We start from the raw sequence: 55,775 nt of genomic DNA on the forward strand, positions 1-55,775 counted from the left end.
CTGGAGGTATCAGAAGTGCGAATGCTGACATGAGTAACGACAATGGGTGTGAAAAACACCCACGCCGAAAGACCAAGGGTTCCTGCGCAACGTTAATCGACGCAGGGTGAGTCGGCCCCTAAGGCGAGGCAGAAATGCGTAGTCGATGGGAAACGGGTTAATATTCCCGTACTTCTAGTTACTGCGATGGAGGGACGGAGAAGGCTAGGCCAGCTTGGCGTTGGTTGTCCAAGTTTAAGGTGGTAGGCCGAACACTTAGGCAAATCCGGGTGTTCAAGGCCGAGAACTGATGACGAGTGTTCTTTTAGAACACGAAGTGGTTGATGCCATGCTTCCAGGAAAAGCTTCTAAGCTTCAGGTAACTAGGAACCGTACCCCAAACCGACACAGGTGGTCGGGTAGAGAATACCAAGGCGCTTGAGAGAACTCGGGTGAAGGAACTAGGCAAAATGGCACCGTAACTTCGGGAGAAGGTGCGCCGGTGAGGGTGAAGGACTTGCTCCGTAAGCCCATGCCGGTCGAAGATACCAGGCCGCTGCGACTGTTTATTAAAAACACAGCACTCTGCAAACACGAAAGTGGACGTATAGGGTGTGACGCCTGCCCGGTGCCGGAAGGTTAATTGATGGGGTTAGCGCAAGCGAAGCTCTTGATCGAAGCCCCGGTAAACGGCGGCCGTAACTATAACGGTCCTAAGGTAGCGAAATTCCTTGTCGGGTAAGTTCCGACCTGCACGAATGGCGTAACGATGGCGGCGCTGTCTCCACCCGAGACTCAGTGAAATTGAAATCGCTGTGAAGATGCAGTGTATCCGCGGCTAGACGGAAAGACCCCGTGAACCTTTACTGTAGCTTTGCACTGGACTTTGAGCCTGCTTGTGTAGGATAGGTGGGAGGCTTTGAAGCGAGGACGCCAGTTCTCGTGGAGCCATCCTTGAAATACCACCCTGGCATGCTTGAGGTTCTAACTCTGGTCCGTCATCCGGATCGAGGACAGTGTATGGTGGGCAGTTTGACTGGGGCGGTCTCCTCCTAAAGAGTAACGGAGGAGTACGAAGGTGCGCTCAGACCGGTCGGAAATCGGTCGCAGAGTATAAAGGCAAAAGCGCGCTTGACTGCGAGACAGACACGTCGAGCAGGTACGAAAGTAGGTCTTAGTGATCCGGTGGTTCTGTATGGAAGGGCCATCGCTCAACGGATAAAAGGTACTCCGGGGATAACAGGCTGATACCGCCCAAGAGTTCATATCGACGGCGGTGTTTGGCACCTCGATGTCGGCTCATCACATCCTGGGGCTGAAGCCGGTCCCAAGGGTATGGCTGTTCGCCATTTAAAGTGGTACGCGAGCTGGGTTTAGAACGTCGTGAGACAGTTCGGTCCCTATCTGCCGTGGACGTTTGAGATTTGAGAGGGGCTGCTCCTAGTACGAGAGGACCGGAGTGGACGAACCTCTGGTGTTCCGGTTGTCACGCCAGTGGCACTGCCGGGTAGCTATGTTCGGAAGAGATAACCGCTGAAAGCATCTAAGCGGGAAACTCGCCTCAAGATGAGATCTCACTGGGATCTTGAATCCCCTAAAGGGCCGTCGAAGACTACGACGTTGATAGGTTGGGTGTGTAAGCGCTGTGAGGCGTTGAGCTAACCAATACTAATTGCCCGTGAGGCTTGACCATATAACACCCAAACAATCTGGTGATTGTGGGTGCGACTGGTGAAGTCGATATAGACCGAAAGTTCGCAAGAACCGCAAAGCCAACCACTGTCACATACCTGATTCGGGGTAGCGTCACCGACGATGCCCCAACCGAATTGCTTGACGACTATAGAGCGTTGGAACCACCTGATCCCATCCCGAACTCAGCAGTGAAACGACGCATCGCCGATGGTAGTGTGGAGCTTCTCCATGTGAGAGTAGGTCATCGTCAAGCTCCTATCCCAAACCCCCGATCCGCGACTGCGGTTCGGGGGTTTGTCTTTGCGCGCGGGAAAATCCGGGTTCGCGAAATGCCCCCGACACCGGTAGGCCGGTACGGAAGGGGGGACTAGGATGGCAGGGACTGCAGTAAAACAATAACGGAGAAATCATGTCCCCCTCCCGCAAGCTGCTGGTGCTCTACACCGGCGGCACCATTGGCATGCAGATGACCGAGACCGGCCTTGCTCCCGCCTCAGGTTTCGAAACCCGATTGCGCCACGAGCAGGCCGCACACCCGCAACGTCCGGCACCCGACTGGATATTCCGCGAGCTTTCCCCGCTCCTGGACAGCGCGAATATGACTCCGGTCAACTGGTTGCAGATGCGCGACGCCATCGTGGCCGGTGTGGAGCAGGATGGCTGCGATGCGGTTCTGCTCCTGCATGGCACTGACACCTTGGCCTACAGCGCCGCGGCCCTGTCCTTCCTGCTGCTGGGTCTTGCCATTCCCGTTGTGCTGACCGGCTCCATGCAACCCGCTGGCGTTGCCGATGGTGATGCCTGGCCCAACCTGTTCGGCGCCCTGGCGTGTCTCCAGGCCGGTGTTGAGCCGGGTGTCCATCTCTACTTCAATGGCCGGCTGCTGCCGGGCAGCAGAGTAAGCAAGGAGAAGAGTGACGCGCCGGATGCCTTCTCCGAATCCCTCCGCCCACGTCAGGGTGCGCGCGCTCAGGAGATCCCGGCAGCCCTCGACTACCGTAATCCCCGTAGGCCTGTCGCCCTGGCGGTCCAGCCCCTCTTCCCTGGTCTCGGCGTCGCCCAGTTGCGCGCGGTGCTGGACAGCGGTATCCACGGCCTTTTGCTGGAGTGTTATGGCAGCGGCACGGGCCCATCGGACAACGTCGACCTGCTTGCCGCCCTGAAGGACGCCCATCGCCGAGGAATCGTCCTGGCCGCCATCAGCCAATGTCCGCAAGGTGCCGTGGAGTTCGACATCTATGCCGCCGGCAGCCTGCTGGCCAGCGCGGGCCTGGTCTCCTGCAAGGGGATGACGCGAGAAGCCGCCCTCGGCAAGTTGTTCAGCCTGCTGGGCACGGGCCTGGGCCAGGCTGAAGTGGAACACTGGCTGACGCTCGACCTCTGTGGTGAGCTGGCCGGCTGAGCCGGCGAACGCGCAAACGCCTACCGTCCTAGCGCTGTACCGGAGCTGGATGCGGCAGCGTCTTTGGCTTGGTGAGCGCGCTGTCATCAAATGGTCATGAAACTGTCTTAATTTGCCGCGGCGACGAACCACGAACGTTCGCGCCGTTGAGTGACCCGCCGGGGCCAGCGCGACGACAACCCGTTTCGGAGCCATCCATGACCAACCCCACGACCACCGGCCGTGTGACGCCGCTTGGCAAGCCTGGCAGCTCGCCGATCAGTCTCTTCTTCGGCGCCCTGTTCATTGCCGTCATCGGCTATTTCCTGTTCTGGGGCGCTGACTATGTCCAGGGCAATCACTTGCTGCTGTTCGTCCTGGCCACGCTGTTCGGCGTGTTCATGGCCTTCAATATCGGCGGCAACGACGTTGCCAACGCCTTCGGCACCTCGGTGGGCGCCGGGACCCTGACCATCAAACAGGCGCTGATCATCGCCGCGGTCTTCGAAGTTTCAGGCGCCATCATCGCCGGCGGCCATGTTACCCAGACCATTCGCGGTGGCATCGTCGACCTTGGGGCCATGGACGTGGCGCCGATGGACTTCGTCTACATCATGATGTCCGCGCTGATCGCCGCGGCGCTCTGGCTGCTGTTCGCCACCAAGCGCGGTTATCCGGTCTCCACCACCCACTCCATCATCGGCGCCATCGTCGGCAGCTCCATCGCTCTCGGCGTCCTGATGCAGGGTGGCGATGCAGCCTTCGAACTGGTGCAGTGGAGCAAGATTGGCGAAATCGCCATCTCCTGGGTGCTCTCGCCCCTGCTCGGCGGCGTCGTGGCCTATCTGCTTTACCAACAGATCAAGAAGCACATCCTGAGCTACAACGAGCGTGCCGAAGACCGCCTGGAAGCGCTGCGAGAGCAGAAACGCGCCCACAAGGTCCAGCACCAGGAAGGCTTCGACCGCCTCTCGGAGTTGCAGAAGGTCGCCTACACCCAGGCCATGGCCCGCGACCAGCAACTGATGGGTGATCGTGATTTCGATCCCCAGGACCTGGAGTCCGACTACTACAAGGGGCTCTACCACCTCGAGCGCCAGCGCGAAGACATCGCCTCTCACCGCGCCCTGGAAAACTGGGTGCCACTGGTGGCTGCCATCGGCGCTCTGGTCGTCGGTTCCATGCTGCTGTTCAAAGGCCTGAAGAACCTCGACCTGGGCCTCACCACCCTCAACAGTTACCTGCTGCTGGGCATGATCGGCGTCGGCGTGTGGATGTCCACCTACGTCTTCGCTCGTTCCCTGCGGGACGAGCCCCTGGGCCGCGCCACGTTCATCATCTTCAGCTGGATGCAGGTCTTCACCGCTTGCGGCTTCGCTTTCAGTCACGGCGCCAACGACATCGCCAACGCCATCGGCCCCTTCGCCGCCATCCTTGATGTGCTGCGCACGGGAGCGACCGGTTCCCAGGCGGCCATTCCCACACCAGCGATGATCGCTTTTGGCGTCGCGCTCATCGTCGGCCTCTGGTTCATCGGCAAGGAAGTGATCCAGACCGTCGGCCACAACCTGACCGAACTGCATCCGGCGTCCGGCTTCTCCGCCGAACTGGCGGCTGCCGCCGTCGTGATGCTCGCCTCGGTCATGGGGCTGCCGGTCTCCAGTACCCACATCCTGATTGGCGCGGTGCTCGGCATCGGCCTGGTCAACCGCCAGACCAACTGGGGCCTGATGAAGCCCATCGCGCTCGCCTGGGTCATCACCATTCCCGCTGCCGCACTGCTCAGTGCCGGTGCCTTCCTGGCGCTCAGAAACCTGTTCTGATCCCTGCCTTCGGCTGGCGCCCACCCGGGCGCCGGCCCCATTCCCGCTACCGTCCCGCTCATACCATCGTATGAGCGGGACCTGTCGATTCCTAACCCCGTTCGATTGTTGCACCGGCCCCTGCTCCCGAAACTGTTCCAACTGTTTCGACTGCACCGGGCCATCAACATGAAACTTGCGCTGACACCTCCCCTGAAACCCAGCCACTGGCTGGAGGCCGCCGAGCCTTCCGGCATCTACGCCGCGCCTCTATGCGGGCGCCAGCGGGTCGATGTGCTGGTGGTGGGGGGCGGTTTCGTCGGCCTTTGGACGGCCTTGACCCTCAAGCAACTAGAGCCCGGCGCCCGGGTCATGGTTCTCGAACAGGATGTCTGCGGCGGTGGCGCGTCCGGGCGCAATGGCGGATTCGTCATGTCCTGGTGGCCGAAGATCGGCACCCTGCGAAGCTTCTGCGACGAGGGCCAGGCGCGCTTCCTCGGTGAAAGCGCCGAGCGGGCCATTGGCGAGCTTGGCGAATTCTGCGCGGAGAACGGTATCGATGCTCACTTCCAGCAGAATGGCTGGCTGTGGACGGCGACCACGCCCCTGCACGTCGATACCTGGAACGATACCCTCGCTGCCTGCGAACGCTTGGGCGTGCAGCCCTTCGAGCGCCTCAGCGCTGCCGAAGTCGCCCGCCGCACCGGTTCGGCCGTACATCTGGCGGGCGTCTTCGAACGCAGCAACGCCACTGTGCAGCCGGCCCTGTTGGCACGTGGCATGCGCCGAGTGGCGCTGGATGGCGGTATCGAGATTTACGAGCGTACCGGTGTGAGCGACATCCAGCCCGGACGCCCCGCGCTGGTGCGCACGGCCGGTGCCGAGATAGAGGCCACCCAAGTGGTGCTGGCGACCAACGCCTGGGCCGCTGCCCTGCCTGAACTGGCCAAGCTGATCGTGCCGGTCAACAGCTCCATCGTGGTCACGGAGGCGATTCCCCTGCGGCTGGCGGATATCGGCTGGAGTGGCGGCGAGGCCATCACCGACTCCCAACTGATGGTGGACTACTACCGCACTACCCGCGATGGTCGCATCGCCTTCGGCAAGGGTACCGGCGCCATCGCATATGGTTCGCGCATTGGCCCTGTGTTCAGCGAGGATGCGGACAGCCTGCGGTTGACCGAGGCGGACCTGCGCCGCTCCTATCCCATGCTCGGCGACGTCGGCATCAGCCATGGCTGGTCCGGTCCCATCGACCGCACCTACGACAGCCTCCCCGTGTTCGGTCGCCTGGCCGGCCAGGACAACATCCACTACGGCATTGGCTGGAGCGGAAATGGCGTCGGCCCCAGTCGCCTGGGCGGGCGTATTCTCGCCAGCCTTGCCCTCGGGCGCGACGACCAGTGGAGCCGCTGCCCGCTGGTGGAGCGCCGCTGCCGCAGCTTCCCCCCAGAGCCGCTGCGCTTTGTCGGCGGCTCCCTAGTGCGCAATGCGGTGATCCGCAAGGAGCGCGCGGAACTGGCCGGCGCCGTGCCCGCAGCTCTGGATCGGTTCCTGGCGCGCTTCGCCCCCGCCGGACTGGAAGACAAATCCTGAAGGAGCCTTGCATGACCCCCCTACGCATCCGCCTCGACGACGCCACCCCATTCACCCCGGCCAGCCCCGTGGGGGCGCCAGTCGGCGAGCCACTGGTTCTGACCCGCACTGCCCTGCACCAGGAACTGCCCGGCCAGCGCGCCGTGACCGGCTTCTGGGAATGCTCTCCCGGCCGCTTCCGCCGTCAGGTGGTCGAGGCTGAATACAGCTACATCGTTAGCGGCGAGGGCAGCTTCACCCCGGACGGTGGCGAGCCCATCGACTTCCGCGAGGGCGACGCCCTCTATTTCGCGGCCAACACCCAGGGCACCTGGGAGGTCCGCAGCCCCGTGCGCAAGACCTACCTGATCCTCGGCTGAGTCCCCTTCGGCCGCTCACGAACCCCGACAACAGAGGAAACAAGAAGTGGGTATCAAAGAGAACTTCGAAACGGAATCCGGGCTCAAGACTCATGCCCTGGGCTCACTGGAGTCCATCGCAATCATCATCGGCACCAACATCGGCGCCGGCGTCCTGAGCATGGCCTTCGCCGCGCGCAAGGTCGGTTACCTGCCGCTTCTGGCGTGTTTGGCCATCACCTGCTTCTTCTGCATCATCACCATGCTCTATGTCGCCGAGGCCTGCCTGCGGACCCGCGGCAACAAGCAGCTAAGCGGGCTTTCGCGGCGCTACCTGGGCGCCTTCGGCGGCTGGCTGATCTTCATTGCCGTGGCGGCCAACAGTTACGGCGCGCTGGTAGCCTACATGACCGGCAGCGGCAACATCATGACCGACTTCTTCGGAGAGTACGGACTTTCCCGCGAGCTCGGCAGCCTGATCTTTTTTGTGCCTTCGGCGCTGGTTCTCTACCTCGGTCTCAAGGCGCTCGGGGTGGGCGAGAAACTCATCAGCGCGGGAATGGTCCTGATCGTCTGCGTGCTGATCGCCGCCACCCTGACCCACCAGGACACCCGCATCTCCCACCTCTGGCAGAGCCAGTGGCAGTACGTGGTGCCAGTGTTCAACTTGGCGGTGTTCGTCTTTGGCGCCCAGTTCCTGGTGCCCGAACTTGTACGAGGCAACCTCACCACGCCACGGCGCCTGCCTCGGCTGATCGTCATTGGCATGGCCCTCACCTTCGTGCTGGTGGCGGCGATTCCCGCTTCGGTCATTGCCCTGGTGGGCACCGAGAATCTCAGCGAAGTGGCCACCCTCAGCTGGGGCAAGTCCCTCGGACTCTGGGCCTACTACGTGGCCAACACCTTCGCCCTGCTGGCCATGCTCACCTCCTACTGGGGACTGGGCGGCTGCCTGTTCACCAACATCTTCGACCACTTCCGCCTGGGCAGCGAAAGCGATCGCCGCAAGCGCCTGGCGGTACTGGCGGTGGTCGCCATCCCGCCCTTCCTGCTGGCCTACTCCGGGGTAGGCAGCTTCGTCGATGCGCTTTACTTCGCCGGCACCTTCGGCGGCGTATTGATGGGCATCATCCCGATCCTGCTGCTCAATGCTGCGCGTCGTTCCGGTGACCGTCAGCCCGAATTCACCTGTGGCTGGTATGCCCACCCGGCGATCCAGGCAGTCATCGTGATGATTTTTCTCGCCAGCGGCGTCTACGCCATCGTGTCGGCAATGGGCATGCTGCCCGCCAGCTGGTGATCGGCCGCCGCCGCGCCGGGAGGCAATTACACTGGGGGCTGAAATCTGGAGCCTTTCGTACATGTCCCTGAACCTGCGTGACCTGATCGACCTCCCGGAGCTCCGCTCGCGCCTGCTGAGCGGCGCGGCGGGTGTCGAGCGCCGGGTGCGCTGGGCCCACGTCTGCGAACTGCCCGATCCGACCGAATGGTTGGGGGAGGGTGACCTGCTGATGACCACCGGGCTCGGCATCCCGGTCGCCACCGGTGAACAGCGTCGCTACCTGGAACGCCTGGCCGAGGCTGGGCTGGCCGGCATCATGATCGGCGAGAACATGCAGGCACCGGCAGATCTGGAAGGCCTGCGCCAGGCTGCCGATCAGCGCGGCTTTCCCCTGATCCTCACGGAGTACGGTGTGCCTTTCGCGGCGGTCACCCGCGCCATAGTCGACGCCGACCGTAAGGCAGAGCATGAGCGTCGCACTGCACTGGCGCGCGTCTACGAGAGCGCGCGCCTGAGCATGCAGGGCTTGGGACTGCCGGCGCTGCTGGCTCGCTTGGAGAAGGACGTGCAAGTGCGGTTATGCCTGGTGGATGAGGAGCGCCTGCAACCCTGGATCACTGGGTTGCCGCCCTTGCCCGAGGCCCTGCGCGATGGCATCGCCGGCCGCCGCCGCGAGCGCATTGGGCCTCAAGCCATGGTGCAACGGCTCCCACTGGGTGAGCGCGAAGCCCTGACCATGGCCCTGCCCACCCACCGGAATTGTCTTCTGGTAGCGTTTGGCGGTGAGCCGCCGGATTACGGTCTCCTGCATCACCTGGTCGCAGTGCTCGGCATCGAGATCGAGCGCCTGCAGGTGGAAAGCGAACGACGCCTGAGGTTGGGCTCTGAATTGCTGGATGACCTCTTGCAGGCGCGGCTGTCTCCTTCTCTTGCCCGGCAGCGCCTGGGTGAATTGATGCCCGGGCAGGATTTGACTGACCTTTGTCTCACGGTGGCCCGCCCCGGAGCGGCCGTCCTGGCCGAACGGGGCGATGTACTGCGTCACTGGGGCGCTCGCAGCCTGCTGCGGATGCAGGGCGAGGAACTCATCTTGCTGCATCCATTCGACCTGGCCGGCGCCCTGCAGACAGAACTGGGTGCCTTGCTGGGCCTGAGCGATCCGCTGGGGCACCCCGAGCGTTGCACCGATGCCCTGCGCGAGGCGCGCCTGGCCCTCGCCCATGCGCATCCCCAACGCCCCGTGGGCGTATACGCCGAACTTGGCAGCGATACCCTCTGGCTGCCCAGGACCCTGGACGAGGCTGAGTACTCTGCGCGCCTCATCCTCGGCGGATTGCTGGACTACGACCGGGCGCAGGGCTCCTCCCTGCTCCTTAGCCTATGGGTGTTCCTTGAGGAGAACCGTTCCTGGCTGGGCGCGGCACGGCGGTTGAACGTCCATAAACAGACGTTGGTCTACCGCATCCGCCGTATCGAAGAGATCAGCGGCCGTTCCCTGGCTTGCACCGAAGACGTGGCGACGCTCTGGTTTGCCCTGAGGGCCGCGCAATTCGCCGGTATCGGCACGCTGCCTCAGGACGACACTCGCTCGTTATTCAGGTGATGCTTGTTCAGGTCCAGCCCGAGGTCTTTACGTGAGATACGACTGAATGAGCTCCGGACGTTCACCTCAGTGGGAATCACCTCTCAAGCTTGTGGTTTTAGCCCCTTGCTGTAGGCGCGAGCAGGGCCCGCTCCTATGTGCCTCTTCTATCTTTCTCGATCCCGGCCTGACCTCAGCGGCCGACTTCCCGGCCGGCCGCTTTGCGCGCCGCGTCCAGCAGGTCGCAGGCATCCTCCAGCAACACCGCGGCGGCATGGGTGACGTGCATCAGGTCCCTGCCGTCGGCTTCCTGGGATTCCAGCAAGGACAGACTGCGCAGCAGGTTTTTGGCGGCATGCAGGCGCATATCGGCGCAGTCCTGCAGCTCGGCGTAGGAACGGCTGCCGTTGAGTAGCAGCACTGCCGTCGTGCCGGCGTTGGCGGTGAGGGGAATGAGGTGGAGGAAATCCGTATGCATGATGAAGCTCCCAGAGTTCGATGGAGCTGCCACCCGTCGCGGCCAAGCGAGGTAGGGTGGCAACTGTACGCGGGTTGGCCGACCGGGACTCTAGGCACCCGGCACACCCGAAGGTGTCCCGCGCACAGCTGCCATGACACGACATCGCAGACACGATGATGCGTCTGTGATGGTGAGCGGGGCGTCTGTGCGCCTAGAGTTGTTCAACCGGCCAAGGTCGGCCACGGGATTGACCGTGGCGGGCCGGACTATAGGTGGGGGAGAGGGACATGGCAATGGCGCGCTGCTGTGTCACAGCGGCAGGCTATAGCTCAGGTACAGGCGATTCTCGTCGACATCGCGGCTGAAGGCGGAGCGATAGACCGCGTTGCGCCAGACCAGCCCCAGGCCCTTCAGAGGCCCATCCTGGAATGCGTACTTGATGTCGGTATCGCGCTCCCACTCGCGGCCGCTACCGCCGCCCGTGGGTTCGGCATCCCGGCCGCGGAAGTAGCGGGTCATCAGGGTCAGACCGGGCAGGCCGAGTGCGGCGAAGTCGTAGTCGTAGCGCGCTTGCCAGGACGTCTCCCCGGCTTCGGCGAAGTCGTTGTACTGGCCGAAGTTGACCAGGTAGGGATCGGTGCCATCCAGGTAGGGGTAGGCGCTGCCGCCATTCATGCGTTGGTAGCCCAGGCCCAAAGCGTGGCCGCTGTGCAAGCGGTAGGTCACCAGGCCGCTGAAGGCGCGGTTGTCGATCCGGCCGCCACGTCCCGCGCCGGCGTCGTTGCTGATGGCCAGGCGCAGGTCCGTTTCCAGGCTGTCGGAGCCGATGCGCGTCTGGCCTTTCAGGCCGACGACGTGCTGGTCGTAGACATCCTCCAGCTCGCCATAGTGGTAGCTGCCGGTCCAGCCCGGGACGAGCCGGTAATCCAGTCCGCCCAGGGAAAAGTGATCCGCCTGTGCCGCTGCGGCGAAGCGCTTGTTGCGGTTGAACAGTGCGAGCTCGCTGCTCCCCGCCTCGTTGCGCTGACTCACTTTGTCCAGCCGCCCGAGGTTAAGGGTCAGGCCCTCGACTTCGCTGGACGTGAGCAGGCCGCCCTGGAAGACCTGGGGGAACAGGCGACCGAAGTTGGGCTGCACGGTTGGGAGCTTGGGGACCAGCGCACCGATCCGCAGCTCCGTGCCGGACACGCGCAGCTTGGCGGTCGGGTCGAACCGCGCGTAGTCGTCTTCCGCGCGCCCATCCCGCTGCACCGGGAGCAGGCCGGTGCCGCTGCGATTCGGGCTTGAATCGAGCTTGATGCCGAGTTTACCCAGGGCGTCCAGGCCGACACCGACGGTGCCGGTGGTGTAGCCCGAGCGATAGTCGAGGAGAAAGCCCTGGGCCCATTCCTCGCTCTTCGAGCGGCCAGTGCCGTCGCGGAAGTCGCGGTTCATGTAAAAGTTGCGGACCAGCAGCGTGGCCTTGCCGTCCTCTAGAAAGCCATCGGCCAGCGCCAGGAAGGGGGTGCAGCTGGCGGCGAGGAGGGCGCAGCGAGCGAAGGGCGCGCGCGGACCGGAACAGGTAGAGGCATTGAGCATGCGGAAGTCCTCGCAGAAGGGGTCAGGCCGGTAACGGGGGTTCCGGCTGGCGCAGGGAAAGGCCCAGGCTGGCGCGCCGGCGCAGCCAGGGGCTGGGGCGATAGCGCGGATCGCCGCTGAGGGCATGGATGCGCTCGAGGATGCGCAGCAGGCGGCCGGCGCCCAGTTGATCGCCCCAGGCCAGCGGGCCCTGTGGATAACCCAGGCCGAGGTGGACCGCCTGGTCGATGTCCTGCGGCGTGGCGATGCCCTGCTGGGCGATGTCGCAAGCCAGGTTGACGATGGCGGCCAGGGTGCGCTGGAGGATCAAGCCGGTGCTGTCGCGGATGATCGAGACACCGGCGCCATCGCGGGCGAACAGCGCGTGGGCGGCCTGCTGCACCTCGCTCCGGGTGAGCGGGGTGAGCATCAGGCAGCGATGCCGCAGCAGATCCGTCAGTGGATCGATCACGACGGTGCGCGCCGGATCGACGGCGAAGCGGTGAGCGGCCTGGCTGGCGTCGTCGCCGAGCGGCGCCAGCAGGCACAAGGCCGAGCCGGAAGGGCGCGCCGTGGGTTCCACATCGGCGCCCAGATGCTGCAGCAGCGGCAGCAGGCGCTCGCGATCCAGTGCGTCGTCGGTGCCCAGCCAGATCGGCGGCAGCACGGGGCAAGCCGGCGTCGCCGATGCACCACGCAGGACAGGCTGGCCGTTGTCGTAACGGTAGAAACCCTGCCCGCTCTTGCGGCCCAGGTGGCCCGCCGCGAGCATCTGCCGCAGCAAGGGGTGGGGCCTGTAACGAGGCTCCTCGTACCACTGCTGGTAGACCGACTCCATCACCGGCTGGCTGACGTCCAGGCCGATCAGGTCGAACAGCTCGAACGGCCCCATGCGGAAGCCCGCGCCTTCGCGCAGGACGCGGTCGATCGTTGAGGCGTCGGCCACGCCCTCGGCGAGGATGCGCAGCGCCTCGGTACCGAAGGCGCGTCCGGCGTGGTTGACGATGAAACCGGGCGTATCACGGGCACGCACCGGCTGGTGGCCCAGCGCGGTGACCAGCGCATGCAGGCGTTCGCCCACTGGCGGGCGAGTGGTCAGGCCTTCGATCACTTCCACCAGGCGCATCAACGGCGCCGGATTGAAGAAATGCAGGCCGGCGACTCGGCCGGGGTCGCGGCAGGCCGAGGCGATGGCGGTGATCGACAGCGACGAGGTGTTGCTCGCCAGGATGGCCTCCTCGTCCAGCAGCGCTTCCAACTGACGGAACAGGGCCTGTTTGGCTTCCAGCTGCTCGACGATGGCCTCCACCACCAACTGGCAGTCATGCAATTCCTCGAGGCGCTCCACTACGGTCAGGTTATGTTCGGTGCGCTTGGCTGCCTCCGGGCTCATGCGGTCCTTCTCTACCTGCCGTGCGAGGAGCTTCGCGATGCCATCGAGAGCCTGGCGTGCCGCGTCTGGGCGCAGGTCGAACAGCTTCACTCCGAGTCCGGCCTGGGCTGCCAGCTGGGCGATGCCTTGCCCCATGGCGCCAGCGCCCACCACCCCGACACGGGTTATAGGTTCGCCGTTCATATGCCTTGGTACTCCGGTGTGCGCTTTTCCAGGAACGCGCGCATGCCTTCCTTCTGGTCGCGGGAATCGAACAGCAACTGGAAGGCCTTGCGCTCCAGCGACAGGGCGTGCTCAAGCGGCATGTCCATGCCGGCCTGGACCACCTCCTTGATCTGAGTCACCGCCAGCGGGGGCATGCCCGCTATCTGGCGCGCGAGCGCAATGGCGCGTGGCAGCGCCTCGGCATCGGCCACCACCTCGCTGACCAGCCCCATGGCCAGCGCCTCCCGGGCGCTCACCCGGCAACCGGTGAGCAGCATGCGCATCGCCTGGAACTTGCCCACAGCCCGCAGCAGGCGCTGGGTACCGCCGGCGCCGGGCATCACGCCGACCCTGATTTCCGGTTGGGCGAACTGCGCGGACTCGCCGGCGACGATCAGGTCGCAATGCATCGCCAGCTCGCAGCCGCCGCCCAGGGCATGGCCGTTGACGGCGGCGATGACCGGCTTGGTGCAGTGGGAAATCGCCTGCCAGTGGCGCTCGACATGACGCTGGTAGATAGCCAGTGCCGAGGCCTCCGCCAGCTCGCCCAGGTCCGCGCCGGCGGCAAAGGCACGGGCATTTCCACTGATGACGATCACTCGGGTCTGGGGGCAGCGGTCCAGCTGCAGGAAGTGTCCGGCAAGCTCTTCGCGCAGGACCATGTTCAGGGCATTCAGTACCGCAGGGCGATTCAGTCGCAGCAGGGCGACGCCCGCGTGCGGGCGCTCCAGCAATACCGTGGGTTCGGGGCGTGCGGCCCCCTGGTCAGCGCTCATGGCGACCTCCAGTCACGCAGGTTGGAAAGGGGCGGCCAGGGCGCGGCCGCACGGATTCAGCCGTGGACAATGCCGCGTTGCAGCAGGGCGTCGATCGCCACGGGCGACAGGCCCAGTTCCGCCAGTACCTCACGGGTGCTTTCGCCCAGCCTCGGCGGCGGGCTGCGGTAGCGGGCGGGCGTGCGCGACAGCTTCACCGGCGAGGCGATGCCCCGGTAGTCGCCCAGTTCCACCACCAGGCCGCGATGCCGGGTGTGCGGGTGCTCGACCACCTGATCCACCGTGGCGATGGCGCCGCAGGGCACGCCGAGGCGGATCAGTCGCTCGGCCAGGTCGCGACCGTCCTGTGTCGCCAGGTGGCTTTCCAGGGCCTGCTTGAGGGCCTGGCGGTTGACCGAGCGCGTGCCGTTGTCGCGAAAGCGCGGGTCCTCCAGCAGGCTCTCGGCGCCCAGGTGTTGGCACAGCCGGGCGAACTGCCGGTCGTTGCCGACGGCGAGGAAGATCGGTTCGGTACCGGTGCGGTAACTGTCGTAGGGCGCGATGTTGGGATGGGCGTTGCCCGTGCGCTGCGGGGTGCGGCCGGAGGCGAAGTGGTTGGGCAGGTGCGGGTGCAGCAGGGAGATGCCGCAATCGTACAGGGCGATGTCCAGCGATTGGCCGCGCCCGCTCGACTGGCGCTCGTTCAGCGCCAGGAGAATGCCGACCACCGCGTTCAGCCCGGTGACCATGTCGACGATCGGCAGGCCGATGCGCAAGGCGTCACCCTGGGCTTCGCCGTTGACGCTCATCAGGCCGGCCATGGCCTGGATCGCCGCGTCGTACCCCGGCAGTCCGCCGAGCGGGCCGTCGGCGCCGAAGCCGGATACCGCGCAGTGGATCAGCCGCGGGAAGCGCTCGCGGAGAACGTCCTCATAACCGATGCCCCAGCGCGCCAGGGTACCGGGTTTGAAGTTCTCCAGCAGGACGTCGGCACCGTCCAGCAACCGCAGCAGCAGGTCGATGCCCTCGGCCTTCGAGAGATCGACGGCGATGCCCTTCTTGTTGCGGTTCACGCCCTTGAAGTAGGACGCCGTATCGCCTTCGAAAGGTGGGCCCCAGCCACGGGTCTCGTCACCCGCGAGCGGTTCCAGCTTGATCACATCCGCGCCGTGGTCGGCCAGCGCCTGGGAGCAGTAGGGACCGCCCAGGACGCGGCTGAGGTCGATGACGCGGATGCCGCGCAGGGCGCCAGGTTGGTCGTTCATGGTCGTTCTCGTCATGGGAAGGGCTTCACTGCGCCAGCAACTGCAGGGCATCGCCCAGGCTTACCGGCGCCTCGGATACCAGCGTGGGCAGCAGCGGGGCGGCGGCGTCGACGGCGGGCAGGTCCAGCGGGTCCTTCGGCAGCAACTTGTGGCGCACCACCAGCAGCGCCAGGGCCAGGCGGCGGTAATCCGGTGCCAGGCGGCAGGCTTCCCAGGCCATGAAGATCGCCGTGGCGATGTGGTAGAGCGCGCTGCCGGCCTGACGCACCTGCTCGTGGCGGTGCTCGGCCGCCACCTCGCTCAGGGCCGTGGCCACGCGGTCCAGCAGGCTGCGCAGGTGTGCGGTCACCGGGGCGGGCAGCTCCGCATCGGCGAGCACGTGCTGCAGGTGGCGCTGCAAGGGGGCCAGGGCATCCTCGCGGGTGACCGCACGGGCGATATCCAGCGCGACGATGTTGCTGGTGCCCTCCCAGATCGAGCCGAGGTGGGCGTCGCGCACCAGGCGCGCATCGCTCCACTCCTCGATATACCCGACGCCGCCGCGCACCTCCATGGCGTCGCCGGTGACCCGGCGAGCGTCACGGCAGGCGCGGAACTTGATTAGCGGCGTGAGGATGCGCACACACTTCTGCGCTTCGACATCGCCGCTGTCAGCCCGAGGCAACAGGGTGGCGATCTGCATGAACATGGAACGGGCCTGCTCGGCCGGCAACATCATCTTCAGGAGCTGGCGCTGCATCAGCGGCATGTCGGTCAGATGCTTGCCGAACGCCAGGCGATTACGCGCCACGTAAAGGGCTTCGTTGACCGCGCGGCGCATCAGCCCGGCGGCGCGCACGCCATTGGACAGGCGCGACATGTTCACCATGTCGGCCATCTGCTGAAAGCCACGGCCGATCTCGCCAATCAGGCAGGCGCTGGCGCCTTCCAGGCTGATCTCGCCGCTGGCCATCGAGCGGGTGCCCAATTTGTCCTTCAGGCGGACGATGCGATAGGCGTTGCGGGAACCGTCCGGACGGTGCCTGGGCAGCAGGAACAGGCTCACCCCGGCCATGCCGTCCGGCGCACCGTCGGGGCGGGCCAGGACCATGGCGAGGTCGGCATCCGGGTTGGAGCAGAACCACTTTTCGCCGTAGAGCTTCCACTCGCCATCTTCCAGCCGCGCGCGGGTGCGGGTACGCGCCACGTCGGAACCGGCGGCCTGCTCGGTCATGAACATGGCGCCCTGGTAGAGGGTGTCGAAGTCGCGGGAAGCCAGGAACGGCAGGTAACGCTCCACCAGCTCCGGCGCGCCGTACTTGCGCAGGGTGCGGGTGAGGGAGTCGGTCATGCTCACCGGGCAGCAGAGGCCGAATTCGGCCTGTACGAAGAGGTAGGTCAGGGCGTACTTGATCAGTGGCGGCGGGCCGTCGGCGCAGTGACTCATGGCGGCCAGGCCCAGCTCGGAAAAGGCCACCCGTTCCAGGGCGACGAAATCCGGGTGCTTGATCACCCGTTGCAGGTCTTCGCCACGCCGGGTTCGCGCAGCCAGTACCGGGGGATGCTTGTCCGCCGACAGGGCCAGGCGGTCCAGCTCGCCGCCCGCGCGGGCACCCAACTGCTGCAGCTCCGGCAGCCAGGGGGCGAGGACATCGGCGGGCAGGTAAGTGGCCAGCAGGCGGGGCAGTGTGGGGTCGCAGTCGAACAGGTTCATCCCGCTGCTGTCGGGAATGTTCAAGTCATCGGCATGGGGGCGTTCGGTCAGGGCGTTCATGGCGGCACTCCTTCTTGTAGTGCGCCGAGCCTAGGAAGCCGTTCGATAAGTATCCAATACAATTAAAAGCTCCTACGATAAGAAAAACAGATCGTAGGGAGGGCGCTGGAGCATGGACCTCAAACAACTGCGCTACTTCGTGGCGGTCGCTGAAGAGCTGCACTTCGGGCGGGCCGCGGCGCGCCTGTTCATCTCTCAGCCCGCCCTGTCGTTCGATATCAAGAAGCTGGAGGAGCAATTGGGCATCCAGCTTCTGCTGCGCAACAACAAATCCGTGAAGCTGACCGCTGCCGGACAGGTGCTGCTGGAGGAGGCGCGCAACCTGCTGCTGCAGGCGGAGCAGGCCCGGCGCCTGACCCTGCGCTCCGCCCAGGGCGCCCTCGGGCGCCTGCGGGTCGGCTTCGTCAGCTCGATGCTCTATCGCGGCCTGCCCCAGGTCGTGGCGGATTTCGAGGCACGCTTTCCCGGCATGGAGGTGGTGCTGCAGGAGATGAACAGCGCCGAGCAGGCCCAGGCGCTGCAGCGGGGGCAGATCGACATCGGCTTCGCGCATCGGGGCACCCTGCCGCCGGGGATCGGGTCGCAGCCGCTGCTCGCCGACCCCTTCGTCTGCTGCCTGCCGCCGGGCCACCGCCTGGCCCAGCGTCAGCGGGTCGACCTGGCGGAACTTCGGGACGACCCCTTCATCCTCTTCCCGCGCCACGCCTCGCCTCACTACCACGACCTGATCATCGCCCGCTGCGTGGCCGCCGGCTTCAGCCCGCAGATCCGCCACGAGGCGCGCCTCTGGCAGACCATCGCCGCCATGGTGGCCCAGGGCATGGGCGTTGCCCTGCTGCCGCAGACCCTCGGCCGCGCCTGGGGGCGGGACGTGCACTGTGTCGAGATCGAGCAGCCCGGCGCGCCGTCGGAGATCCACGCCATCCTCGCCGAGGAAAACCCGCCGGAAGCGGCGCTGCAGTTCCTCGACATTCTCAAGGCCTGCCTGCGTGCCGGTGCCAACCATACCGAATCGGTTATCAAGCCATAAAAACAAACGACTATTGATTTCCCCACCTCGCTCCTAGACTCCCGCTCGACTCGAGTCCCAAGCCGCGCCGCGCTGTGGTTTACCGTGTCCCCGCCTGTTGCGTGGGGCCAGGGGAAGCGTTGCGCCCGACAACAAGAACAATGAGGTAGGGTCCATGCATTCCATCGAATCCGTCAGCGAACGGGAACAGCACCGCAAGGCCCGCAAGGCCGGCATCGCCTCCTTCATCGGCACCACCATCGAGTGGTACGACTTCTACATCTACGGCCTGGCCGCCGCCCTGGTGTTCGGCAAGGTCTTCTTCCCCGCCGACATGGACCCGGGCGTCGCCACGCTGCTGTCCTTCGTCACCCTCTGGTCCGGCTTCATCGCGCGCCCCCTGGGCGGCGTGATATTCGGCCACCTGGGCGACCGCATCGGGCGCAAGACCACCCTGGTGATCACCCTGATCATGATGGGCGTGGCCACCACCTGCATCGGCCTGTTGCCGACCTACGCGGAGATCGGTCTCCTGGCGCCCATCGCGCTGGTGCTGCTGCGCGTGCTGCAGGGCATCGCGGTGGGCGGCGAGTGGGGCGGCGCGGTCCTCATCGCCAGCGAGAGCGCGCCCAAGGGCAAGGGCATCCTCTACGCCGCCTTCGCCCAGCAGGGCTCCCCCACCGGCAACCTGTTGGCGACCCTGGTCTTCTTCGGCCTCAGCAGCCTGCCCGCCTCGGCGTTCATCCTCTGGGGCTGGCGCGTGCCCTTCCTGCTCTCGGCGGCCCTGGTGATCGTCGGCATGGTCATCCGCCTGACCCTGGAGGAGTCCGCCGACATGCAGCGCCTGCTCAAGCAGAAAAAGACCGCGAAGCTACCGATCCTGGAGGTGCTGCGCAGGCACTGGCTGATCGTGCTGCTGGGCGCGGGCACCCTGCCGGTGATCCACGTCACCTACTTCAAGAGCACCTTCGCCCTGTCCTGGGCCACCAAGACCCTGGGCTACAGCCAGGGCACTTTCCTCAGCATCATCGTCATTGCGCTTATCGTTCAGTTCATCACCCAGCCGCTGGGTGCCCTGCTCACTTCGCGCATCGACATGCGCAAAGCCGTCGCGCTGATGGTGCTGCCTGAATTCATCCTGATGCCGGCGATGTTCTTCGCCGTGGAAACCCAGGTGTACTGGATCGCCGCCGTCGGCATGTGTCTGGCCACCATTCCCCACGCCATGTTCTACGGCGCCATCGGCGGCATCCTGGCGCGGGCCTTCCCCACCCGAGTGCGCTACTCGGGGCTGTCCCTGGCCTACCAGCTCTGCTCCCTGCTGGTGGGCGGCGCCACGCCGGTGCTGGCGCAGTGGATACTCAACTCCACCGGCAGCATCAAGGGCGTGGCCATTGCCTCGGCCAGCTACGCCGTTGTCTCCCTGGCCTGCACCCTGGCCCTGCTGCGCATCACCGGCTTTCGCGCGAGCGACCTGTCCAGTGCCGAGCGGGCGGATGCCGAGGAGCTCCATGGACGGGAGTGCGACGAAGCCTCGCACCAGGAGTCATCAGAAGAGCCACGACCTCAGCGGGCCATGGCCTGAGCCTCAGCGTCCGGCCGCTTTGCGCGCCGCGTCCAGCAGGTATCCTCCAGCAGCACTGCGTGAGGTGGGGGAAATCCGTATGGAGGATGAAGGCCCAATTTGAAGTGAGAGCTGCCCGGTCGCGGCGCTCAGTTCGCCGATGGCCTGTTCCCAGGTGGCGCCGCAGAAGTTCTTGCCGTGCAGCGGCGGTTCCCCAAAGAGCGGTTGAATGCAGAGCCCGGTGTGGCGAAGGGGCGTGGAATGCGGCAGGCGATTGTTCTTGCGGATGTGTCCACGCCCGGGTGCCGGGCGCGGAGCGCAGCGCGCCGGCGAACCGGCGCGATGCAGGGCATCAGAGGATGCTCAGGGGGTACTCGATGAAGGCGCGGACTTCGTTGAGGTCCGGGCCCACGTCGTTGTCGGCGCGGTAGATGGAATTGCGCAGCTTGAACGACAGGTCCTTGGCCGGACCGTCCTGCACCACGTACTTGAACTGGTTGAACAGTTCGCGTTCGGTGCCGTCGGTTTCGCCACCGGCGACGATATCGGTGCCGCGCACGTAGGCGAACTTGTAGCTCAGGCCCGGTACGCCGTACTCGGCGAAGTCCAGCTCGTAGCTGACCTGCCAGGACTGCTCGTCTTCCAGGTTGAAGTCCGAGTAGTAGGAGTTGGCCACGTAAATGGTGCTGCCGCCGTCGCCGAAGTCGTAGGCGTAGCCGGCATCGCCGCTGTTGCGCTGGTGGGCGAGGATGAAGGCGTGGGCGCCGACGCTGTACTTGGCCGCCAGGCTCCAGAGGGTGTTGCGGTCGCCCTGGCCGTCACCGCCGAAGGCCAGCGCCGAGGTGGCGCCGTCGTCGTACTTGGTGCGGTAGATGTTGAAGTCGAAGTTCAGCGCCTGGGTGTCGCTGAAGGGGATGTTGTAGTTCAGGTTGGCGTAGTACTTCTTGAACTGGTCTTCGACGTCGGAGTGGTAGAGGCTCACGCTGAAGTCGTCGCTGACCGCGTAGCTGCCGCCGATCACGTCGATGCTCTTCAGGCGGTTGGGGTCGCGCGCCGGGTCGCCCATGGGGCTGTCGCCGGTGAAGCGGCCGACGTTCAGCTCCAGGCCCTCGATTTCCTTGCTGGTGAGCAGGGTGCCGGTGAAGGCTTGCGGCAGCAGGCGGCTGTCGTCATAGGCCAGGACCGGCAGGGAGGGGAACTGGTTGCCGTACTTGAGCACGGTGTTGGAGAAACGCAGCTTCACCGCGCCGCCGGCTTCGGAGAGGTCGTCCACCGGGTGGCCATCGCTGTCGGTGTCGAAGAAGGCGCTGTAGTTGCGGCCACGGCCACTGTCCAGCTTCACGCCGAGCAGGCCGTAGGCGTCGACGCCGAAGCCGATGGTGCCTTGGGTAAAGCCCGACTCGAAGGTGCCGATGAAGCCCTGGCCCCAGGTCTTGGCGTCGTTGGTGCGGTCCTTGTAATCACGGTTGAAGTAGGCGTTGCGCAGCAGCAGGGTGGCGTTGGCATCTTCTACAAAGCCCTTGGACTCGGACTGCTCGCTGGCCAGTGCGGGCAGGCTGAAGGCGGCGGATACCGCCAGCGCCAAGGCGCTCAGGGAGTTGAGTTGCATGGGAATGCTCCTGGTGAACGGCTTATTGGTATTGGATTTGGCAGGAATCAGAGGCATATCCGGCGCGAGGCCTGGCCTGTCCGGGATATGGAGTTGCCTTGAGTTGTTTGTTTTTTATGCGGAGTGGAAGTGCATCGCGTGGCAACAGTTATCATGGAGTCGCGCAATGGAGGTAAATATGAATATCGATTCTGGATATCCATGATTTTGATTGCTGGAAGTCTTGACCGATATTCGCTGCTGTTCCTGGCGTCGGAGTTTCCCGTAACTTCATATATTCTCCGGCAAGAAATTCGCTGCCCTATCAAAAGTTCAAATCAGGATCAATCGGCAATTCTGCGAGGTGTCAATCCGTGCCAATTGCGAGCCCTTCCGGCATGGGGCGAAGCATCATTCATGGCGGCTGCTCATGCTGCTCAGCGACACGTCAGAAGGAACCATGACCAGAAAAATATGGCGATAACTGTTATCTGGCATATTGATTACTGCTGTCGATCTGCATCAGTAAAATGTACCCCCATGAAGTTTCGGTGCGAGCACTTCACGATCCTCCCCGTGAATTGTCCAAACCCACTCCACTTCATGATCCTTTGGTAATGAATTCTCGCCGCCTTGTTTCAAGGCGGCTTTTTTATGGGCGCTCTCCGGGGATCAGGGGTGGCTCAGCGCGGCGGACTGTTCGGAGGCTTGTTGCCATCCGCCCGCTGACCTGCTGGTGGACGGAGTCAATGAGGATGGGTGCTAAGTGCTAAGCTATCGATTAGCACGCTATCTACCTGTTCGGCTCGAATTTCTTGCAAGCATCGACTCCCGTGGCAATGGCTTACGCGGCCAGTTCGCCTCCATCCTTTCCTGTGTACGCGAGACGGCCAGCGCCGCAGCGCGAGGTTGAGCAACAGGCAACCCGCGCAACAGCTACATTCGGACAGGCACCCAAGTGGCACGGTCCCAACATTCACCAGTGGTCCCGGGCTCCCGGCGCTCGGTTGCGGATTCGACGAGCACTGGCCCGCATCCGCGGTTGCCGTGCCGCTTCCGGCGAACCGGTCCTAAACGGCGGAGGGGCATGGCATGAATCGCAATGAACTGCGCAAGGCCGACATCAACCTGATGGTGGTGTTCGAAACGCTGATGCAGGAGCGCAACGTCACCCGCGCCGCGGAGAAGCTCTTCCTCGGCCAGCCCACCATCAGCGCCGCGCTTAATCGCCTGCGGGGGCTGTTCAACGACCCGCTGTTCGTGCGCATCGGCAATCGCATGGAGCCGACCGCGCGGGCCGAGCAGATCTACCAGCACCTGTCACCGGCACTGGATGCCCTGTCCGTCGCCCTCAGCCTGACCCACGAGTTCGACCCGGCCACCAGCAGCATGACCTTTCGCATCGGTCTGTCCGACGATGTCGAGTTCGCCCTGCTGCCGCCGGTGCTGCGCGCATTGCGCAACGAAGCGCCGAACATCGTCATCGTGGTCCAGCACGCCGATTACTGGCGGATTCCCGAACTGCTGGCCAACGGCGACATCACCGTCGGCATCACCCAGACCCGTGACCTACCGGCGAACGCCAAGCGCAAGCGCCTGCGCCGCGTGCACCCGAAGGTGCTGCGGGCGGATGCGGGCAAGGAACCCCTGAGCCTCGATGCCTACTGTGCGCGGCCCCATGTCCAGGTGTCCCACACCGCCAGCATCCACGGCATGGCGGATGAATGGCTGCAGGCCGTGGGGCGCAAGCGTCGCGTGGTGCTGTCCGTGCCCCAGTTCAGCGTGCTGCCGGCGCTGCTGGCCGACACCGATCTGCTGGTCAGCCTGCCGGACTACGCGGCCGAAGCCATGGTCGCTAATGGCCAGTTGCGCCATGAGCCGCTGCCTTTCGAGACGCCGGTCCTGGATCTGGACATGGTCTGGCTCAGCCTGCTGGACAACGACCCCGCGGAAAGCTGGCTGCGGCAACGGCTGAAGACCCTTATGGGCGAGGATGGCTGAGAGGAAGGGAAGGCGCAAAAACAAAGGCCCCAGGATTGCTCCTGAGGCCTTTGTCATATCTGGCGCATCCGGCGGGATTCGAACTCATGACACGGAAGTGACCATTTCTGGGGCTTTCAACGCTAGCTGTTGGAGCGAGTGTCACACCATGATGGGACGGGTTGATGTTGCACTCACAATAACTGGCAACCCTTCTGCACACAATCTGCGGCAAGCGTTGGCTCTCATAACCTTTAGATCAAAACGTGCCATGGACTACTGCTTCTGCAGTAGCGCGTAGGCCTCAAGCTCCAATGCACTAGCGAGCCTTTCGATGTTGTAGATCGTCACGTTCTTCTCGCCCCGCTCCAGCATCCCGACATAGGTCCGATGCACCCCTGCACGCTCAGCTAACTCTTCTTGGGAGAGACCAAGCTCAAGGCGTCTGCGCCTCACATTGGCTGCAAAGATGGCTACGAGTTGGCATTGATCGGGCTGGATAGGCATCCGGCCAATGTCGTTCGTTGCATACTAAGATTCGACATACTAGAGTTAGCACTTCCTGGGCTGGGTGCCCGAAAAGTCAACTGAACAAGAGAAGTGATGATGTACAAAATCGCTGCGCTCGCTGTTTCCTCGATGCTGCTGGCATCGGTCGCTCAGGCCGAGGTTAAGGAGGATTGCAGCGCGAAAATGAACGGGGAAATCAGGTGCGAATTCACCAATGCCGGCCAGAGAAAGGACAGCATGTGTGTGGTGGTGGAGGTCGTCCGGCTGTATGACGCCGATGTTTATAGCCGTACCAGTCTCGGGGGAAAGGGGGCTGCATTGAGTTCTGACAAAATCTGTTCGGGACTGGTTGAACCCCAGGATGTGAGGGAACGTGCCCCCTCTGCGTCGTGGTCGGTGAACGGCGTCTCGATGACGCCAATGGAGTTCTGTGACTCGGACAATCCCTGGTTTAAGGCGCCTCAAAACTGCTCGATGAGGACCACCGCAGTTCCGAACTGATTGCTGAGATTGCGGTGCGGATGTCGTTTTGCCAGTATCCGGCCGAGCATCTCGATCAAGAGGCTGGAGGCCTTATGAAATTTCAACAAGCGTTCGGAGCAATAATCCTTGGGGTTGGCGCCTTGAGTGGCTGCGTAATTGCGCCGACTGATGCTGACAAAAGCCCAATCGCGGCGCAGTTTGTCGTCAGCGAATCCCCGAGTGACCTTTACTATCGACTGACCGCCCCGACTACCGATGACCCCGCATGCAGCAAGGTCTATCGCAATGCGTTTTACCAAGACCGTGGGGAGTTTCGCATCTACTACGGCGCCGACGTTGCGTCCTTGGCTGGCGGTACACCCGTTATGATGAATGCCGTCTATGCCAAGCAGGCCAAAGCTGGAACAGAGGTGGTTGTCCGGGATACCCAGTTTGGCCTTATTCACGAGAAATATACTCGCAAGCTGGTCAACTACATCAAGACTGGCGACTGCTCGTAGTTCGGCAGTCTGGTCTATTGCTCACAATCGTATTGGCGTCTCTGAGGGCCGCCTAGGGCGTTTCCCGGGTGAGCAATAGGGAGGGCTGGGATTTCCGGGCGTCATTCGTAGCGAGGAGCTACGGGCCTTTCTAGCCCTATAAATTACCCTCATCTGGCTGGGGGCCGTAAAGGCCACTGTTTCTACTGCCAATCAGCTCTCGTGCAGTCAAACCAGCCAATGCCCCGTCATGCCACCGCTGTGCTTCGCGCCGGAGCTGAGCACTGATGTGAGTCTGCTTACCGGGTGGTGTGTCGTACACCTCTGCCAGTGCCGGATTTAGCGCCAGCGTCAGGCCGTTTTTCACGGCGTAAAAGCTCCACCGGATCGCAGATGATCTCAATTCGAGATCAAGCTTCTCTCCGGGTGTCTGGAACGCCAAGTCAGCATCAGCCTCGCCCTTGAGAGCCTGTAGAGCGCGCCGGAGTGGCATATCTTTCCCACGAGCGGAAAAACCTACGGGACCGATGATCAGGCCGTGAAGGTGCCAGCGGCGGCGACTGGATTCATCTGACAGAGCGACCGGGGCTTTCTCGATGCCGTAGAGAAACTCTGTCCCATCCCCAAGGGCAGCCCGAACTCGCCGGGTCATCTCGTCTCGGAGGTACTCCGACGCTGAAGCATCTCTTTCATCAAGGCGTCTGCTGAGTTTTTCATTGAGAATCAGAGTGAAGTTTTTGAGCTCCCAGCCCCGGCGTTTTGCCATCCAGTAGAGAGGGACAGATGCCGCAGCCAGCTTGATGAACTCGTCTCTGGTTTCCTTCCAGGGTTTCAGGATGAGCTCCCCTGAAACAGGTTGATCAAGAAGGGTATTGGCTCTTTGGATACCTGGATATGAGAGAGAAGAGCTGTTCCTTAATATACTTCTCTTCGACATGGCGAATTGCTTCGCATGTGCCGCCGCTACTACGCTTGAAGGCCCTTTCGAAGACGGTTTTTTTACGGCTTTTTGCCCAGTCTCGACTTTCTCAACCACCTCCACGCTTTCAATATTGTGCGTGGCAGGGGCAGGATCTGAGATGGCGTTACGGTCTTCGATGGTCATGATTGGAGCCTATGCCGGTCCAGTGGGGACCGTTTTCAAAAATGTCTCGCCCTGGTTGCTGCCAGTGGGTTGACTTCATTTGCCTGGTTCTAAGGAGTTGACACCTTGAGTAGTCATCGCATGGTCAAGCTGAGGTCAGCCTTCGATCACTACGATGTCGTTGCTCTCTGAGTGAAGGGCCTTCCTGGCTGCAATCCATTGCAGGGTTTCTAACTCTTCGCTGGCGGCCTCTTCGTCGCCATTCAGCTCAGCTTCTTCAAGTCGCTGCTGAGCTCGCATCTCTTCCACGTCCATTCCCGACATGATGTGAATCTGGAGCTCCGGCAGTTCTTCAACTGCTTGCGCTTGCTCAAGCTTGTCGAGGGGGAGAGTACGCCGCCCTACATCCTGAGTTAGCTTGAGCACGGTGGCCGAGGCAGCAAGCGACCTGAAGACAATGGGGCTGTCTGGATCGAGCAGTTCGAGTGCGCTGAACAGCTTCTGCCTAATCTTCTGACTAAGAGCTAAATCATCCAACACCAGCGCGGCGGCAGTCTGCTGAACGTTTTCCAGCGAGAAGGCTGAAGTCAGCATTTCCTCCCGAGCTTTCTCAATCAGTGCCCGTGTTGTGGCGCCAGCAACCGCGTTGTTCTTCTTCAGCAAGCGCTGGACCGTGCTGAGGCTAATCCCGAGACGTTCGGAAATTGCCGACAACGTATAGCCAGCCTCTCGGAGAATGACAGCTTGAGCCCCTTGATCCGGGGTTGCCTGCTTACCAGTCATGATCATTACTCCTCGATTGCGGGCTTGCTGGCGCAGGCTCGTTTGACGGCTGCGATTGAAATGCCGAATTCAGCGGCAGTCTCTTGGATCGTTGCTTGCTTCGCCGCGCGCCAACTTGCGACAGCTTGATCGTCGATTCGCTTGGGGGCCCCCAACTTCTTCCCTTGCGCTCTGGCACGCTCGATGCCGGCCATCTGCCGAGCTTTGATGTTGGAGCGTTCCAATTCCGCTACGGCTGCCAGCATCGCCAGCATGGCTTTTCCTATCGGGTTGGACAGGTCAAAGCCCTCTCGCATCGAAACGACGGCGACACCTTTGGTTTTGAGCGCTTCCACCGTTTCGAGCACGTCGATGGTGTCTCGGCCAAGACGGTCGATGGCCGAGACGATGAGCGTGTCGCCTTTCCTTGCGAATTTGAACAGCTCCGCAAAGCCGGGGCGCTGTAGCGCCTTGATAGCGCCGCTGGTGGCTTCATCAGCGAACCAGTGCTCGACATTGTGCAGCTGTGAAATCGAGTGACGCTGAGCCTCTGTGCTTTGATCTTCCGTACTGACGCGGACGTAAGCGAGAGTCGTCATGTTTGCAGCGCCCTTATTGGCTCATAATCATGGCTCAAAATATAAGGCATGGCTCAGATTAAATCAACATATCTGAGCCGCTCGGAGAGCCATATTTTCCGTTGCCGGGATGCGCTGCCTTTGATGGCTCAGAAAGTACACCTTCCTAGCCATCAAAAAACCCACCTCGAACACCTATGCTCTTGCTTCAATTACCCAGCAAGCCACATATGTAGCAACCAAAATTACTTATCTCCCAAGGAGCCAGAAACAAAAGATGTAGAATCTAATTTTTACAAAACTCCTAAACTGCTTAGAGCATGAAGCCCCGGCAGCTATCCAGCCGCGCGCAATCTATCCAGTAATCTTCAACCACAGATTTTCATATTGCGCAATGGCATCCTTGACGACGTACTTCCCACCCGCCATTTTTGATGTATACATTGTGCCCGGCTTGCCGGATGCAAATTCGGCCTCAACCTCCGCCTTCGTCATTACATAATATGACGAGATCAATCCATCAAATACAACAAGCACTAGATAATCAAAAACTTTATTCAAGTTTGAAACTGGATTATTGGTGCTTTTATTCTGCAACTCAGTAGCCTTAACCTGAATCCTGGATATAGTTTTATCCGATCTTATTACAGTAATATCATAGTGCTCCTGATGAAACGAAATAGCCGAGTACGCCTCAACATCTTTTTTAATCAACTCTGCGAGCACTAGATATTCGGCAACCTTGCCAATGTGCTGAATCACAACCCACACTCCAAGTCATTAAAAAGGCCGCATACTGCGACCTTAAAAGAAACTAGATATCCGAAGTCATCTGGGAACAGCAGCTAAGAAAGAAGCCACATATTGAGCAGAAAGTTCTACAATCTGACTACCGCGCAGTCCTTCAAGCCTGATTCGAATTCCTGAGCTCGTGCGCGCCTCAAGAGCTTCTCGTGAAAAAACTATCGCCATTGATTCACGAAGGAAACAAGTAGAGCTTCTGCACTCAACATTACGATCAACACTTGTAATGGGCAGGCTTTCACCAGAAATATCAGTTGCCGAACGATAGTGCCGGTATTTTTTACCCTCATAGGAGCTCAGCGTTACCAAAGAGTAGCCTGTGCCAGTAGAGCTTTTGGAAGCCACAAGACCGCTCAATACAACATTATACGGCTCACCCCTCAAGCTTTTTTCTTGAATAATCTTCCCATTATAAGTAGTGCTCTTTGTGAACTCATCGTATTTTACCGTTATAGCCGAAGCATCAATAGATGATACAGCAACAACCTGCTCAGGTACTTTCTTAATGGCAGCAATCTCTGAAGTTTGCGCAACCTGAACAGGCTTATTATCCACAGCAGCTCCCTCCCCCACAGAAAGCTCAGGGGCAACCCTTTTTAGGCCAGAAGCCACTTCTTCCGGGACACTAATTCCTTGGCACATATCGCCCGAGCATTTCTGCGTAGTCGCCTTGGAAAGCCGATAATAAGTAACGGCTGCATCATTAAGCCCGACGCCCTCTGCTGCACGTCCCAGATAGAAATACGAAATGTCTAATTCAATATTTATGGTTGAAACTTTTACTGCCAAATCACGCCAAAGTTGATTTTGGTATAAGCCCTCTACATCACGCCTATTGGCTCCCCAAGAAAAGGCGCAACCGATACCACACCGCATACGTACTTCGCCACGAGAGAATGTCCCGTAAACATCACGAACATCCTGTCCACTATCATCCTTAACGCCACCGCTAGTGCACCCTAGCAAAATAACAACCGGGAGCATTACAAGGACCTTAAAGCACGTATATATCCGTAAGACCATTTATTTATCCTTAGAATTTTATATGCACGCCACATTGGCGCTGTATACAACGTCTACCAAAATCGAGCATAAACTAGCCAGGCAAATACTGACAAGCCATAGAGGCGAATCTGAATTAGGGATTCAAACCATGAGTATCCCGATGAGCCTGAATGCACGAAGTCATTAGATGCCCCAATCGCAGCTCAAAGTCGGCGTAGGTGATGCCTGATAGGTCAACGGGGAAGCTGACCGTATGCAAGGCCTCACTCAGCTTTTTCAGCCAGAAGCCGCTGCCATAATCATCGGACTGATTTCTGTTCTTGGCTGCGTGCCCGGTGAATACGGGAATCAGGGGCAGCGCTTGATCGCTGGTGTTTCGAAGCAGATCGACAAAGGTATGCCGGAAAGCATGGAATCTCTTGCCATCTGGCTTTCCGTCATCAAGGCGCTTCCGAATGCCAATGGCATTGAAGTAGCCGCCAGACTTGGTGCTATCGCTCGGTATCCTAGTAAAGAAGGTGGTCGCAATGCCTCCCCACCCCTTCGTCGGTTTATACGTGAGTCCGTCCGAAAAGAGCTTTAGCCGCCCTTCGCTTTTAGCCTGCTGGACAAATTCCAGGAACCCAATCCTAATCAGCTCATTATGAAGCGGAATGAACCTGCGGCTATACTGGTTTTTCAGCGACTTTGAGCCCTCACTAACTATCCGAACGAACCAAATACCGGTTTCCGCTTCCTGGCTGATGTCGCTGGATTCAAGCTGGCAGAGCTCGTTGAGCCGCCCACCAGTAAACAGTGCCAGCAGTGGAAGCCAAAACTGGTAGGGGAAAACCAGCTCAGCTGAGCCGCTGTCAGTGCCCGTATACAGATAGCCAGAGAAGATTGTTTGAAGCTCACGAGTGGTAAAAGGCTTGTCCTCGCGCGCTATACGGCCGGCATCACTACTAACTGACGGAGTCTCGGTTCTAGCCGGGTCTACAGTTGAATAGCCTTTTTTGTAGGCGAACCGATGAATCGCACCCAACCGGACGATCATCTTCTCAATGGTCGGCCCACTGATCAGCGAGTCGCCGGGGTTAGCCAAAATTGACTCTATTGGTGAGTCTGGCGGTGGAATTTTCCCACCACGCAGAGATTTAACCTGCTGAGTCAGCAGATAAAGTTGATTGATGTCATCCAGCGATAGTGAGCCAAACGGTCTGTTGCCGCTCAAGATATTCAGCCGGCGTGCGTGCCCTTGCTCGTCAACGTGCGCACTTGGGGACTTCTTTTTGTTCAGCCGTACCTCCGCCTCACGCTGAAGCTCCCACAGCTCATACAGCGTCGGGCCGCCCGTCACAGGTTCCGGCACAAGCGTCGGAGTCATAGGCGCAGCACTGAGTGAGCCAACTCGCCGTAAAGCAAACGCCTCTATCTGCTTCGCCAAACCACGTTTAAAAGTCTGGTGCGGTAGTGGCAGCCCCCAATCCAGAAGATAGTCAGCAAGAGCCTGCTGGTGCTCAGGGATTGGCCGCGTAGCACTGCCAGTCAATGCAAGGGCGATCTCACTCAGTCGCCCCGTCATTTCCACTTGCCGCCAATCAGCATCACTCAGTGCGGACTTGCTGGGCGGGGTTGGCTCTTCTGGTTCGCTAGCCCAGGAACCCCAGGAGATTGGTCTACCGGCTTGCTCAATCACTTCACCAGCACGCTCCATATCCTCAGCCGTGAGCTGGTAGTCGTCTCGATCAATCACACTCAGAACCTTATCGAATGCAGCCTCATAACGAGCGGCGAACTGTCGAGCACGACGAAGCGCCAGCCGTTGGCTGTCGGTTTTCAGGGAGCGCCGAATTTCTCGCTGTAGACCCAATGCTGTGCGCACGGGCGAGGGAACCACAATGCGGAAGTAGAAGGTTCCGTGGCGATTCAGGGTGATATAAGCGGGCTGAGCTGGCATGGTTCGCACCTCTGTGATGCCCCACCTACGAGCATCACTCAGTGTCACACCAGCAATTCCGGCGCAGTGAATGACGGTATTTTCATACCTGACAATCACTTAGAAAAGATGGCGCATCCGGCGGGATTCGAACCCACGACCCCTGCCTTCGGAGGGCAGTACTCTATCCAGCTGAGCTACGGATGCGTATGGGGCCGCAATCATACCCATCTCGCGGGCGGGCGTCCACGCGAGTTGGCTTGTTCGCGATGTTGAACGATGGTGCCGCTTCTGGTCATCTTTGATCAGGATTTCGACAAACAGTACCGACTTTTTGTTGATTTTATCGAACAGGCTATTGCCCTTGGGTTTTCGGCACCCTAGGATTCCGTTTGAGATTTCAAACGCCCCCTCGCCTCACCATAAGCCGGGCCGTTCCAATCACTCCGTCCTGGCCAATCGCGCATTGGTCGCAGAACAACAACTTGCCCCGGTGCCCGTGCAGCGCCGGTGTGAAGGAGACAGAGATGCAATTGAAAGACGCCAAGCTGTTCCGCCAGCAAGCCTATATCGACGGCACCTGGCTGGACGCCGACAGCGGCCAGACCATCAAGGTCAACAACCCGGCCACTGGCGAAATCATCGGCACCGTGCCGAAGATGGGCACCGCCGAGACCCGCCGCGCCATCGAGGCTGCCGAGCGTGCTCTGCCGGCCTGGCGTGCGCTGACCGCCAAGGAACGCGCCAACAAGCTGCGTCGCTGGTTCGAGCTGCTGATGGAGAACCAGGACGACCTGGGCCGCCTGATGACCATCGAGCAGGGCAAGCCGCTGGCCGAAGCCAAGGGCGAGATCGCCTACGCCGCCTCCTTCATCGAGTGGTTCGCCGAAGAAGCCAAGCGCGTCTACGGCGACGTGATCCCCGGCCACCAGCCCGACAAGCGCCTGATCGTGATCAAGCAGCCCATCGGCGTGACCGCTGCCATCACCCCGTGGAACTTCCCCGCCGCGATGATCACCCGCAAGGCCGGCCCGGCCCTGGCCGCCGGCTGCACCATGGTGATCAAGCCCGCATCCCAGACCCCGTACTCCGCCCTGGCCCTGGTCGAACTGGCCGAGCGTGCCGGCATCCCGAAAGGCGTGCTGAGCGTGGTCACCGGCAGCGCCGGCGAAGTCGGTGGCGAGCTGACCAGCAACCCGGTCGTGCGCAAGCTGTCGTTCACCGGCTCCACCGAGATCGGTCGCCAGCTGATGGCCGAATGCGCCAAGGACATCAAGAAAGTGTCCCTGGAACTGGGCGGCAACGCACCCTTCATCGTCTTCGACGATGCCGACCTGGACGCCGCCGTTGAAGGCGCGCTGATCTCCAAGTACCGCAACAACGGCCAGACCTGCGTCTGCGCCAACCGCCTGTACGTGCAGGACGGCATCTATGACGCCTTCGCCGAGAAGCTGCAGGCCGCCGTGGCCAAGCTGAAGATCGGTAACGGCCTGGAAGACGGCACCACCACCGGCCCGCTGATCGACGAGAAGGCCGTGGCCAAGGTCCAGGAGCACATCGCCGATGCCGTTTCCAAGGGCGCCAAGGTGGTTGCCGGCGGCAAGCCCCACGCCCTGGGTGGCACCTTCTTCGAGCCGACCATCCTGGTCGACGTGCCGACGAACGCCGCCGTGGCCAAGGAAGAGACCTTCGGTCCGCTGGCCCCGCTGTTCCGTTTCAAGGACGAGGCCGACGTCATCGCCATGGCCAACGACACCGAGTTCGGCCTGGCTTCCTATTTCTACGCCCGTGACCTGGGCCGCGTGTTCCGCGTGGCCGAGGCGCTGGAGTATGGCATGGTGGGCATCAACACCGGCCTGATCTCCAACGAAGTGGCGCCCTTCGGCGGCGTGAAGGCTTCGGGCCTGGGCCGCGAAGGTTCCAAATACGGCATCGAGGACTACCTGGAGATCAAGTATCTCTGCCTCGGCGGTATCTGATCCAACGACGGGGCAAGGCGCGAAAGAGCGCGCGGCGCCCCAGCTCCACCCTTGAAGAAAACGAGCCTCCGGCAAGTTATCGCAGTCGATCATCGTATGCTGCGACGACCCCTACCGGAGGCATTAATCCTTGAAACTGCGCCGCCCGATGAGCGGCCGTGAGGAACTCATGAGCAAGAACGAATCCCTGCTGCAACGCCGTGCCGCTGCTGTCGCCCGCGGTGTCAGCCAGATCCATCCGATCGTCGCCGAGCGCGCCGAGAACGCCACTGTCTGGGACGTGGACGGCCGCGAGTACATCGACTTCGCCGGCGGCATCGCCGTGCTGAACACTGGCCACCTGCATCCGAAGGTGATCGCCGCCGTTCAGGAGCAGCTGACCAAGCTGTCCCACACCTGTTTCCAGGTGCTGGCCTACGAGCCCTACATCGAGCTCTGCGAAGAGATCGCCAAGCGCGTACCGGGTGACTTCGCCAAGAAGACCCTGCTGGTGACCTCCGGCTCCGAAGCCGTCGAGAACGCCGTGAAGATCGCCCGTGCCGCCACCGGCCGTGCCGGCGTGATCGCCTTCACCGGTGCCTACCACGGCCGCACCATGATGACCCTGTCGCTGACCGGCAAGGTGGTTCCGTACTCCGCCGGCATGGGCCTGATGCCCGGTGGCGTGTTCCGTGCCCTGGCTCCGTGCGAGCTGCACGGCATCAGCGAAGACGAGTCCATCGCCAGCATCGAGCGCATCTTCAAGAACGACGCCCAGCCCCAGGACATCGCCGCGATCATCATCGAGCCGGTCCAGGGCGAGGGTGGCTTCTACGTCAACTCCAAGGCCTTCATGCAGCGCCTGCGCGCGCTGTGCGACCAGCACGGCATCCTGCTGATCGCCGACGAAGTACAGACCGGCGCTGGCCGTACCGGCACCTTCTTCGCCACCGAGCAACTGGGCGTGGCGCCTGACCTGACCACCTTCGCCAAGTCCGTTGGCGGCGGCTTCCCGATCTCCGGCGTAGTCGGCAAGGCCGAAGTCATGGACAGCATCGCTCCCGGCGGCCTGGGCGGCACCTATGCCGGCAGCCCGATCGCCTGCGCCGCGGCCCTGGCCGTGCTGAAGGTCTTCGACGAAGAGAAACTGCTGGAGCGCAGCCAGGCCGTGGGCGAGCGCCTGAAGACCGGCCTGCGTGAAATCCAGGCCAAGCACAAGGTCATCGGCGACGTCCGTGGCCTGGGTTCGATGGTCGCCATCGAGCTGTTCGAAGGCGGCGACGAAAGCAAGCCGGCCGCTGAGCTGGTGGGCAAGATCGTGGCCAAGGCTCGCGAAAAAGGCCTGATCCTGCTGTCCTGCGGCACTTACTACAACGTCATCCGCTTCCTGATGCCGGTCACCATTCCCGACGCGCAACTCGAGAAGGGCCTGGCCATTGTCGCCGAGTGCTTCGACGAACTGGCCTGATCCCTCAGGTGGTGAAAAAGACCCGCTTCGGCGGGTCTTTCTTTGCCTGCCGTCGGCGCGTTTTTTCGAGGGGCCCCGGCGCTGACTCGTGCGTGGTCCTGCCGAGCCTGCCGGAATGAGCACGATGGCTGGCGCCACGGTGCCAGCATTGTCTAGTCTGCTGAAGTGCTCGTGAGTTGTACGAGCCGTACAGAAATCATCCGGGAGTTGTAGCGGAACTGGATCGCCACCCATGGCTGAAATCGAACGGACACCCCAGGTGCTGATTGCCGATGCCGATCGCTGGAGCGCCGAGCTGCTCACTGAGCTGGTGCGCAAGGCCCGCTGCGATGCGCATCTGGTGGTGCTGCCGGACAGTAGCAGTGTGCTCGAGCATTGCCGCGACGGCTGGCCGGACCTGCTGATAGTCGACTACGGCCTGCCCGGCATCGGTGGCCTGGAGCTGCTGCGTGAGGTTCGCCGTCAGCGTCGCCATCCGCCCGTGCCGTTCTTTCTCATCACCGAACGCGTCGACGCCGCCAGCGTTCGCGCCGCCCTGCCGCTGGCGCCCACCGCCTACCTGGCCAAACCCTTCAATGCCGAGGACCTGCTGCAGCGCCTGCGCAATCTGCTGCTGGAGCCGGGGGAGGAGGTGTCCTGCCCGCCGTCGGCCGCGCCCCGGCAGAGCCTGGAGGTCTACCTGGCCGAAGCGCGCGGGTCTTCCGCGGGCGCTCCCTTGCTGCAGGTGGTACGCGAAGCGCTGGAGCACGCGCTGGAGGCCCACACGCACGATCTGAGCGAACTGGAGCCGCTGTTTCTCCTTGACCCGCAGCTCACCGGGCAACTGATCGCCGCCGCCAACAGTGCCGCCCAGCACCTGGGCAGCAACTGCCAGACCCTGAACCAGGCACTGCTCCGGCTTGGCTCCCAGCACAGCCTCAATCTCGCCCTCGGCCTGGCCCTGCAACGCAGCGTCAGCCTGACCGAACCGCTGCTGGTGCCCCATGGGGAACGCATCTGGCAACAGTCTCGGCGCACCGCCGAACTGGCCCGTTGGCTGGCCCAGTGCCTGGAGGGGGATGCCGAGCGCTGCTACACCGCCGGCCTGCTGCATCTGTTGGGGGACCTGGCGGTGCTGCGCAGTATCCAGAGCTGGCGCGACCTCGGGGGCGAGTCACTGAGCGCTGAACAGGTGGAGGACGCACTGCATGCCCACGCCGCACCCTTTGGCTCGGCCTTGCGCACACGCTGGCGCCTGCCCCTGGAACTGCGCCAGTTGATCGCCGCCGCGTTCCAGTTGGGCGGCGGCGTCTATTCGAAGGAAGCCCTCATCCTGCATGTCGCCAAGCTGGCATGCGATCTCCCCGAGGATGTAGACCCCAGTGGCCTTGCCGGACACAAGGCGGCCCGCATGCTGGACCTCGATGCCGCATTGCTGGCGTCGCTGCCGAAGCTGGCCTAGGCCAGCGCCTCCTCCACGAAGTCCAGGCGGTCCTGGCCGAAGAACATGTCCTCGCCGACGAAGCAGGTCGGTGCGCCGAACACGCCGCGCTTTACGGCTTCCTCGGTGGCGGCCTTCAGCGCGTCCTTCACCGCCTGGTCGGCCACCAGCGCCAGCAGCGGCTGGGGATCGAAGCCGGCTTCCTGCAGGACGGCGCCCAGCACGGCGGGGTCGCCAAGGTTGCGCTTGTCCTGCCACAGGGCCCTGAACAGGGCGTCCAGATAAGCCTCCAGCCGCTCCGGCTGGCGCATCTGTATGCCGATGGCGCCGCGCATCAGGGTCAGGGTGTTGATGGGGAAGTACGGGTTGAAATGCATCGGCACGCCATAGCGCCGGGCGAAGCGCTGCATGTCGATCATGGTGTGCCGGGCCTTGGCTGGCACGGTGGCGGGCGAGGCGTTGCCAGTGGCCTGGAACACACCACCCAGCAGCATGGGTCGGTAACGCAAAGCCGCGCCGTGACGGTCGCAGATCGCCGGCAGCTGGGTCCAGGCCAGGTAGCTGGCCGGGCTGCCGAGGTCGAAGAAGAATTCCACGGTCTTGGTCATTCTTTTGCTCTTCCTTTCAGTTGTCTTGCGAGCGGGCGAACGACGTCCAGGCGGCGCGCAGCCGGTCGGGGCGCGTTTACCAGCGTTCGATCCAGGGGCGCAGGTCCAGCTCGAACGTCCAGGCGTCGCGCGGCTGGCTGTGCAGGTACCAGTAGTTCTCGGCGATGTGCTCCGGGTCGAGGATGCCGTCCTGGTCTTTCAGCGCATAGCGCTCGGGGAAGCTATCGCGGATGAATGCGGTGTCGATGGCGCCATCCACCACCACGTGGGCGACGTGGATGTTCCGTGGCCCCAGTTCGCGCGCCATGCTCTGGGCGAGGGCGCGGATGCCGTGCTTGGCCCCGGCGAAGGCGGCAAAGCCGGCGGCGCCACGCAGGCCGGCGGTGGCACCGGTGAAGAGGATGGTGCCGCGCTCGCGGGTGACCATGCGCCTGGCCACCGCCTGGCTGGTGAGGAAGCCGGAGAAGCAGGCCATCTCCCAGATCTTGAAGTACTTGCGCGCGGTTTCTTCGAGGATGCTGCAGGGCACGTTGGCGCCGATGTTGAAGACGAAGGCTTCGATCGGGCCGATGTCGCGCTCGATGGTTTCCACCAGCTCGGCGACGTCCTCTTCCTTGCGCGCATCGGAGCCGAAGCCGTGGGCTTCGCCGCCTTCGGCGCGAATGGCGTCCACCAGGGGCTGCAATTTGTCGGCGCTGCGCCGGGTCACGCAGGCGACGAAGCCCTCGCGGGCGAAACGCCGGGCAATGGCGCCGCCGGTGGCATCGCCTGCGCCAATCACCAGTACGACTTTCTTCTTGTTCGTGTCGTTAGCCATGCTGTTCACCTTTTGCTGAACGGTCGTTAGCTGAACGGACGTTATGCTACGCTCGGCAACGCGTCAAGCCAGTCCAGCGGAGGTCGTCGTGCGTTACTCAGCCACCCACAAGGAAGAAACCCGGCAGAAGCTGTTGGAAAGCAGCGGTGCCATCGCCAAGCGCGGCGGCTTCTCCACCACGGGCGTGGACGGCCTGATGAAGGCCATCGGCCTGACCGGCGGCGCCTTCTACAGCCACTTTCCGTCGAAGAACGACCTGTTCACCGCCATCGTCCAGCGCGAGCTGTCGCAGAGCCTGATCGGCCACGTCGCCCGTGGCGAAGGTTTTTGCCGCGACAAGCTGGAGCGTTGCCTCGACCATTACCTGAGCATGACCCATCTGCAGTGTCCCGACACGGGGTGCGCCATTCCCGCCCTCGGCGCGGAGATCGCCCGCGCCGAGCTCTCCGTACGCGAGGAAGCCGAACACTGGATGCTGCAGTTGCAACAGGCCTGGGCGGAAATCCTGGAGGACGGCGAACTGGCCTGGGCACTGATCGTCCAATGCGTCGGCGCCGTCGTCGTGGCGCGCATGCTGGCCCGGGAAGAGACCCAGGCCGAGGTGTTGGCGGCCAGCCGCGGATTCATCAGCCAGGTGCTGGACGATCGTCTAGAGGAATGACTGTTCCGCGCAGACGCTGAGGATCTGCTCCCGCAGCCAGATGTTCGCCGGGTCCTGGTCGAAGGGCTGCGCCCAGAGCATTTCCAGGGAGAAGCTTGGCAGGTTGGGCAGCGGATCGACGGCGGTGCGGGCATCGCCGAGCCGTTCGTGCACCCGCGCCGGCAGCACCAGCAGCAGGTCGCTGGCGGGAATCAGCTGCAAGGCGGCCAGGTAGTTGTTGGTGCGCGCGGCGATCTGCCGGCTGCGGCCCTGCTGCTGCAGCCAGCCATCGATCATGTTGCGCTCGGAATCCCAGGGCGTGGGAAACACCTGGCGGCGGGCGCAGAAGGATTCCAGGTCCTCCACCGGCGCGCTGCCGGCGGCGCGCACGCAGAGCAGGTCGTCCTTGAGCAGGGCCAGGCTGATCAGGCCGGGGTGGGCGCGATGCTGGTGCGGGCCGAAGCCCAGGGCCAGGTCCAGCTCGCCGTGCACCAGCGCCTCGGCGGGAATCTCGCGGCCCAGGCGCTGCACGTCCAGGCTCACCGGATAGCCCGCAGCGCCCAGGCGCCGCAGCAGCGGCGGCAGGATCAGCAGTTCGAAATACTCCGGCGCGCACAGGCGGAAGGTGCGCGGCGCCTGGCTCGGGTCGAAGGCGCTGGCCTCGCTGAAGCAGGTGTTCACCAGGTCCACCATGGACCGCGCATGGGGGCGCATGGCCTGGGCCTTGCGGGTGGGCTGCATGCCGCTGCGGGTGGCGATGAAGAGTTCGTCGGCGAAGCTGCTGCGCAGTTTCTTCAGGCTGTAGCTGACGCTGGAGGCGCTGAGGTTGAGCACCTCCGCCACGTCGCCCAGGTGCTGGCGCTCGTAGATTTCAAGGAAGACCAGCAGGTCCTGGATGTCGATCTTGCGCAGTCCATTGGCGAGCAGCATGACAGGGTTCCATTGGGCGGGAGCGCCCATCAGAACCCGTGCCGGTCGCCATGGCAAGCCAGTCAGGCCGGCACCGTTCGCGCCGGGCTGAGGCGCGCCAGCCAGGCCATGCCGGACAGGATCAGCAGCGCCCCGGCCCAGGCCGCCGGCGCCGGGACCTGCTGCAGCCAGAAGCTTTGCAGCAACAGGGCGAACAGGCCGCTCAGGTAGCTGTAGGCGATCACCGTGGCCGGCGGCAGCCAGCGGATGGCCCGGTGCAGCAGCCAGAAGGTGGCCAGGGTGGCGGTCAGCGCCAGGTAGAGCAACCAGCCGATATCCCGCAGGGCGATGCCTTCCAGGCCATCCCAGCGCTGGCCGAGGGTGCTCGCCAGGGCCAGCAGCAGGCCGCCTGTCAGCAGGTTGCCGCACGCCAGGGAGGCGGCGCTGCGGTCCCCGCCGAGCCAGGGTTTCAAGCGTTGGCTGAGCGGTCCGTAGAGGGCCATGGCCAGGCAGCCGATGCCATAGAGGCCATAGGCGTAGGCGTCGAAGTGGGCATTGTCGAGGCCGAGCAGCGCCAGCGCGCCGAGGGCGGCGACCAGGGTCGGCCACAAGCGTTGCAGCACCGGTTTGCCCAGCAGCAGGCGTTCGCCGCCGAGGGTCAGCAGCGGCACGCTGACATAGAGCAGCGCGGTGTCCAGCGCCTTGGTGTGCTTCAGCGCCTCGAACAGGCTGCCGAAGTACGTGGCCAGCAGGCCGCCCAGGACGATGTGCGCCAGCAGGGCCCGCGCGCTCGGCGGGCCGGGGCGGCGCAGCAGCAGGACCGGCAGGAACAGGCTGCCGGAGAGGAGCAGGCGCAGCGCGGTCAGTGGCAGGGCGTCGAGGGACGGGTTGACCTCGGCAGCGGCGAAGAACGACAGCGCCACCAGCAACGCCCAGAGCAGCATCGAGGCGTGGGCGGTGAGGCCGGGAGAAAGGGTCTGGCGCATTGTAGGGCTCCTTCCGTGTGCAGGTCGCCATTGCGCCAGCGCGGCGAGTGCGCGGCAAATCAGAAACCCGGTCGTGCAATCGGGAAATTCAATTGCACGCCATGGAGCTAGAGTTATCCGCATTCCCCGTCGAGGTGTCCGCCGTGGTTCAGTCTCTCTCGTTCCGTGCCGCCTGGGCCGGTCTCGCGACCTTGCTGCTGGTGTCCCCGGTCCAGGCTGATGCCCTGGCCGCCGCCAGCCGCGCGAGCCTGCTGGAGGACAGCCATTTCCTTCGCGACGCCGCCTCCGAGCGCATCCAGCAAATCCGCTTCTCCTTCCGCGAGCCGCCGCTGGACGAGGGGCAAACGCCCGCGTGGCTTCGCGCCTTCGGCAGCCACGGCTCGGTGGATGCCGACCACCGCGCGCCGCGCCGCGAACGGGATATCGGTGGCCTGCTGCTGGGCAGCGAACGCAAGCTGGGGACCTGGCTGGTGGGCGGAATGGGTGGCTATTCGGCGAGTCGGGTGGCAGTGCCGGGCATGGACGCGGATATCCACAGCCTGCACCTGGGGGCCTATGCCGGAACCAAGATCTACAACCAGATCGGCGTGAAGCTGGGCGTCGCCTGGAGCGACCATGACGGCGATCACGCCGTTGCCGACGCGAACGAGGGCCAGCTGTTCGGCGAACTCAGCTATTCCCTGGACTTCCGCGATTTCTCCGTCGAAGGCTTCAGCGAGCTGGCCTACGTGCGGCTGGACAGCGACGCTGTCGGCGATCTCGGCAGCCAGCGTGACGAGATCGGCTACAGCACCTTCGGTCTGCGAGGCACCACGCGCTTCGAACTGGCGTCGGGGCGCCGGCTCACCGCAAGGATCACCTCGGGTTGGCGGCATGCCTACAGCGACAGCCGTCTGGAGGATGCAAGCGGCGCTTCCGTGGCGCTGACCGACGACGCCTTCCGCCTGGACATCGGGCTGGACTACCAACTCACCGAGCAGGCCTACGCCGGGCTCTTCTACAACGGTACCTATGCCGAGGATGCCCGCGACAATGGTGCGACGGTGCGGGTGAGCCTGAGGTTTTGAGGGGGCGGACGAGGCGCGTTGTGGGAGCGAATTCATTCGCGATGCAGGCCGAAGGCCTGCTGTTCTCGGCTAGGGGCCGCTTTGCGGCCATTCGCGAATGAATTCGCTCCTACAGGGAAGGAGCCGGCGGCCGGTTCAGATCTCCTGCATATCGAAGTCGCCCTTGCCGACCCCGCAATCCGGGCACACCCAGTCGTCCGGCACGTCGGCCCAGGGCGTGCCGGCCGGGATGCCCTCGTCGGGCCAGCCCTTGGTTTCGTCGTAGATCAGGCCGCAGACCACACAAATCCAGGTTTTCATGACGCTACCTCTTGCTTGCAGCTGTGCTCGGGGAAGGCGCGCGCCCGGCGGCGCGCGATGTCGCGATCATAGGGGCGGCGATGCGCCGCCTGCTCCCTAACCAAGGGTGGGTTGCACCGCGCGGGCAGCCGGCTGGCGCTTCGGATGCCAGCGGTTGGCGCGGGCGAAGGTGCCAAAGTCGTTGAAGCGCACGCCCATCTCGCGCATCACCTTGTGCGCCACGGACGCGGTCATCTGGCGGATGTAGAAGGGCTCCTTGACCACGAAGTGGTGGATGGCGTGGGTGCTGCCGAAGTTGAAGCAGAAGACCTGCAGCGGCCACAGCCACCAGGGGTTGAGCACCTGGGTCTGCTGGATCACGTTGCCCGGCTCGACATCGCCGTAGTAGTGCATGTTGGAGCTGACGAAGTGCAGGCAGAAGGTCCGCAGGACGTTCGGACCCACCAGCACGACCACCGCGCTGTCGATGACCGACATCAGCTCCAGGGTGCCCGCCGCCCAGGCGATGGGCGCTCCAAGGGCCGAGGCCAGCGCGTCGATGGCGTGGAAGCCGAGGAACAGGTACCAGGCGCCCCAGTTCAGCAGCGCCAACGGCGCGTACACCTTGAGGGTGCGCGCCAGGATGCTGCGCTTCTGCGCCCAGGTTTTCGCCCGGCCCACGCGGATCAGCGACGACATGATGTTGTCGCCCACCATCAGCAGGCGCGCCAGGCCCCAGGGTTCGCCGTTGGTGATGGCGCGCTCCTCCAGGTCGGCCTCGGTGCCGGACACCTTGTGGTGGGTGAGGTGCAGGTGGCGGCGCACCCAGGGGTTGATGGTGCTCGGCCGCGCCAGCCAGACCAGCGCCATCATCAGGTTGTGGGGCACCTTGCGCTTGCGGAAGTACATGCTGTGGATCAGGTCGTGTTCCAGCTCGTGGGTCAGCGAGGCGAAGCAGGCGTTGAGCAGCAGGCACGCCCACCAGGCGAGCTGGTCATTCAAGTAGAGCAGGGCGGAGCCGACCATCCCCGTCAGAGCGAAGGCGAGAATGCCGGTACCGATGGCGTCCTGGTGCCGCAACAGCGGGTAGCGCTGGCGCAGCGCGTCGCCATGGGCCATCACCACTTCGCGAATATGGGCCGATCGTTGCTGGTCATTCAGCAGGGGGGGACTTGCGGGCGTGCGCGACATGCTTCCATCCTCTTGTTGACGATGGACGTACTCTGCCGCCGAAGGCCGGCACCGCGCCCGACCGTGCATGCCAACCTGTTGACCGGACGCGCCAATCCCATGAGCGAACCGACCACCCTCGCCAGTTGGACCCGCGCACTGCGCAAGCAGTTGGACGCGCTCGGCCTGGATGCCACCGACCTGTGTCGCCAGGCCCAGCTGGACCCGACGCTGATGGACGACCCCAACGCGCGTTACCCGCTGTCCGCCACCACCCGCCTTTGGCAACTGGCGGTGCAAGCCAGCGGCGACCCGGCCCTGGGCCTGAAGATTTCCACCTACGTCAGCCCCACCACCTTCCATGCCCTGGGCTATGCACTGGTGGCCAGCGCCAGCCTGCGGGACGTGTTCGAACGCATCGTGCGCTATCACCAGGTGGTCAGCGACGCGCTGGAACTGGACCTCAGCCGCCAGGGCGACCGCTACCTGTTCCGCCTGCGGGTACGCGCCGACGGCGTCGAGCCCGCTCCCGAAGCGGTGGATGCCTTCGCCGCCATCTATGTGCGGACATGCCGCAATCGCATCGGCCGTGACTACGCGCCCCTGGCCGTACACCTGCGCCGCCCGCCGCCGGCGGATGCGCAGCCCTGGCACCAGGTGTTCCGCGCGCCCCTGGTGTTCGGCGCCGAGGAAAACCTGCTGGAGTTCGCGGTGGAGGATTTCGAACGGCCGCTGGAAGACGCCAATGCCGAGCTGGCCGAGCACAACGAGGCGGTGCTCAAGCGCACCCTGGAGCAACTGCAGCAACCCACCTGGTCACGCAAGGTGCGCGCCTGCCTGGAGGCCCAACTGCCCCATGGCGAGCCGTCCGCCGAGCGCATCGCGAACACCCTGCACCTCAGCCTGCGCAGCCTGCAGCGGCACCTGGCGGACGAGGGCTGCAGCTACGAGCAACTTCTCGGTGAGACCCGCCAGGCCCTGGCGCTGGTGCATATGCGCGATCCGCGCTGCTCCATCAGCGAGATCGCCTACCTGCTCGGTTTCGCTGATACCAGCAGCTTCAGCCGCGCCTTCAAGCGCTGGACCGGGCAGAGCCCGAGCCAGTACCGGGAGAATCTGCCGCGCTGAGTCTGGTCGCGCGCATTTGTGGGGGGATGGCGCTTTTCCATCCACCATCACTCCAGGGCCGGTGAGTCGATGGTGCGTGATCCACCCTAGGGTTTGCCGTTGGCCGCGCGCTTGAGCCGTTCGGGGTCGAGGATTTCGATCTCGCCATAGTTCAGGCGCAAGGCACCCTGGGCTTCCAGGTCCTTGAGGATCTGGTTGGTGGTCTGGCGGGAGATCGCCAGCATCATCGCCAGCTGTTCCTGGGCCAGGTGGATGTTCCGCCGCTGACCGGTGCTGCCGCCGTAGCCCTCGGCGATCATCAACAGCCGCCGGGCCAGGCGCTGGGGCGCCGGCAGCAGGCTCATCTCCTCCAGGGCGATGAAGGTCAGGCGCAGCTTCTGGCTCATCAGCAGGGCCACGTCGCGCCAGTGCTCCGGCCGCTGCTGCAGCAGCACCAGCAGGGCCGCCTGAGGCAGGTGGAGCAGGCTGACCTGGCCTTCGGCGAAGGCATCGTGGGTGCGTGGCTGGCCGTCGAACAGGGAGATTTCGCCGAACCAGTGGGGCGGTTCCACCAGCACCAGCAAGGCTTCCTTGCCGCTCTCGCTGAGGCTGCCGACGCGGATCGCGCCTTCCAGCACCGCATAGAGCCCGCAGGGCGGGTCGCCACGGCGGAACAGCCGCTGGCCGGGCGTGAGCCGGCGCAGCTGGGCCATGGCCAGGAGCTCGTCCTGCAACGCCGCCGGCAACTGGCTGAACCATTGGCCGGTGAGCAGGAGGTCGCGCAGGTGCTTGAATTCAGTCATGGGCTTTGTCGGCTAGCTGACAGAGGTGATGTAGGGCATGGCGCCATTATCGGCGCAACTGCCTGCAAACCCGAGGACACAACAATGAAAACGCTCGTCGATCAACTTGGAAAGTACGCCGAGTACCACCGCGACCGCCGCAATATCGCCACCCACTTCGTCGGTATCCCGCTGATCGTGGTTGCGGTCGCCGTGCTGTTGTCGCGGCCGGGCTTCGAGGCCTTTGGCCTGTGGCTGTCGCCGGCGGCGTTGGTCGGCCTGGTGTCGGCGCTCTATTACGTCCGCCTCGACCTGCGCTACGGCCTGGTAATGGCCGTGCTGCTCGCCCTCAGCCTGTGGACGGGCGCAGCCCTCGCCGTGCAGGCCACCGCCGCCTGGCTCGGCGCCGGGCTGGGGATGTTCGTGGTGGGCTGGGTGATCCAGTTCGTCGGCCACTACTACGAAGGGCGCAAACCGGCCTTCGTCGACGACCTCGCCGGGCTGATCATCGGGCCGCTGTTCGTGGTGGCCGAGCTGGGCTTCCTGCTGGGGCTGCGCAAGGAAGTGGAGCGTGCGGTGGACGCTCATGCCGGCCCGACCTGCATCCGCGACAAGAAGGCGACGATCTGAGTGATGCCCCCTCTCCCACCGGGAGTGGGGGTCTTGCGTGGAACAGGCTGGTAAGCCCGGATGCAATCCGGGAGCGGCGGCGGGACTTTCCTGGATTTCATCCAGGCTCTGCTAACTACCCAGCGCTACCTTCGCGAGTCAAGTCACTCCCACGCTCCTCAGGGGGCGAGGGCGCCCAGCGCCAGCAACTGCCCGCTCATCGACCGCGCATGGCGGTCCACCACCATCGGCGCGTAGGGCCGGCCGGAAGCGCTGACCAGGGTGTTGCTCTGGCTGTTCATATCGGCGAGCGCCGCCTTGAGGAAGCTCCAGCGCGTTTTCAGCTTCGCCACCGCCGGATCGGCCTTGTCATCCAGCGGCGCCAGTCGCTGGTCGATGTCCGGCAACAGCTTGCGTTCGTCCTGGCCGATGTAGCTGCCGGCGTTCTCGCGGGAAATCTCGAAGGTGCCGATATAGGCGCGGCTCAGGTACTGCACGTTGAGGTATTCCACCTTGGCGGGCAGGTCCGCCGTGCCGGCGTTGCCGGCTTGGGTGTGGGCGGCGATGAGCAGGTCGCGCAGGGCCTTGGCCAGTTCCTGGGGATAGCGCCAGGGCACGTCTTCTTCCTTGTGGCCGAAGGAAACGCCCCGCTCCAGCTGGGTAACAAGGACCTCCCGGGTCTTGCGCAGTGTGTCCGTGGGCTGGGCGACCTGTCGGAAGGCGGCATCGAGGGCCTTGAGGTCCGCTTGCAGGCGCGTCGCGTGGACTTCCTGGAAGCCCTCGCCACGGAACAGCAGCAGGCTGCTGGTGGCGCGGCAGGCCTGTACCTGCAGGTGTTCCAGGGGGGAGAGCGCGGCCGCCCGGGCGGTGTCGGCGAGACTGAGGAGCAGGATGAACAGCGGGTACAACAGGGCCTTGCGGATCATGCGGATGCTCCTGTTCTTGTTGTTGTGAGGAGTCGTCATGGATGCCGGCACAGCCTACTGCGCCGTGGGCTACAAGCTACTACCCGAAAGAGTGATTTACTGTGGGCGAGTCGATTCTTTCAGTCGCCGGCCGCCAGCACGGCGCTGTCGCTTCAGATCAGGCCACGCAGGGCCAGGTCGCTGCCGAGCAGCAGCAGGCCGATGAAGAACCAGCGGCGGAAGCGTTCGGCGCTGATGCGCTTGCGCAATCACTGGCCGCCGGCCATGCACGTTGCGGCCGGTGCCGGTATCCCGTGGCGCGCCGCTGGCCCTGCGCGAAGCGCGCACCTGCTATGACCCTATGGCCGGGGAGCTGGCGGTCGGGATCTACACGCGCATGGCCGATGCCGACTGCCAGGCCTTGGGCTTGAAGTACAGGGTTTCGCCACGCACCAGGCCCACCAGGCTGTCGTGGTCCTTGACCACTTCGGCCTCGATCAGCTCGTCCTGGCCGTCCACCCTGAGGGTTATCCGAGTGATGGCGCCCAGGGGGCGGATATCGCGGACCTCGGCGGCGCGGTGTTCGGCCACTTCCTGGCGCGACAGCGACACCTCGTGGGGACGGAACAGCAGATGCCGGTCTTCGCCCAGGTGCAGGCGGTTGGAGTCGCCGAGGAAGTGGTAGACGAAGTCGCTGGCCGGGTGCTCGTAGACCTCGCCCGGCGCGCCGATCTGCTCGATCACGCCCTTGTTCATCACCACGATGCGGTCGGCCACTTCCATGGCTTCTTCCTGGTCGTGGGTGACGAACACGGAGGTCAGGTTGATCTCTTCGTGCAGGCGCGCCAGCCAGCGGCGCAGCTCCTTGCGCACCTTGGCGTCGAGGGCGCCGAAGGGCTCGTCCAGCAGCAGGATTTTCGGCTCCACCGCCAGGGCGCGGGCCAGGGCGATGCGCTGCCGCTGGCCGCCGGAAAGCTGCTCCGGGTAGCGGTCGGCGAGCCAGTCCAGTTGCACCATGTTGAGCAGCTCGTGGACCTTCTCGGCGATCTGCTTCTCGCTCGGGCGCTCGCGCTTGGGCTTCATGCGCAGGCCGAAGGCGACGTTGTCGAACACCGTCATGTGGCGGAACAGGGCGTAGTGCTGGAACACGAAGCCGACGTTGCGATCGCGCACGTCGTGCCGGGAAACGTCCTCGCCGTGGAACACGATGTTGCCGACGTCGGGGGTTTCCAGGCCGGCGATGATCCGCAGCAGGGTGGTCTTGCCGCAGCCGGACGGGCCGAGCAGGGCCACCAGCTCGCCGCTGTGGATATCCAGGTTGATCGCGTCGAGGGCCTTGAAGGCGTTGAAGTTCTTGCTGACGTTGCGGATTTCAATGCTCACGGTGGTTACTCCTCATCAGCATTCGACTTGAGGCGGGACAGACGCGATTCGCTCCACTGCTTGAGCAGCAGGATGCCCAGGGCGAGCACCAGCAGCAGGCTGGCGACGCTGAAGGCGGCGACGTGGTTGTACTCGTTGTAGAGGATCTCGACATGCAGCGGCAGGGTGTTGGTGACGCCCCGGATATGCCCGGACACCACCGACACCGCGCCGAACTCACCCATGGCCCGCGCGGTGCAGAGCACCACGCCGTAGATCAGACCCCATTTGATGTTCGGCAGGGTCACGTGCCAGAACATCTGCCAGCCGTTGGCGCCGAGCAGGCGCGCGGCCTCTTCTTCCTGGGTGCCCTGTTCCTGCATCAGCGGGATCAGTTCGCGGGCGACGAAGGGGAAGGTGACGAAGAGGGTCGCCAGGACGATGCCGGGCACGGCGAAGACGATCTGGATGTCGCGGTCCTGCAACCATTCGCCGAAGTAGCCCTGGGCGCCGAACAGCAGCACGTAGATCAGGCCGGCGATTACCGGGGAGACCGAGAACGGCAGGTCGATCAGGGTCACCAGCAGGCTCTTGCCGCGGAATTCGTACTTGCTCACGCACCAGGCGGCGGCCACACCGAACACCAGGTTGAGCGGGACGGAGATGAACACGGCGAGCAGCGTCAGCTTCAGCGCGGAGAGGGCGTCCGGCTCGAAGATGGCGCTGAAGAAGGTGCCCAGGCCCTGCTTCAGCGCTTCGCTCAGCACCACCAGCAGGGGCAGCAGCAGGAACAGGGCGAAGGCCAGCCAGGCGGCGGCGATCAGGATGCGACGACCCCAGGCACTGCCCCGGCGGGCGGCGTTGGCGGAGGCGGCGGCGGTCAGGCTTGCGTGACTCATGGCGCGCTCCTCACGGGGTTTCAATGCGGCGCTGCAGCAGGTTGATCAGCAGCAGCAGGATGAAGGCCACCACCAGCATCAGCACGCCGATGGCGGTGGCGCCGGTGTAGTCGTACTGGTCCAGCTTGACCATGATCAGCAGCGGCAGGATTTCGGTCTTCATCGGCATGTTGCCGGCGATGAAGATCACCGAGCCGTACTCGCCCACGCCCCGGGCGAAGGCCAGGGCGAAGCCGGTCAGCCAGGCCGGCAGCAGGGCCGGCAGCAGCACATGGCGGAAGATCTGCAGCGGCCGGGCGCCCAGGCAGGCGGCGGCTTCCTCCACTTCACGGGGGATGTCCGCCAGCACCGGCTGCACCGTGCGCACCACGAAGGGCAGGGTGACGAAGGTCAGCGCCAGGGTAATGCCCAGCGGGGTGTAGGCGATCTTGAAACCGAGGTCGGTGGCGAACTGGCCCACCAGGCCGGCCGGCGCGTAGAGCGCGGTCAGGGCGATACCGGCGACGGCGGTCGGCAGGGCGAAAGGCAGGTCGACCATGGCGTCGATCACTTTGCGGCCGAAGAAGTCGTAGCGCACCAGCACCCAGGCCAGCAGCGTGCCGATGATGCCGTTGAGCAGGGCGGCGACCAGGGCGGTGCCGAAACTGAGCTTGAGGGCGGCGAGCACGCGGGGGGCGCTGATGATGGCCCAGAACTGGACCCAGGTCAGCTCGGTAGTCTTGAGGAACAGGGCCCCCAGTGGGATCAGGACCAGCAGGCTGAGATACACCAGGGTGTATCCCAGGGTCAGCCCGAAGCCGGGTATGACCGGGGAGATGCGTCGTGACATGTTCTGTCCTTACTCTGCGTTGGAACGCTTGGTTTCTCCGGAACCGGCCCCGTCGAGCCGCTTCCAGCAAACAGGCCCGATCCGTGGATCAGGCCTGGTTCTGCTCCTTCCCTGGAGTCCCTCGATGGGTTTCGCTCCGCTCTACCCATCCTACGAGGTACACCGGGCTCCGTAGGATGGGTAGAGCGGCGCGAAACCCATCAACGTTATTGCGCCTGGTAGATCTGGTCGAAGACGCCGCCGTCGTTGAAGAACCTGGGTTGCGCTTCCTTCCAGCCGTTGAAGTCCTTGTCCACGGTCACCAGGTCGAGTTTCGGGAATTGCCTGGCGAACTCGGCCGCGACCTTCTCGTTGCGTGGCCGGTAGAAATGCTGCGCCGCGATGCGTTGGCCCTCCTCGCTGTACAGGTACTGCAAGTAGGCTTCGGCGACCTTGCGGGTGCCCTTCTTGTCGACGTTCCTGTCCACCACCGCGACCGGCGGTTCGGCCAGGATCGACAGGCTGGGCGCGATGATCTCGAAGTTCTCGCCACCCTGTTCCTTCAACGCCAGGAAGGCCTCGTTCTCCCAGGCCAGCAGCACGTCGCCGATCTGGTTGTTGACGAAGGTGATGGTCGAGCCACGGGCGCCGGTATCCAGCACCGGCACGTGCTGGTACAGCGCTTTCACGTACTCCTGGGCCTTGGCGTCGCTGCCGTATTCCTTCCTGGCCCAGGCCCAGGCGGCGAGGAAGTTCCAGCGGGCGCCGCCGGAGGTCTTCGGATTCGGGGTGATGACTTCCACGCCCGGCTGGGTCAGGTCGCCCCAATCCTTGATGCCCTTGGGGTTGCCCTTGCGTACCAGGAACACGATGGTCGAGGTGTAGGGCGTGCTGTTGTCGGGCAGGCGCGCCTGCCAGTTTTCCGGGATCAGCTTGCCGAGTTTGTGCAACTCGTCGATGTCACCGGCGAGCGCCAGGGTCACGACGTCGGCCTTGAGGCCGTCGATCACGGCGCGGGCCTGTTTGCCGGAGCCGCCATGGGACTGTTGCACCTTCACAGCCTCGCCGCCCTCGGCCTTCCAGTGCTTGGCGAAGGCGGCGTTGTAGGCCTGGTAGAGCTCGCGGGTCGGGTCGTAGGACACGTTGAGCAGTTCGGTGGCGGCGGCCGGGCCGGCGATCAGGGCGCTGGCGAGGGCGGCGAGAGCGAAGCGGCGAATCGACATGTTCAAGCTCCTGAAGCGGGGTATTTCCAAGGTGTTGGCTTGGGCTGTGGGTGGGGTCGTCGATGCGCCCTCCGGTGTTCCGGTCGGGCCTCAAGCCGGCTGCGCTTGGCTCGCGTGGCTTGAGTGGCTTTGGGTCAACTGTGGCGATTGGTCGGTTGCTGTAGGCGGAACTTTTCCTTGCGCTCGATCTGCACCACCTGGCCGTTGTGCACGGTGATCTCCACCGAGCCGAAGCGCAGGCCGTGCAGGGCGCTGCGGATTTCGCGGAGGATGCTGGCGTCGTCCTGGCCTTCCAGGCTGCGGAGGGTCCCGCTCATGATCGTGCTCCTTGAAGAGAGGGGCGCGGTGAAGGGCACCGCGTGGCGTGGAGCGAATCTTAAGCAGGTGCTGATTATTCTTAAAAATACTATTTAAGAATTTTTATATAACCAAAGTTCCTGTTCGAGGGGCGTGCCGACGCTGTGGGCTCAGGCATCCGTCCAGAGCCGCTCGGCGTCTTCCGCCGGCAGCGGACGGCTGAACAGGTAGCCTTGGCCGTAGTCGCAACCCAGGTCGCGGAGGAAGTCGGCCTGGGCGGTCTCCTCGATGCCTTCGGCCAGCACGCTGAGGTCAAGGCTGTGGCCCAGGGCGGTGACCGCGCGGGCGATGGCGATATCGTTGCGGTCGCCCGGCAGGCCGCGGATGAAGCTCTGGTCGATCTTCAGCTTGTGCACCGGCAGGCGCTTGAGACGCTGCAGCGAGGAGTAGCCGGTGCCGAAGTCGTCGATGGCCAGGCGCACGCCCAGGTCGCGCAGGCGACCGAGCAGCGCTTCGGCGGCGTCCGGGTCTTCCATCACCGCGCTTTCGGTGATTTCCAGTTCCAGGTGCTTCGGCTCCAGGCCGGTGGCGGCCAGCACCCGCGCGACTTCGCCGTCCAGCTCGGTACGGCGGAACAGCCGGCAGGACAGGTTGACCGCGACGAACGACAGTGCCCGTCCCTGTTCCAGCCAGCGCTGCATCTGCCGGCAGGCCTGATCCAGCATCCAGAGGTCGATGTTGCCGATCAGCCCACTTTCCTCGGCAATGGGCAGGAATTCGCCGGGCGGCACCAGGCCACGTTCGGGATGTTCCCAGCGCACCAGGGCTTCGAAGCCGATCAGGCGGCCGTCGCCCAGGCACTGGATGGGTTGGTAGTGCACCCGCAGCTGGTCCTGTTCCAGGGCCCGGCGCAGGGCGCCGACCAGCTCGATGCGCTGGCGCGCCTGCTCGGTCAACTCCTGGCTGTAGAAGGCATAGAGGTCGCGGCCGGTGCTCTTGGCCTTGATCAGCGCCGAGTCGGCGTTGCGCATCAGTTGCTCGACGTTGGCGTCATCGCTGGGAAACAGGCTGATGCCCAGGCTGGTGCTGATGAACAGGTCGTGACCGCCGAGGCGGAAGGGCGTGGCCAGTTCGGTGCGGATGCGCTCGGCCAGGTCGGCGGCCTGCTCGGCCTGGGGGCAGTCATCCCAGAGCAGGCCGAACTCATCGCCGCCCAGCCGGGCCAGGGTCATGCCGCCTTCCAGCAGGCCCTGCAGGCGTGCTCCGACCATCTTCAGCAGCAGGTCGCCCTGGGAATGGCCGAAGCTTTCGTTGATGTGCTTGAAGTGGTCGAGGTCGAGCAGCAGCACGGCGCCGTGTTGCTTCTCGCGACGGGCGCGTTCCAGCACCTGTTCGACGCGCTCGGTGAACACCAGGCGATTGGGCAGGCTGGTCAACGGGTCGTGGTGGGCGAGGAAATCCAGTTCGCGCTGCGAGCGCTTGATGGCACTGATGTCGGAAAACACCGCCACGTAATGGGTCAGCTCGCCCTGTTCGTCGTGGATGGCGCGGATGTTCTGCCAGAGCGGGTAGATTTCGCCGTTCTTGCGCCGGTTCCAGACTTCGCCACTCCACTCCCGGCGGTTCTCCAGGGCGTTCCACATGGCCTTGTAGAAAACCGGGGTGTGCCGGCCGGAGCTGAAGATGCGCGGGTTCTTGCCCAGCACCTCGGCCTCCTCGAACCCGGTGATGCGGGCAAACGCGCGGTTGACGTGAACGATGCGGCTCCCGGCGTCGGTGACCAGCACGCCTTCCTGGGTGCTGTCGAACACCGCGGCAGCCTGGCGCAGGCTGCTTTCGTGGGCGCGGCGGGCGTCCAGGTAGACCTTCAGGTGGCGCAGGTGCAGGCAGACCAGGGCGAACAGCAGCAGGCTGGTGATCAGTACGAAGAGCAGCCCCTTGGCGGTGCTCAGTTCGGCCAGCAGTTCGCGGTCGCTCACCAGGGCGACCAGCAGGCGGTCGCTGAACAGCACCCAGAGGCTGGCGAGGATGAAGTAGGGCAGCACCAGTCTCAGGGCGCTGAACTTGGAACGCATGGGCTGCGGCCTTTCCGGCATGGGTCTGACGCGAAGGGACGCATTATAGGGGGCAACCGACGACCGGGGGGCTTCTATCTAAAAGACGGGATGGTTTTCCATGGTGGCTTTGTGATAATCCGTCCCTGGTTTGTCCAACAAGCCCCGATTCCTTCATCCGAGGCAATGCGATCCATGTGGTACAACGGTTTACTCGACCTGTCGCTTTGGCAACTGGTGGCGGTCACCCTGGTGCTGACCCATATCACCATCGTCAGCGTCACCGTCTATCTGCACCGCTACTCCGCGCACCGCTCGCTGGAGCTGCATCCCGCGCTCAAGCACTTCTTCCGCTTCTGGCTGTGGCTGACCACCGCCATGAACACCCGCGAGTGGACCGCCATCCACCGCAAGCACCACGCCAAGTGCGAAACCGCCGACGATCCCCACAGCCCGGTGGTCAAGGGCGTGTGGACGGTCCTGCGCAAGGGCGCCGAGCTCTACCAGGAAGAGGCGAAGAACGAAGAAACCCTGCGCATCTACGGCAAGAACTGCCCGGATGACTGGATGGAGCGCAACGTCTACAGCCGCTTCCCCATCGGCGGCGTGACCCTGATGGCGCTGCTCGACCTGGCGCTGTTCGGCGCCGCCGGCCTGACCATCTGGGCCGTGCAGATGATGTGGATCCCGGTCTGGGCCGCCGGCGTCATCAACGGCCTGGGCCACGCCATCGGCTACCGCAACTTCGAATGCCGCGATGCCGCCACCAACCTGGTGCCCTGGGGCATCCTCATTGGCGGCGAAGAGCTGCACAACAACCACCACACCTACCCGAACTCCGCCAAGCTCTCGGTGAAGAAGTGGGAGTTCGACATGGGCTGGGCCTGGATCAAGCTGTTCAGCCTGCTGCGCCTGGCCAAGGTGCAGCGCGTGGCGCCCATCGCCCACCGCGTGGAAGGCAAGGGCAGCCTGGACATGGACACCGCCATGGCCATCCTCAACAACCGGTTCCAGATCATGGCCCAGTACCGCAAGCTGGTGATCGCGCCGTTGGTGAAGCAGGAACTGGCCAAGGCCGACGAGTCGGTGCGTCATCTGTTCCGCCGCGCCAAGCGTCTGCTCTCGCGCGAGACCAGCCTGCTGGACGAAGGCCACCAGGCGCGCATCGCCGCCATGCTGGAGCAGAGCCAGGCGCTCAAGGTGATCTACGAGAAGCGCCTGGCGCTGCAGCAGATCTGGGTCAAGACCAGCGCCAACGGCCACGAGATGCTCGAAGCCATGAAGCAGTGGGTACACGACGCCGAGGCCAGCGGCATCCAATCCCTGCGTGACTTCGCCGAGCAACTGAAAACCTACTCCCTGCGTCCGGCCGCTGCCTGACGCACTGCGCACGCGAAAAGGCCGGCAGCGATGCCGGCCTTTTTGCTTTCTGGCGCTTTCCCACAGGCCGAACCCGCGGTTCGGTTGGAGCCGTAGCGGTCCCGCCGACGATTCCGATGCCGACAAAAAAGGCCGCTCATCATGAGCGGCCTGAACCGGACGTCGATTAAGGAGCTGTCACGCATCAACGTCAGGAGGTGGAGAACGGGGTGGGCCGGGATCAACTGTCCTGGCGGGAGTCTGACGGCTTCTGCTGGTCGGCGCCTTGCTTGACGATGGCGACCTGGTGGGCGGCTTCGGCGCGTTGTTCGGCCAGTGCTGCATTGCGCGCAACAAATGAGCCGGACTCTTCAGCAAGGGTCAGTTGGGAGAAAAACAGGGAAAATACAGCGAAAATGGCAGTAAAAATCGTATTACGTTGCATAACTTGAGCCTCTCTGTGGCTTCTGGTGAAACATGGCGCCATCTTAGGGAGGCCGTTAACGGCTAAAAATAGTGGTTTCAGTGAATAACTATTTCTCTCTGCGCAACAATTTGGCGCTGTCCGCCCAATACCCGGAATCTTCCAGCAGGGCCTCATCCTGGCTCAGCAGCGGCGGCAGCTCGGCTTTGAGGAACTCCACCCAGGTCTTGATCTTGGCGTCGAGGAAGCGCCGCGACGGGTAGATGGCGTAGATGTTGCGCTCGCGCAGGCGGTACTCCGGCAGCAAGCGCAGCAGCTTGCCCTCGCGCATGGGCGGGCAGGCGACGAAGGAGGGCAGCAGGCAGATGCCCATGCCGGCCTGGGCGGCCTTGGCCAGGGATTCGGCCACGTTCACCTGGAAGCTTTCGGCGGGCAGCACGTTGAATTCGCCTTCCTCGCCATCGAATAGCCAGCTGTCCTCGTAGAGCGGGTCCAGCAGGCGCAGGTAGCGATGCTGCCGGAGGTCCGTCGGAGCGGCGGGCACGCCGTGCTTCTTCAGGTAGCCGGGCGCGGCGCAGAGCACACTGAACATCGGGCCGAGCACCTGGGCCACCATCTGCGAGTCGGGCAGTTCGCGGGCGAAGGTGATGATGACGTCGTGGCCGTCTTCCAGCAGGTCGGGGGTGCGCTGGGACAGGGTCAGTTCCACCACCACTTCCGGGTAGAGCTCGGTGTAGCGCGCCACCAGCGGGGTGAGGTGCTGCAGGCCGAGACCGGTCATGGTGTGCACACGCAGGCGGCCGTGGGGCTTGAGGTGCGCGCCGCGTGCCTCGGCGGCGGCTTCGTCCACTTCGCTGAGAATCTGCCGGCAGCGCTGCAGGTAGCGCTCGCCCACTTCGGTCAGCGCCAGGCGGCGGGTGGTGCGATGCAGCAGGCGCGCCTGGAGCTGCTGCTCCAGCTCCGATACCAGCCGCGACACCTGGGCGGTGGACAGGTCCATGGCCTGGGCGGCAGCAGTGAAGCTGCCGGTGTCGATCACCCGCACGAACACCCGCATGCTGTTGAGTGTGTCCATTGTTACTCCCTGTGTAAGGCTGCTTCTCGCTAAGGCGGGATTATCCACGAATCTCGGATAAATATACTGCGCTCCATGAGCGGCAGCGGTCGAGGCCCTGTCGTTCTCGTCATTCCGCCCGCGCTCTGCGCGGGCCCTTCGAGGTACGCATGACTCCGGATCAAAGATTCGCCCGTCGGGTCCAGGCGGCTATCGTCCTGTTCGTCCTGCTGTTCGCCTACTTCCTGGTGGCGGACCTGTGGATGCCCATTACGCCCCAGGCACAGTTGACCCGCCCGGTGCTGCGCATCGCCGCGCGGGTGGATGGCCAGGTGCTGGACGTGGTCGTAGCCAACAACCAGCACGTCGAGGCTGGCGAACTGCTGTTCCGCCTGGACCCCGAGCCCTATCGCCTCGCCGTGCAGTCCGCCGAACTGGCGTTGGAGCAGGCCGGGCAGGACAACCGCCAGCTCGATGCCAGCATCGCCGCCGCCCGTGCCGACCAGGCTGCCGCCCGGGCGTCGGCCAGCGAGTTGCAGCGCGAGACCGACCGCCTTGCTCGCCTGGTGCGGAGCCAGCACGTGTCACGCCAGCTCTATGAGCAGACCGAAGCCCGGCGCGAGGCCGCCGAGGCACGGTTGGCCGCGGCCGGGGCACAAATTCGCGAACTGCTCGCCCGGCGCGGCGCGGCGGGCAAAGACAACCTGCGCCTGCGCCAGGCGCGCAATACCCTGGAGCAGGCCCGCCTGCGGCTGGCCTACAGC

General features: G+C 63.7%; 50 protein-coding genes, 1 tRNA gene and 2 rRNA genes (2 of these 53 running past the window's edge). 22 read left to right on the top strand and 31 right to left on the bottom strand.

Annotated features, from left to right (window positions below):
- From PJW05_RS00635 to PJW05_RS00670, 8 genes are all read left to right on the top strand, one after another.
- Window positions 1–1,672: ribosomal RNA gene (locus tag PJW05_RS00635) — 23S ribosomal RNA — on the top strand; it begins 1,219 nt to the left of the window's first position.
- Between the two features lie 139 nt (window positions 1,673–1,811).
- A 5S ribosomal RNA gene (rrf, locus tag PJW05_RS00640) occupies window positions 1,812–1,927 on the top strand.
- A 156-nt stretch (window positions 1,928–2,083) separates the two neighbouring features.
- A complete protein-coding gene (locus PJW05_RS00645; RefSeq protein WP_271410021.1) occupies window positions 2,084–3,076 on the top strand; it encodes an asparaginase in 993 nt (330 codons plus the stop codon).
- Between the two features lie 197 nt (window positions 3,077–3,273).
- Window positions 3,274–4,878 (top strand): inorganic phosphate transporter, encoded by a 1,605-nt coding sequence (locus PJW05_RS00650; protein ID WP_271410022.1) that lies wholly within the window; start codon window positions 3,274–3,276, stop codon window positions 4,876–4,878.
- 168 nt (window positions 4,879–5,046) lie between these two features.
- Window positions 5,047–6,453 carry an NAD(P)/FAD-dependent oxidoreductase gene (locus PJW05_RS00655; RefSeq protein WP_271410023.1) on the top strand — a complete coding sequence of 469 codons (1,407 nt, stop codon included), beginning with the start codon at window positions 5,047–5,049 and terminating at the stop codon, window positions 6,451–6,453.
- Window positions 6,454–6,464: 11 nt separating this feature from the next.
- Window positions 6,465–6,812, top strand: coding sequence for a cupin domain-containing protein (locus PJW05_RS00660; RefSeq protein ID WP_271410024.1), 348 nt, complete (start codon window positions 6,465–6,467; stop codon window positions 6,810–6,812).
- A 46-nt stretch (window positions 6,813–6,858) separates the two neighbouring features.
- Entirely contained in the window at window positions 6,859–8,091 is a 1,233-nt protein-coding gene (locus tag PJW05_RS00665) for an aromatic amino acid transport family protein (protein ID WP_271410025.1), read from the top strand.
- Window positions 8,092–8,152: 61 nt separating this feature from the next.
- A complete protein-coding gene (locus tag PJW05_RS00670) occupies window positions 8,153–9,676 on the top strand; it encodes a PucR family transcriptional regulator (protein ID WP_271410026.1) in 1,524 nt (507 codons plus the stop codon).
- 172 nt (window positions 9,677–9,848) lie between these two features.
- On the opposite strand, the gene PJW05_RS00675 is transcribed toward PJW05_RS00670, so the two are convergent.
- From PJW05_RS00675 to PJW05_RS00700, 6 genes are all read right to left on the bottom strand, one after another.
- Window positions 9,849–10,133: a hypothetical protein gene (locus PJW05_RS00675; protein ID WP_271410027.1), complete on the bottom strand. Its 285-nt coding sequence runs from the start codon at window positions 10,131–10,133 to the stop codon at window positions 9,849–9,851.
- A 291-nt stretch (window positions 10,134–10,424) separates the two neighbouring features.
- Entirely contained in the window at window positions 10,425–11,693 is a 1,269-nt protein-coding gene (locus PJW05_RS00680; protein ID WP_271410028.1) for an OprD family porin, read from the bottom strand.
- A 22-nt stretch (window positions 11,694–11,715) separates the two neighbouring features.
- Entirely contained in the window at window positions 11,716–13,248 is a 1,533-nt protein-coding gene (locus PJW05_RS00685) for a 3-hydroxyacyl-CoA dehydrogenase (RefSeq protein WP_271410029.1), read from the bottom strand.
- Complete coding sequence (locus PJW05_RS00690; RefSeq protein WP_271410030.1) at window positions 13,245–14,045, bottom strand: enoyl-CoA hydratase; 801 nt, start codon at window positions 14,043–14,045, stop codon at window positions 13,245–13,247. Before PJW05_RS00690 ends, PJW05_RS00685 begins: the two co-directional genes overlap by 4 nt.
- 56 nt (window positions 14,046–14,101) lie before the next feature.
- Window positions 14,102–15,289 carry a CaiB/BaiF CoA transferase family protein gene (locus tag PJW05_RS00695; RefSeq protein ID WP_271410031.1) on the bottom strand — a complete coding sequence of 396 codons (1,188 nt, stop codon included), beginning with the start codon at window positions 15,287–15,289 and terminating at the stop codon, window positions 14,102–14,104.
- A gap of 25 nt (window positions 15,290–15,314) precedes the next feature.
- Window positions 15,315–17,042 carry an acyl-CoA dehydrogenase family protein gene (locus tag PJW05_RS00700; RefSeq protein WP_271410032.1) on the bottom strand — a complete coding sequence of 576 codons (1,728 nt, stop codon included), beginning with the start codon at window positions 17,040–17,042 and terminating at the stop codon, window positions 15,315–15,317.
- A 112-nt stretch (window positions 17,043–17,154) separates the two neighbouring features.
- Between PJW05_RS00700 and PJW05_RS00705 the strand changes: the two genes are divergently transcribed.
- Complete coding sequence (locus PJW05_RS00705; RefSeq protein ID WP_271410033.1) at window positions 17,155–18,072, top strand: LysR substrate-binding domain-containing protein; 918 nt, start codon at window positions 17,155–17,157, stop codon at window positions 18,070–18,072.
- A gap of 154 nt (window positions 18,073–18,226) precedes the next feature.
- Window positions 18,227–19,636, top strand: a complete 1,410-nt coding sequence (locus tag PJW05_RS00710; RefSeq protein WP_333908715.1) for an MFS transporter — start codon at window positions 18,227–18,229, stop codon at window positions 19,634–19,636.
- Between the two features lie 331 nt (window positions 19,637–19,967).
- On the opposite strand, the gene PJW05_RS00715 is transcribed toward PJW05_RS00710, so the two are convergent.
- Window positions 19,968–21,224 carry an OprD family porin gene (locus PJW05_RS00715; RefSeq protein WP_271410034.1) on the bottom strand — a complete coding sequence of 419 codons (1,257 nt, stop codon included), beginning with the start codon at window positions 21,222–21,224 and terminating at the stop codon, window positions 19,968–19,970.
- A gap of 1,071 nt (window positions 21,225–22,295) precedes the next feature.
- Between PJW05_RS00715 and PJW05_RS00720 the strand changes: the two genes are divergently transcribed.
- Window positions 22,296–23,204: a LysR family transcriptional regulator gene (locus tag PJW05_RS00720; RefSeq protein ID WP_271410035.1), complete on the top strand. Its 909-nt coding sequence runs from the start codon at window positions 22,296–22,298 to the stop codon at window positions 23,202–23,204.
- A 255-nt stretch (window positions 23,205–23,459) separates the two neighbouring features.
- On the opposite strand, the gene PJW05_RS00725 is transcribed toward PJW05_RS00720, so the two are convergent.
- Entirely contained in the window at window positions 23,460–23,690 is a 231-nt protein-coding gene (locus PJW05_RS00725) for a helix-turn-helix domain-containing protein (protein WP_271410036.1), read from the bottom strand.
- Between the two features lie 96 nt (window positions 23,691–23,786).
- On the opposite strand from PJW05_RS00725, the gene PJW05_RS00730 reads away from it, so the two are divergent.
- Window positions 23,787–24,194, top strand: coding sequence for a hypothetical protein (locus PJW05_RS00730; RefSeq protein WP_271410037.1), 408 nt, complete (start codon window positions 23,787–23,789; stop codon window positions 24,192–24,194).
- Between the two features lie 74 nt (window positions 24,195–24,268).
- A complete protein-coding gene (locus PJW05_RS00735) occupies window positions 24,269–24,676 on the top strand; it encodes a hypothetical protein (RefSeq protein ID WP_271410038.1) in 408 nt (135 codons plus the stop codon).
- A 136-nt stretch (window positions 24,677–24,812) separates the two neighbouring features.
- Here PJW05_RS00735 and PJW05_RS00740 read toward each other — a convergent pair whose 3' ends face one another.
- The 7 genes from PJW05_RS00740 to PJW05_RS00770 all read right to left on the bottom strand — a co-directional run bounded on the left by PJW05_RS00740 (window position 24,813) and on the right by PJW05_RS00770 (window position 31,013).
- On the bottom strand, window positions 24,813–25,760 hold the full coding sequence (locus PJW05_RS00740) for a hypothetical protein (protein ID WP_271410039.1): 948 nt from the start codon (window positions 25,758–25,760) through the stop codon (window positions 24,813–24,815).
- 135 nt (window positions 25,761–25,895) lie between these two features.
- Window positions 25,896–26,522, bottom strand: a complete 627-nt coding sequence (locus tag PJW05_RS00745) for a helix-turn-helix domain-containing protein (RefSeq protein ID WP_271410040.1) — start codon at window positions 26,520–26,522, stop codon at window positions 25,896–25,898.
- 5 nt (window positions 26,523–26,527) lie between these two features.
- Window positions 26,528–27,100, bottom strand: coding sequence for a recombinase family protein (locus PJW05_RS00750; RefSeq protein ID WP_271410041.1), 573 nt, complete (start codon window positions 27,098–27,100; stop codon window positions 26,528–26,530).
- Between the two features lie 333 nt (window positions 27,101–27,433).
- Window positions 27,434–27,841, bottom strand: coding sequence for a hypothetical protein (locus PJW05_RS00755; RefSeq protein ID WP_271410042.1), 408 nt, complete (start codon window positions 27,839–27,841; stop codon window positions 27,434–27,436).
- 66 nt (window positions 27,842–27,907) lie between these two features.
- Complete coding sequence (locus tag PJW05_RS00760; protein ID WP_271410043.1) at window positions 27,908–28,867, bottom strand: hypothetical protein; 960 nt, start codon at window positions 28,865–28,867, stop codon at window positions 27,908–27,910.
- Between the two features lie 154 nt (window positions 28,868–29,021).
- Window positions 29,022–30,827 (bottom strand): site-specific integrase, encoded by a 1,806-nt coding sequence (locus tag PJW05_RS00765; RefSeq protein ID WP_271410044.1) that lies wholly within the window; start codon window positions 30,825–30,827, stop codon window positions 29,022–29,024.
- Between the two features lie 109 nt (window positions 30,828–30,936).
- A tRNA-Arg gene (locus PJW05_RS00770) sits at window positions 30,937–31,013 on the bottom strand.
- A 320-nt stretch (window positions 31,014–31,333) separates the two neighbouring features.
- Between PJW05_RS00770 and gabD the strand changes: the two genes are divergently transcribed.
- The 3 genes from gabD (at window position 31,334) to PJW05_RS00785 (ending at window position 35,673) form a co-directional block, all read left to right on the top strand.
- Window positions 31,334–32,785 (top strand): NADP-dependent succinate-semialdehyde dehydrogenase, encoded by a 1,452-nt coding sequence (gene gabD / locus PJW05_RS00775; RefSeq protein WP_271410045.1) that lies wholly within the window; start codon window positions 31,334–31,336, stop codon window positions 32,783–32,785.
- Window positions 32,786–32,954: 169 nt separating this feature from the next.
- The gene (gene gabT, locus PJW05_RS00780) at window positions 32,955–34,232 is read left to right on the top strand and encodes a 4-aminobutyrate--2-oxoglutarate transaminase (RefSeq protein ID WP_271412156.1); all 1,278 of its coding nucleotides are present in this window, start codon (window positions 32,955–32,957) and stop codon (window positions 34,230–34,232) included.
- Between the two features lie 232 nt (window positions 34,233–34,464).
- Window positions 34,465–35,673, top strand: a complete 1,209-nt coding sequence (locus PJW05_RS00785; RefSeq protein ID WP_271410046.1) for an HDOD domain-containing protein — start codon at window positions 34,465–34,467, stop codon at window positions 35,671–35,673.
- Here PJW05_RS00785 and PJW05_RS00790 read toward each other — a convergent pair.
- Window positions 35,670–36,260, bottom strand: coding sequence for a 2-hydroxychromene-2-carboxylate isomerase (locus tag PJW05_RS00790; protein ID WP_271410047.1), 591 nt, complete (start codon window positions 36,258–36,260; stop codon window positions 35,670–35,672). The two genes, PJW05_RS00785 and PJW05_RS00790, sit on opposite strands and share 4 nt — an antisense overlap.
- Before the next feature lie 76 nt (window positions 36,261–36,336).
- Complete coding sequence (locus tag PJW05_RS00795) at window positions 36,337–37,077, bottom strand: SDR family oxidoreductase (RefSeq protein WP_271410048.1); 741 nt, start codon at window positions 37,075–37,077, stop codon at window positions 36,337–36,339.
- Window positions 37,078–37,165: 88 nt separating this feature from the next.
- On the opposite strand from PJW05_RS00795, the gene PJW05_RS00800 reads away from it, so the two are divergent.
- Window positions 37,166–37,738, top strand: a complete 573-nt coding sequence (locus tag PJW05_RS00800) for a TetR/AcrR family transcriptional regulator (protein ID WP_271410049.1) — start codon at window positions 37,166–37,168, stop codon at window positions 37,736–37,738.
- Here the strand turns inward: PJW05_RS00800 and PJW05_RS00805 are convergent.
- Both PJW05_RS00805 and PJW05_RS00810 read right to left on the bottom strand, forming a co-directional pair.
- Window positions 37,727–38,647, bottom strand: a complete 921-nt coding sequence (locus PJW05_RS00805) for a LysR family transcriptional regulator (RefSeq protein ID WP_271410050.1) — start codon at window positions 38,645–38,647, stop codon at window positions 37,727–37,729. The two genes, PJW05_RS00800 and PJW05_RS00805, sit on opposite strands and share 12 nt — an antisense overlap.
- A 62-nt stretch (window positions 38,648–38,709) precedes the next feature.
- The gene (locus tag PJW05_RS00810; protein WP_271410051.1) at window positions 38,710–39,612 is read right to left on the bottom strand and encodes a DMT family transporter; all 903 of its coding nucleotides are present in this window, start codon (window positions 39,610–39,612) and stop codon (window positions 38,710–38,712) included.
- Between the two features lie 143 nt (window positions 39,613–39,755).
- On the opposite strand from PJW05_RS00810, the gene PJW05_RS00815 reads away from it, so the two are divergent.
- Window positions 39,756–40,679, top strand: a complete 924-nt coding sequence (locus tag PJW05_RS00815) for an autotransporter outer membrane beta-barrel domain-containing protein (protein ID WP_271410052.1) — start codon at window positions 39,756–39,758, stop codon at window positions 40,677–40,679.
- A 135-nt stretch (window positions 40,680–40,814) separates the two neighbouring features.
- Here the strand turns inward: PJW05_RS00815 and PJW05_RS00820 are convergent, their stop codons facing one another.
- Complete coding sequence (locus PJW05_RS00820) at window positions 40,815–40,979, bottom strand: rubredoxin (RefSeq protein WP_271410053.1); 165 nt, start codon at window positions 40,977–40,979, stop codon at window positions 40,815–40,817.
- A 96-nt stretch (window positions 40,980–41,075) separates the two neighbouring features.
- Entirely contained in the window at window positions 41,076–42,149 is a 1,074-nt protein-coding gene (locus tag PJW05_RS00825; RefSeq protein WP_271410054.1) for a fatty acid desaturase, read from the bottom strand.
- Window positions 42,150–42,248: 99 nt separating this feature from the next.
- Between PJW05_RS00825 and PJW05_RS00830 the strand changes: the two genes are divergently transcribed.
- A complete protein-coding gene (locus PJW05_RS00830; protein ID WP_271410055.1) occupies window positions 42,249–43,256 on the top strand; it encodes an AraC family transcriptional regulator in 1,008 nt (335 codons plus the stop codon).
- Between the two features lie 86 nt (window positions 43,257–43,342).
- Here the strand turns inward: PJW05_RS00830 and PJW05_RS00835 are convergent, their stop codons facing one another.
- Entirely contained in the window at window positions 43,343–44,038 is a 696-nt protein-coding gene (locus tag PJW05_RS00835; protein ID WP_271410056.1) for a Crp/Fnr family transcriptional regulator, read from the bottom strand.
- Between the two features lie 84 nt (window positions 44,039–44,122).
- Between PJW05_RS00835 and PJW05_RS00840 the strand changes: the two genes are divergently transcribed.
- Window positions 44,123–44,647 carry an Mpo1 family 2-hydroxy fatty acid dioxygenase gene (locus PJW05_RS00840; RefSeq protein ID WP_271410057.1) on the top strand — a complete coding sequence of 175 codons (525 nt, stop codon included), beginning with the start codon at window positions 44,123–44,125 and terminating at the stop codon, window positions 44,645–44,647.
- A 158-nt stretch (window positions 44,648–44,805) separates the two neighbouring features.
- Here PJW05_RS00840 and PJW05_RS00845 read toward each other — a convergent pair whose 3' ends face one another.
- The 7 genes from PJW05_RS00845 to dibA form a co-directional block, all read right to left on the bottom strand.
- Complete coding sequence (locus PJW05_RS00845) at window positions 44,806–45,552, bottom strand: hypothetical protein (protein WP_271410058.1); 747 nt, start codon at window positions 45,550–45,552, stop codon at window positions 44,806–44,808.
- Window positions 45,553–45,918: 366 nt separating this feature from the next.
- The gene (locus tag PJW05_RS00850) at window positions 45,919–46,914 is read right to left on the bottom strand and encodes a sulfate/molybdate ABC transporter ATP-binding protein (protein ID WP_271410059.1); all 996 of its coding nucleotides are present in this window, start codon (window positions 46,912–46,914) and stop codon (window positions 45,919–45,921) included.
- A gap of 5 nt (window positions 46,915–46,919) precedes the next feature.
- A complete protein-coding gene (cysW, locus tag PJW05_RS00855; protein WP_271410060.1) occupies window positions 46,920–47,792 on the bottom strand; it encodes a sulfate ABC transporter permease subunit CysW in 873 nt (290 codons plus the stop codon).
- Window positions 47,793–47,802: 10 nt separating this feature from the next.
- Complete coding sequence (cysT, locus tag PJW05_RS00860; RefSeq protein ID WP_271410061.1) at window positions 47,803–48,621, bottom strand: sulfate ABC transporter permease subunit CysT; 819 nt, start codon at window positions 48,619–48,621, stop codon at window positions 47,803–47,805.
- Window positions 48,622–48,827: 206 nt separating this feature from the next.
- The gene (locus PJW05_RS00865; RefSeq protein ID WP_271410062.1) at window positions 48,828–49,823 is read right to left on the bottom strand and encodes a sulfate ABC transporter substrate-binding protein; all 996 of its coding nucleotides are present in this window, start codon (window positions 49,821–49,823) and stop codon (window positions 48,828–48,830) included.
- Between the two features lie 134 nt (window positions 49,824–49,957).
- The gene (gene oscA / locus PJW05_RS00870) at window positions 49,958–50,140 is read right to left on the bottom strand and encodes a sulfur starvation response protein OscA (RefSeq protein WP_271410063.1); all 183 of its coding nucleotides are present in this window, start codon (window positions 50,138–50,140) and stop codon (window positions 49,958–49,960) included.
- Window positions 50,141–50,290: 150 nt separating this feature from the next.
- A complete protein-coding gene (dibA, locus tag PJW05_RS00875) occupies window positions 50,291–52,195 on the bottom strand; it encodes a phosphodiesterase DibA (RefSeq protein WP_271410064.1) in 1,905 nt (634 codons plus the stop codon).
- A gap of 174 nt (window positions 52,196–52,369) precedes the next feature.
- Between dibA and desA the strand changes: the two genes are divergently transcribed.
- On the top strand, window positions 52,370–53,554 hold the full coding sequence (gene desA, locus PJW05_RS00880; protein WP_271410065.1) for a delta-9 fatty acid desaturase DesA: 1,185 nt from the start codon (window positions 52,370–52,372) through the stop codon (window positions 53,552–53,554).
- 220 nt (window positions 53,555–53,774) lie between these two features.
- On the opposite strand, the gene PJW05_RS00885 is transcribed toward desA, so the two are convergent.
- Together PJW05_RS00885 and PJW05_RS00890 are read right to left on the bottom strand one after the other, a co-directional pair.
- Entirely contained in the window at window positions 53,775–53,978 is a 204-nt protein-coding gene (locus PJW05_RS00885; protein ID WP_271410066.1) for a hypothetical protein, read from the bottom strand.
- Window positions 53,979–54,066: 88 nt separating this feature from the next.
- Window positions 54,067–55,032: a LysR family transcriptional regulator gene (locus tag PJW05_RS00890; RefSeq protein ID WP_271410067.1), complete on the bottom strand. Its 966-nt coding sequence runs from the start codon at window positions 55,030–55,032 to the stop codon at window positions 54,067–54,069.
- A 149-nt stretch (window positions 55,033–55,181) separates the two neighbouring features.
- Here PJW05_RS00890 and PJW05_RS00895 point away from each other — a divergent pair, with 149 nt between their 5' ends.
- Window positions 55,182–55,775, top strand: the 5' portion of a protein-coding gene (locus PJW05_RS00895) for an HlyD family secretion protein (RefSeq protein ID WP_271410068.1). It continues 468 nt past the right edge of the window; 594 of the gene's 1,062 nt are visible here — the first part of the coding sequence; its start codon is at window positions 55,182–55,184; its stop codon lies beyond the right edge, outside the window.

This window comes from Pseudomonas sp. Q1-7 (assembly GCF_028010285.1).
Classification (GTDB): Bacteria; Pseudomonadota; Gammaproteobacteria; order Pseudomonadales; family Pseudomonadaceae; genus Metapseudomonas.

What these genes read in the sequence shown, in the direction of transcription:
- PJW05_RS00645 (WP_271410021.1), top strand. Translation starts at nt 2,084, where the DNA reads ATGTCCCCCTCCCGCAAGCTGCTGGTGCTCTACACCGGCGGCACCATT.
- PJW05_RS00650 (WP_271410022.1), top strand. Translation starts at nt 3,274, where the DNA reads ATGACCAACCCCACGACCACCGGCCGTGTGACGCCGCTTGGCAAGCCT.
- PJW05_RS00655 (WP_271410023.1), top strand. Translation starts at nt 5,047, where the DNA reads ATGAAACTTGCGCTGACACCTCCCCTGAAACCCAGCCACTGGCTGGAG.
- PJW05_RS00660 (WP_271410024.1), top strand. Translation starts at nt 6,465, where the DNA reads ATGACCCCCCTACGCATCCGCCTCGACGACGCCACCCCATTCACCCCG.
- PJW05_RS00670 (WP_271410026.1), top strand. Translation starts at nt 8,153, where the DNA reads ATGTCCCTGAACCTGCGTGACCTGATCGACCTCCCGGAGCTCCGCTCG.
- PJW05_RS00675 (WP_271410027.1), bottom strand. Translation starts at nt 10,133, where the DNA reads ATGCATACGGATTTCCTCCACCTCATTCCCCTCACCGCCAACGCCGGC.
- PJW05_RS00680 (WP_271410028.1), bottom strand. Translation starts at nt 11,693, where the DNA reads ATGCTCAATGCCTCTACCTGTTCCGGTCCGCGCGCGCCCTTCGCTCGC.
- PJW05_RS00685 (WP_271410029.1), bottom strand. Translation starts at nt 13,248, where the DNA reads ATGAACGGCGAACCTATAACCCGTGTCGGGGTGGTGGGCGCTGGCGCC.
- PJW05_RS00690 (WP_271410030.1), bottom strand. Translation starts at nt 14,045, where the DNA reads ATGAGCGCTGACCAGGGGGCCGCACGCCCCGAACCCACGGTATTGCTG.
- PJW05_RS00695 (WP_271410031.1), bottom strand. Translation starts at nt 15,289, where the DNA reads ATGAACGACCAACCTGGCGCCCTGCGCGGCATCCGCGTCATCGACCTC.
- PJW05_RS00700 (WP_271410032.1), bottom strand. Translation starts at nt 17,042, where the DNA reads ATGAACGCCCTGACCGAACGCCCCCATGCCGATGACTTGAACATTCCC.
- PJW05_RS00705 (WP_271410033.1), top strand. Translation starts at nt 17,155, where the DNA reads ATGGACCTCAAACAACTGCGCTACTTCGTGGCGGTCGCTGAAGAGCTG.
- PJW05_RS00710 (WP_333908715.1), top strand. Translation starts at nt 18,227, where the DNA reads ATGCATTCCATCGAATCCGTCAGCGAACGGGAACAGCACCGCAAGGCC.
- PJW05_RS00715 (WP_271410034.1), bottom strand. Translation starts at nt 21,224, where the DNA reads ATGCAACTCAACTCCCTGAGCGCCTTGGCGCTGGCGGTATCCGCCGCC.
- PJW05_RS00720 (WP_271410035.1), top strand. Translation starts at nt 22,296, where the DNA reads ATGAATCGCAATGAACTGCGCAAGGCCGACATCAACCTGATGGTGGTG.
- PJW05_RS00725 (WP_271410036.1), bottom strand. Translation starts at nt 23,690, where the DNA reads ATGCCTATCCAGCCCGATCAATGCCAACTCGTAGCCATCTTTGCAGCC.
- PJW05_RS00730 (WP_271410037.1), top strand. Translation starts at nt 23,787, where the DNA reads ATGATGTACAAAATCGCTGCGCTCGCTGTTTCCTCGATGCTGCTGGCA.
- PJW05_RS00735 (WP_271410038.1), top strand. Translation starts at nt 24,269, where the DNA reads ATGAAATTTCAACAAGCGTTCGGAGCAATAATCCTTGGGGTTGGCGCC.
- PJW05_RS00740 (WP_271410039.1), bottom strand. Translation starts at nt 25,760, where the DNA reads ATGACCATCGAAGACCGTAACGCCATCTCAGATCCTGCCCCTGCCACG.
- PJW05_RS00745 (WP_271410040.1), bottom strand. Translation starts at nt 26,522, where the DNA reads ATGACTGGTAAGCAGGCAACCCCGGATCAAGGGGCTCAAGCTGTCATT.
- PJW05_RS00750 (WP_271410041.1), bottom strand. Translation starts at nt 27,100, where the DNA reads ATGACGACTCTCGCTTACGTCCGCGTCAGTACGGAAGATCAAAGCACA.
- PJW05_RS00760 (WP_271410043.1), bottom strand. Translation starts at nt 28,867, where the DNA reads ATGCTCCCGGTTGTTATTTTGCTAGGGTGCACTAGCGGTGGCGTTAAG.
- PJW05_RS00765 (WP_271410044.1), bottom strand. Translation starts at nt 30,827, where the DNA reads ATGCCAGCTCAGCCCGCTTATATCACCCTGAATCGCCACGGAACCTTC.
- gabD (WP_271410045.1), top strand. Translation starts at nt 31,334, where the DNA reads ATGCAATTGAAAGACGCCAAGCTGTTCCGCCAGCAAGCCTATATCGAC.
- gabT (WP_271412156.1), top strand. Translation starts at nt 32,955, where the DNA reads ATGAGCAAGAACGAATCCCTGCTGCAACGCCGTGCCGCTGCTGTCGCC.
- PJW05_RS00785 (WP_271410046.1), top strand. Translation starts at nt 34,465, where the DNA reads ATGGCTGAAATCGAACGGACACCCCAGGTGCTGATTGCCGATGCCGAT.
- PJW05_RS00790 (WP_271410047.1), bottom strand. Translation starts at nt 36,260, where the DNA reads ATGACCAAGACCGTGGAATTCTTCTTCGACCTCGGCAGCCCGGCCAGC.
- PJW05_RS00795 (WP_271410048.1), bottom strand. Translation starts at nt 37,077, where the DNA reads ATGGCTAACGACACGAACAAGAAGAAAGTCGTACTGGTGATTGGCGCA.
- PJW05_RS00805 (WP_271410050.1), bottom strand. Translation starts at nt 38,647, where the DNA reads ATGCTGCTCGCCAATGGACTGCGCAAGATCGACATCCAGGACCTGCTG.
- PJW05_RS00810 (WP_271410051.1), bottom strand. Translation starts at nt 39,612, where the DNA reads ATGCGCCAGACCCTTTCTCCCGGCCTCACCGCCCACGCCTCGATGCTG.
- PJW05_RS00820 (WP_271410053.1), bottom strand. Translation starts at nt 40,979, where the DNA reads ATGAAAACCTGGATTTGTGTGGTCTGCGGCCTGATCTACGACGAAACC.
- PJW05_RS00825 (WP_271410054.1), bottom strand. Translation starts at nt 42,149, where the DNA reads ATGTCGCGCACGCCCGCAAGTCCCCCCCTGCTGAATGACCAGCAACGA.
- PJW05_RS00830 (WP_271410055.1), top strand. Translation starts at nt 42,249, where the DNA reads ATGAGCGAACCGACCACCCTCGCCAGTTGGACCCGCGCACTGCGCAAG.
- PJW05_RS00835 (WP_271410056.1), bottom strand. Translation starts at nt 44,038, where the DNA reads ATGACTGAATTCAAGCACCTGCGCGACCTCCTGCTCACCGGCCAATGG.
- PJW05_RS00840 (WP_271410057.1), top strand. Translation starts at nt 44,123, where the DNA reads ATGAAAACGCTCGTCGATCAACTTGGAAAGTACGCCGAGTACCACCGC.
- PJW05_RS00845 (WP_271410058.1), bottom strand. Translation starts at nt 45,552, where the DNA reads ATGATCCGCAAGGCCCTGTTGTACCCGCTGTTCATCCTGCTCCTCAGT.
- cysW (WP_271410060.1), bottom strand. Translation starts at nt 47,792, where the DNA reads ATGAGTCACGCAAGCCTGACCGCCGCCGCCTCCGCCAACGCCGCCCGC.
- cysT (WP_271410061.1), bottom strand. Translation starts at nt 48,621, where the DNA reads ATGTCACGACGCATCTCCCCGGTCATACCCGGCTTCGGGCTGACCCTG.
- PJW05_RS00865 (WP_271410062.1), bottom strand. Translation starts at nt 49,823, where the DNA reads ATGTCGATTCGCCGCTTCGCTCTCGCCGCCCTCGCCAGCGCCCTGATC.
- oscA (WP_271410063.1), bottom strand. Translation starts at nt 50,140, where the DNA reads ATGAGCGGGACCCTCCGCAGCCTGGAAGGCCAGGACGACGCCAGCATC.
- dibA (WP_271410064.1), bottom strand. Translation starts at nt 52,195, where the DNA reads ATGCGTTCCAAGTTCAGCGCCCTGAGACTGGTGCTGCCCTACTTCATC.
- desA (WP_271410065.1), top strand. Translation starts at nt 52,370, where the DNA reads ATGTGGTACAACGGTTTACTCGACCTGTCGCTTTGGCAACTGGTGGCG.
- PJW05_RS00885 (WP_271410066.1), bottom strand. Translation starts at nt 53,978, where the DNA reads ATGCAACGTAATACGATTTTTACTGCCATTTTCGCTGTATTTTCCCTG.
- PJW05_RS00890 (WP_271410067.1), bottom strand. Translation starts at nt 55,032, where the DNA reads ATGGACACACTCAACAGCATGCGGGTGTTCGTGCGGGTGATCGACACC.